41 protein-coding genes and 1 pseudogene (1 of these 42 running past the window's edge) are annotated in these 57671 nt (G+C 41.0%); 25 read left to right on the top strand and 17 right to left on the bottom strand.

Annotated features, from left to right (window positions below):
* From V7K21_RS25185 to V7K21_RS25160, 6 genes are all read right to left on the bottom strand, one after another.
* Window positions 1–129, bottom strand: the beginning of a protein-coding gene (locus V7K21_RS25185; RefSeq protein WP_335178118.1) for a glycosyltransferase. 1131 nt of this gene lie to the left of the window's left edge; 129 of the gene's 1260 nt are visible here — the first part of the coding sequence; the start codon lies at window positions 127–129; its stop codon lies beyond the left edge, outside the window.
* Window positions 130–347: 218 nt separating this feature from the next.
* Window positions 348–815: a DUF2141 domain-containing protein gene (locus V7K21_RS25180; RefSeq protein ID WP_335178062.1), complete on the bottom strand. Its 468-nt coding sequence runs from the start codon at window positions 813–815 to the stop codon at window positions 348–350.
* 79 nt (window positions 816–894) lie between these two features.
* Window positions 895–1878 (bottom strand): glycosyltransferase family 2 protein, encoded by a 984-nt coding sequence (locus V7K21_RS25175; protein ID WP_335178060.1) that lies wholly within the window; start codon window positions 1876–1878, stop codon window positions 895–897.
* Window positions 1879–2172: 294 nt separating this feature from the next.
* On the bottom strand, window positions 2173–3177 hold the full coding sequence (locus V7K21_RS25170; protein ID WP_335178058.1) for an NAD-dependent epimerase/dehydratase family protein: 1005 nt from the start codon (window positions 3175–3177) through the stop codon (window positions 2173–2175).
* Window positions 3178–3386: 209 nt separating this feature from the next.
* A complete protein-coding gene (gene devC / locus V7K21_RS25165) occupies window positions 3387–4565 on the bottom strand; it encodes an ABC transporter permease DevC (protein WP_335178056.1) in 1179 nt (392 codons plus the stop codon).
* Window positions 4566–4618: 53 nt separating this feature from the next.
* Window positions 4619–5827 (bottom strand): ABC exporter membrane fusion protein, encoded by a 1209-nt coding sequence (locus V7K21_RS25160; RefSeq protein WP_335178054.1) that lies wholly within the window; start codon window positions 5825–5827, stop codon window positions 4619–4621.
* Window positions 5828–7555: 1728 nt separating this feature from the next.
* Here V7K21_RS25160 and V7K21_RS25155 point away from each other — a divergent pair.
* The 7 genes from V7K21_RS25155 (at window position 7556) to V7K21_RS25125 (ending at window position 24878) form a co-directional block, all read left to right on the top strand.
* Complete coding sequence (locus tag V7K21_RS25155; RefSeq protein WP_335178120.1) at window positions 7556–7705, top strand: hypothetical protein; 150 nt, start codon at window positions 7556–7558, stop codon at window positions 7703–7705.
* Between the two features lie 463 nt (window positions 7706–8168).
* Entirely contained in the window at window positions 8169–13631 is a 5463-nt protein-coding gene (locus V7K21_RS25150) for a beta-ketoacyl synthase N-terminal-like domain-containing protein (RefSeq protein ID WP_335178052.1), read from the top strand.
* A 132-nt stretch (window positions 13632–13763) separates the two neighbouring features.
* Window positions 13764–15491 (top strand): SDR family NAD(P)-dependent oxidoreductase, encoded by a 1728-nt coding sequence (locus tag V7K21_RS25145; RefSeq protein ID WP_335178051.1) that lies wholly within the window; start codon window positions 13764–13766, stop codon window positions 15489–15491.
* 147 nt (window positions 15492–15638) lie between these two features.
* Complete coding sequence (locus V7K21_RS25140) at window positions 15639–20402, top strand: PfaB family protein (protein ID WP_335178049.1); 4764 nt, start codon at window positions 15639–15641, stop codon at window positions 20400–20402.
* A 268-nt stretch (window positions 20403–20670) separates the two neighbouring features.
* Window positions 20671–22344: a PfaD family polyunsaturated fatty acid/polyketide biosynthesis protein gene (locus tag V7K21_RS25135; protein ID WP_335178047.1), complete on the top strand. Its 1674-nt coding sequence runs from the start codon at window positions 20671–20673 to the stop codon at window positions 22342–22344.
* 2 nt (window positions 22345–22346) lie between these two features.
* Window positions 22347–23870 (top strand): thioester reductase domain-containing protein, encoded by a 1524-nt coding sequence (locus tag V7K21_RS25130; RefSeq protein WP_335178045.1) that lies wholly within the window; start codon window positions 22347–22349, stop codon window positions 23868–23870.
* Window positions 23871–24074: 204 nt separating this feature from the next.
* Window positions 24075–24878: an SDR family NAD(P)-dependent oxidoreductase gene (locus V7K21_RS25125; RefSeq protein ID WP_335178043.1), complete on the top strand. Its 804-nt coding sequence runs from the start codon at window positions 24075–24077 to the stop codon at window positions 24876–24878.
* A 20-nt stretch (window positions 24879–24898) separates the two neighbouring features.
* On the opposite strand, the gene hetI is transcribed toward V7K21_RS25125, so the two are convergent.
* The gene (gene hetI, locus V7K21_RS25120; protein ID WP_335178041.1) at window positions 24899–25621 is read right to left on the bottom strand and encodes a 4'-phosphopantetheinyl transferase HetI; all 723 of its coding nucleotides are present in this window, start codon (window positions 25619–25621) and stop codon (window positions 24899–24901) included.
* Window positions 25622–25949: 328 nt separating this feature from the next.
* Here hetI and V7K21_RS25115 point away from each other — a divergent pair, with 328 nt between their 5' ends.
* Complete coding sequence (locus V7K21_RS25115) at window positions 25950–26915, top strand: acyltransferase family protein (RefSeq protein WP_335178039.1); 966 nt, start codon at window positions 25950–25952, stop codon at window positions 26913–26915.
* A gap of 228 nt (window positions 26916–27143) precedes the next feature.
* Here V7K21_RS25115 and V7K21_RS25110 read toward each other — a convergent pair whose 3' ends face one another.
* Window positions 27144–28208 carry a YheT family hydrolase gene (locus V7K21_RS25110; RefSeq protein ID WP_335178037.1) on the bottom strand — a complete coding sequence of 355 codons (1065 nt, stop codon included), beginning with the start codon at window positions 28206–28208 and terminating at the stop codon, window positions 27144–27146.
* A gap of 157 nt (window positions 28209–28365) precedes the next feature.
* Between V7K21_RS25110 and V7K21_RS25105 the strand changes: the two genes are divergently transcribed.
* Together V7K21_RS25105 and V7K21_RS25100 are read left to right on the top strand one after the other, a co-directional pair.
* Complete coding sequence (locus V7K21_RS25105; RefSeq protein ID WP_335178035.1) at window positions 28366–29109, top strand: response regulator transcription factor; 744 nt, start codon at window positions 28366–28368, stop codon at window positions 29107–29109.
* A gap of 430 nt (window positions 29110–29539) precedes the next feature.
* Window positions 29540–29986, top strand: coding sequence for a hypothetical protein (locus tag V7K21_RS25100; protein WP_335178034.1), 447 nt, complete (start codon window positions 29540–29542; stop codon window positions 29984–29986).
* A 335-nt stretch (window positions 29987–30321) separates the two neighbouring features.
* Here V7K21_RS25100 and V7K21_RS25095 read toward each other — a convergent pair whose 3' ends face one another.
* Window positions 30322–31113 carry an SAM hydrolase/SAM-dependent halogenase family protein gene (locus tag V7K21_RS25095; RefSeq protein WP_335178033.1) on the bottom strand — a complete coding sequence of 264 codons (792 nt, stop codon included), beginning with the start codon at window positions 31111–31113 and terminating at the stop codon, window positions 30322–30324.
* A 272-nt stretch (window positions 31114–31385) separates the two neighbouring features.
* Between V7K21_RS25095 and V7K21_RS25090 the strand changes: the two genes are divergently transcribed.
* From V7K21_RS25090 to V7K21_RS25080, 3 genes are all read left to right on the top strand, one after another.
* Complete coding sequence (locus V7K21_RS25090; RefSeq protein WP_335178031.1) at window positions 31386–32288, top strand: hypothetical protein; 903 nt, start codon at window positions 31386–31388, stop codon at window positions 32286–32288.
* 14 nt (window positions 32289–32302) lie between these two features.
* Window positions 32303–34225 carry an Hsp70 family protein gene (locus V7K21_RS25085; RefSeq protein ID WP_335178029.1) on the top strand — a complete coding sequence of 641 codons (1923 nt, stop codon included), beginning with the start codon at window positions 32303–32305 and terminating at the stop codon, window positions 34223–34225.
* A gap of 210 nt (window positions 34226–34435) precedes the next feature.
* Window positions 34436–35260, top strand: coding sequence for a zinc-dependent peptidase (locus tag V7K21_RS25080; RefSeq protein ID WP_335178027.1), 825 nt, complete (start codon window positions 34436–34438; stop codon window positions 35258–35260).
* A gap of 79 nt (window positions 35261–35339) precedes the next feature.
* Here V7K21_RS25080 and V7K21_RS25075 read toward each other — a convergent pair whose 3' ends face one another.
* Window positions 35340–35984: a class I SAM-dependent methyltransferase gene (locus V7K21_RS25075; RefSeq protein ID WP_335178025.1), complete on the bottom strand. Its 645-nt coding sequence runs from the start codon at window positions 35982–35984 to the stop codon at window positions 35340–35342.
* Between the two features lie 138 nt (window positions 35985–36122).
* Here V7K21_RS25075 and V7K21_RS25070 point away from each other — a divergent pair, with 138 nt between their 5' ends.
* From V7K21_RS25070 to V7K21_RS25045, 6 genes and pseudogenes are all read left to right on the top strand, one after another.
* Entirely contained in the window at window positions 36123–37781 is a 1659-nt protein-coding gene (locus V7K21_RS25070) for a glycosyltransferase family 39 protein (protein WP_335178023.1), read from the top strand.
* Window positions 37782–37858: 77 nt separating this feature from the next.
* A complete protein-coding gene (locus V7K21_RS25065) occupies window positions 37859–38326 on the top strand; it encodes a MarR family winged helix-turn-helix transcriptional regulator (protein ID WP_335178020.1) in 468 nt (155 codons plus the stop codon).
* A 161-nt stretch (window positions 38327–38487) separates the two neighbouring features.
* On the top strand, window positions 38488–39957 hold the full coding sequence (locus tag V7K21_RS25060; RefSeq protein ID WP_335178018.1) for an HlyD family secretion protein: 1470 nt from the start codon (window positions 38488–38490) through the stop codon (window positions 39955–39957).
* 148 nt (window positions 39958–40105) lie between these two features.
* Window positions 40106–40393, top strand: a pseudogene (locus tag V7K21_RS25055) (MFS transporter); the annotation flags it as partial.
* A gap of 182 nt (window positions 40394–40575) precedes the next feature.
* Window positions 40576–42171: an MDR family MFS transporter gene (locus tag V7K21_RS25050; RefSeq protein WP_335178016.1), complete on the top strand. Its 1596-nt coding sequence runs from the start codon at window positions 40576–40578 to the stop codon at window positions 42169–42171.
* A 48-nt stretch (window positions 42172–42219) separates the two neighbouring features.
* A complete protein-coding gene (locus V7K21_RS25045) occupies window positions 42220–42786 on the top strand; it encodes a Uma2 family endonuclease (RefSeq protein WP_335178014.1) in 567 nt (188 codons plus the stop codon).
* Here the strand turns inward: V7K21_RS25045 and V7K21_RS25040 are convergent.
* From V7K21_RS25040 to V7K21_RS25015, 6 genes are all read right to left on the bottom strand, one after another.
* Window positions 42783–45392 (bottom strand): chloride channel protein, encoded by a 2610-nt coding sequence (locus tag V7K21_RS25040; protein WP_335178116.1) that lies wholly within the window; start codon window positions 45390–45392, stop codon window positions 42783–42785. The two genes, V7K21_RS25045 and V7K21_RS25040, sit on opposite strands and share 4 nt — an antisense overlap.
* Window positions 45393–45469: 77 nt before the next feature.
* The gene (locus V7K21_RS25035) at window positions 45470–45595 is read right to left on the bottom strand and encodes a hypothetical protein (protein ID WP_335178012.1); all 126 of its coding nucleotides are present in this window, start codon (window positions 45593–45595) and stop codon (window positions 45470–45472) included.
* Between the two features lie 746 nt (window positions 45596–46341).
* On the bottom strand, window positions 46342–47247 hold the full coding sequence (locus V7K21_RS25030) for an ATP-grasp domain-containing protein (RefSeq protein ID WP_334795828.1): 906 nt from the start codon (window positions 47245–47247) through the stop codon (window positions 46342–46344).
* A gap of 257 nt (window positions 47248–47504) precedes the next feature.
* Window positions 47505–47813: a hypothetical protein gene (locus tag V7K21_RS25025; protein WP_335178010.1), complete on the bottom strand. Its 309-nt coding sequence runs from the start codon at window positions 47811–47813 to the stop codon at window positions 47505–47507.
* A 297-nt stretch (window positions 47814–48110) separates the two neighbouring features.
* Window positions 48111–49340 carry a tetratricopeptide repeat protein gene (locus V7K21_RS25020; RefSeq protein WP_335178008.1) on the bottom strand — a complete coding sequence of 410 codons (1230 nt, stop codon included), beginning with the start codon at window positions 49338–49340 and terminating at the stop codon, window positions 48111–48113.
* Between the two features lie 121 nt (window positions 49341–49461).
* Complete coding sequence (locus tag V7K21_RS25015) at window positions 49462–49935, bottom strand: hypothetical protein (protein WP_335178006.1); 474 nt, start codon at window positions 49933–49935, stop codon at window positions 49462–49464.
* A gap of 34 nt (window positions 49936–49969) precedes the next feature.
* Between V7K21_RS25015 and V7K21_RS25010 the strand changes: the two genes are divergently transcribed.
* From V7K21_RS25010 to V7K21_RS24985, 6 genes are all read left to right on the top strand, one after another.
* Complete coding sequence (locus V7K21_RS25010; protein WP_335178004.1) at window positions 49970–50173, top strand: hypothetical protein; 204 nt, start codon at window positions 49970–49972, stop codon at window positions 50171–50173.
* Between the two features lie 32 nt (window positions 50174–50205).
* On the top strand, window positions 50206–51102 hold the full coding sequence (locus tag V7K21_RS25005) for a YihY/virulence factor BrkB family protein (RefSeq protein ID WP_335178002.1): 897 nt from the start codon (window positions 50206–50208) through the stop codon (window positions 51100–51102).
* Between the two features lie 94 nt (window positions 51103–51196).
* Window positions 51197–51703, top strand: coding sequence for a DUF4112 domain-containing protein (locus V7K21_RS25000; protein ID WP_335178000.1), 507 nt, complete (start codon window positions 51197–51199; stop codon window positions 51701–51703).
* Window positions 51704–51722: 19 nt separating this feature from the next.
* Window positions 51723–52655: an alpha/beta fold hydrolase gene (locus V7K21_RS24995; protein WP_335177998.1), complete on the top strand. Its 933-nt coding sequence runs from the start codon at window positions 51723–51725 to the stop codon at window positions 52653–52655.
* An 855-nt stretch (window positions 52656–53510) separates the two neighbouring features.
* The gene (locus V7K21_RS24990; RefSeq protein WP_335177996.1) at window positions 53511–53690 is read left to right on the top strand and encodes a hypothetical protein; all 180 of its coding nucleotides are present in this window, start codon (window positions 53511–53513) and stop codon (window positions 53688–53690) included.
* 101 nt (window positions 53691–53791) lie between these two features.
* On the top strand, window positions 53792–54457 hold the full coding sequence (locus tag V7K21_RS24985; RefSeq protein WP_335177994.1) for a class I SAM-dependent methyltransferase: 666 nt from the start codon (window positions 53792–53794) through the stop codon (window positions 54455–54457).
* 126 nt (window positions 54458–54583) lie between these two features.
* Here the strand turns inward: V7K21_RS24985 and V7K21_RS24980 are convergent, their stop codons facing one another.
* Window positions 54584–56341, bottom strand: a complete 1758-nt coding sequence (locus V7K21_RS24980; RefSeq protein WP_335177992.1) for a fasciclin domain-containing protein — start codon at window positions 56339–56341, stop codon at window positions 54584–54586.
* Window positions 56342–57671: the final 1330 nt, after the last annotated feature.

The following is a 57671-nucleotide window of genomic DNA, read 5'->3' as shown; positions in this document are numbered from 1 at the left end:
TAACTGCTCATCTGGTAATAAGTTTTTTTTGGATGAGCGCAGATACCATATAAAGACAAGCGTTAAACACACCTGAATAACTAGCCAACTCATCAAAGACTTAGAGAAAAATATCGCCAAATCTTCCATTAAATTTTTAATCTCCGGTAGAATAAGCGATTGGGGATTAGGAAGACGCGGTGACGCGGTGACAGGGAAACGTGGTGAAAAAACTCTCCGTGTCTCCATGTCTAGTACGTCACGGCGTAAATAGAGTTACCATTTAAAAACTCTAAAAATCCCATTTCATAAAACTTTTGACTTTTGACTTTTGGCTTTTGACTTCCGCCTTGCGGTACCCAGGCCCTTTAGGAATCAAGCGAATATTTCATGATGATGTTGACTGTTGTATTTTTGTTTACAACAAAACTGGCGTCACGAAACTTTGGCGCACCTGTTTGTATGGACACAGTTGGATTTTTAGAAATCCCAAAACCTTCTTTGGGAATACCGAAAAAGTCTTTGTTGAGTTTGCGATCGCCATTCTGATCATCAACTACGGCGACAGCATAAGTTCCAGGCTTTAAACCGGAAAATTCTTTTTTTACAGAACTTCCAGTAATCTTAACGCAGCCACTTTGATCTCCACTAGAATTACTCATCGGAAATCCTCGTTCACTTGGGTAAACTCTCAAGCAAATCTCACCTTTTTGGTGATGTATTCCATTTACCACAACAGTTAGTGTTTCAGTTGGTTCAGCATTCACTGTTTTAGCAAAGCTGATGCTCACTAAAGTAGCAAGTAAAACATGACAAAATTGAGATAGTTTCAGCATAGTTTTGGAGTGAAAGATAGGTGATTATGTGCCTCATAAAAAGCTGCATTCGTCAGCTTTTATTTTTAAATCGATTTATTCAAAGCGTGACTTGTGGTTTTTTAATTGATGCTTTATACCAACCTTTCCAAAGTACTTGCAGGACTTTTAGCAAATCTTTCAGCAAAAGATATTGTGTCCCTTTTAAATGCTGATATAGACTTATATGACAACATAGCCGCTCATACAAACTCAGGGGACTACGCCATATGGAGAGTACATACTCCCAGAATATTCTCCAATGTGGCAATAAAATTTTTCCTTTCTTTGCTGAATCAAACCATACTGTATATGCATAAAAATCAGGCAGCATACTCAATGAGGGTTTTTTACTGTTGTTAGTAAACAACAAATAATTAGGGAAATACATACTCATTGATTGTTGCGGATGACTTCTGGCAAAAAACAGGTTTTCAGGGATTTCATAAAATCTACCGAGAATACCAAGTCTTAACAAGAGAATTCCATCTGCATTACCGTAACCACCCATAGGCGGTATCTTTCTCAAGGCACTGGCACGAATTACTCCGTAACATTGATAACATAAATGCTTGGTCAGCAATTCGTTAAAACGCTGCTGTGGTTTTAGTGCATCTGCCTTGAGTTTGATATCGTAATTTTGGAGGAAATTCCCCTGTTCATCAATGAAATATGTCTGGGAGTGACACAAGATGATCGTAGGATCTTGGTCAAGCACCTCAACACACTTTTTGATAAAATCTGGAGCATGTAGATCATCATAAGCTGCCCACTTAAAGTACTCACCCGAAGACAATTTAAAGACGCGGTCGAAGTTACGGGCGCAACCAATATTCTTGTCATTGCGGTAGTAACAGATACGTTGGTCTTGCTCGGCGTATGCTCTACAAATTTCTTCAGTTTTATCTGTAGATGCATTATCTGAAATAATTATCTCAAAATCTTTAAAGGTCTGAGCCAAGAGTGAATCGATGGCTTCTTTGAGAAATTTTTCACCATTGTATACAGGTAATCCAATGCTCAATCGTGGCTGATTTATACTCATAGAAAACAAGCTTTTGGAAAATAGGTGGATTATTTTATGCTTAATTGCAGCTAATTGTTAGGCAGATGCAACGTAAGAATTCATAAATCAGAATCCAGAAGTCAGAATTAAGAAGACTTTGATACTTAACATCTTGTACCAAATTCCAAACTCCTATACAGACGCGATGAATCGCGTCTCTACTCCTAATTCCTGTAGAGACGCGATTAATCGCATCTCTACTCCTAATTCCTAACCCCTAATCCCTAACTCCCAAGTTTTTACAATCCAACAATGATTACGAAAATCTGTGGACTATTTCACTAGCTTTTGAATATCTGTTTTTTGCAGCCATTTATGTGTTTGCTGCATTCCTTCTTCTAGATCAATTGTTGGTTTATAATTTAACAGGCTTTGTGCTTTGACAATAGAACAAGCATAAGGACGAGTCATAAAATCTATAGACTCAGGTAAAATATCAACTTTTTGGCGAAAAAGTTTTTGTCCTTGAACACGTAGCTTTACAAACAACTTGATTTCATCTTTCGATAATGAAAGGGGTGCTGATAAACCTTCCATTGCTGCTAAACGCATAAAATACTCTTTCCAGGAAGTTTCTTGTCCATCGGTGATATTAAATATTTCACCATAGGTTTCTTTTTCTATCGCTAGTAAGATGCCATCAATCAGGTTATCTATATATACATGATTGATTACTCCTTTACTATCGTTGGCACAAGCAAATAATTTTTGACGCATCATCAGAATTGGTCTGACTATCCAAGGAATACTTCCTGGGCCGTAAACATCTCCGGCCCGAATAACGATGATGCCAAAATCTGGCGGATTATTTAGTTCTAATACTGCTGTTTCAGCTTCTATTTTCGTTTGACAATATGGATTATTTTCGCCAGAGAGTGGCCCGGATTCTGTAACACCATTCGGATAGTTGAAACCGTAAACCATCACACTGGATAGATGCACAAATGTTTTGACACCAGCCTGTTTAGCGGCTTTAGCCATGTTTACAGTACCGCCAACATTCACGTCACGAAAATGGTTAATTGCACCAGTTTCTTCGGCAATTTGATATGTATGTAAAACGATGTCTACTCCCTGACAAGCCTTTTGGGCAGTGGTAGAATCAGTGACACTACCAATAATTACCTCAACACCTAAATTCTGTAATTGTTTGTTCTGTTGTGTAGAACTTTGCAGTCCACGAACCTTCATTCCTTGCGCTATGGCTAACTCGGCTGCACGCAAACCGACAAGTTCATCAATCCCAGTAATTAGGAGGGTTTGGTTTTTGAGGTTCATAAAGTCGGGATTATTGTTGAATAGGTGAATTGGAGTTGTTAGATAAAAGACTTCAAGGTTATACCAAATTTAAATTTTGAGAAAGACTTTTAATCTAAAATTTAAAATTGAGCCAAGGAGTAATTTTTCTGTGGAGAAGCTGCACTAATGCTTAGTTATGAGTCTATAGCTGGGCAAAATAATTTGATTATTTTGCTGCTAGGAATCAGCTAAAAAATATCTCCCGGATCTGCGGAGCGGAGTTTGTTGATAGCAAGTGCACCTGAGGTTATACACATTAATACTGTTGAAGTTAAGATGAGCAATGCATTATTAATAGTCATAACTATTGGTAATTTAGTTGCTTCTGCTGCAAAACTATATAACAACACAGAACTAATCAATCCGGGAATATAACCTAAAATTGCCAGAATTAAAGCTTGCTGAAATACCACATTTAATAAATATATATTGGCATAACCTATAGCTTTTAAAGTGGCGTAAGCAACGAATTGCGTAGCAATATTGCTGTAAAGAATTTGATAAACAATAACCACACCAACAACCGCAGCCATTGTCAACATCAAGTTAAGTATAAAACCAATTGGTGTTCTGATTGCCCAATATTTTTTTTCAAAATCAATAAAGCCTTGGCGTGTAAAAACTTGGACATCATTAGGCAAACTTGCTTGCAAATTTTTCAGTACTGTTCCTGCATTACTACCAGGTTTGAGGGAAATCAAACCGATATCTATCATATCTGCCGGACGACTATTGGGATTTATCCTGAGGAAAGTTGAGTCACTGACAATTAAATTTCCGTCTACCCCAAAGGAAGGTCCTAAGCTGAATAAACCACCAATTCTCACTCTATAGCCAATTAATGAATTGAAGGGAAATATTTCAATTGTCTGTGCAGTATCTCCCGCATTAAATTTTTCAGCTATTGGGCCAAACTCTGGGCGAGAACCCCGGTCAAAAAATACGACATCAGGAATTTTGAGTTTATCTAAATTTTTCTCAACTTCTGGGATGTTCATCACAGGGTTACCTGGATCAAAACCAATAACATATATTGAATATTTCTCACTAGTTGCCGGATTTTTCAGTTTAGCAAATTGTAAATACATGGGGCTAACTGACTCTACGCCATCAAACCCCAAAGATTGGTACAAACTAGTCCGCGAAAAGCTTTGATTTGAAGTCAAAGATTTATATTGTGAACTAACTAAAAATAAATCTCCCTTGAGATTCTGATGCAGTGCGGTTGCACTTGAATAGAGAGCATCTTGAAAACCAAGTTGCACAAACATTAGCAGCACAATAAAACCAATCCCGGCTACAGCTACTAATAAACGAACTTTTTGCTGGGCTAGCTGTAGCCATCCTAAAGGAATTTTGAAAATCATGGATTTATTTGTTAATTATTATTTGTCATTGGTCATTTTTGAATGACTAATGACTAAATATGAATGGCGACATCCACTTGTAAGTTAGTTAAACGAGCTACCCTTTGACTATCTGCCGGATTATCAATAGAAATTTTCACCTCAACTATTCTGCGGTCTGTGTCTGAATTAGGGTTGAGGCTGAAGATGCCTTGTTTGTCAACTTGCCAACCAATCTCTTTCACAGTTCCCTTTAATGTTCCAGTAAATGCAGTGCTGGTAATTGTGGCTTTTTGTCCTACACGCACTTTGCGAACATCGGTTTGATACACCTCTGCAATCACATACATTTGAGATGTCTTACCTATCTCAGCAAATCCTCTGTTGGCGCTGATGACTTCTCCGGTTTTGGCGTGAATTTTTAATATTTTGCCAGCTATGGGAGATTTGATGTAACTTAAATCCAAATCGGCCTTTGCTTGTTGAACAGAAGTTGTTGCACTGTTGACTTCGGTTTGTGCGACTTGAACATCTACGCTACGCACTTCACTAATACTGGTGAGTTGCGCTTGTGATTGCTTTTTCTGTGCTTGGAATGTGTCTTGAGTCCGCTTGAGAGTGGCTTGGGCTTCTGTTAGTTGCTGTTGTGTAGTCTTTAGTTGCAAAGCTTTAGTATCTGCTATAGAAGCTGCGATCGCACCTTGTTTGTATAATTGCTGATAGCGATCGTTCTCGGCTTGAGCATTGTCTACCTCAGCCTGGATGCGGGCGATTGTCGCCTGTTGTGTGGCAATGTCTCCTTTATATTGTGGCTCTAAACGGGCGATCGCTGCCTTTTGAGCATCGATATCTCCGGTTTTAGCTCCAGATTTCACCTGCGCTAGTTTAGCCTTGGAAACTTGCAGTTGGTCTAAAGCCTGTTGTAAAGATGTTTTAGAACGACCATAATTTTCTAGATATGCCAATAATTGCCCTGCTTTAACCGTGTCTCCTTCTTTCACCAACAGTCTTTCTACCCGCACCCCGTTATTGGAAGCCGGAGCAGTCAAAGAAGTAACTTCGCCTTCTGGCTCCAAACGTCCCAAGGCAGTCACAGCAAGTTTCACAGGAGTGGCAGCTTTTGGAGGAAGCGCTTGCGGTGTCTGAACTTTAGCCCTTGACCAAAACGTAGTCAAACTATAAAGAGCTATTAATCCGGCCGCTAAAGTCAAAGAAGCTGCTAAAATTGCTTGCGATCGACCTACGGGTTTTCTGAATAATCGGCTTTCTTTATTCACTGCCATATTTTGATTCCAATTGTGCTTTATAAGGGGATAGCCTCGTTATATTTAGTCCATTAGAATAGACTCATCTGCAAATTACCAAGAGGGCTTTTCCTCTAGAGTTTCTACCTTAATAAAGTGGATGGGTCTAAATTGGTTTTATATGAATTGTTGTACGTATTTGCCACACAAAATCACTATTATGGCGTGAAAACTAATGATCTGTTACTTCAAAGCTTCCTAAGTTATATCCTAATTTTACTTCTATTCCAGTAGCGTAAAATACAATAGCGCTAACCATAAAACTTAACTTAAAATTACAATGAAGCGCTAATAAAAATGAAATAAAAACTTGGATAAACTTGTCCTTAAGTATGGCAAAAAGTTTGAACTTTGTCAACAACTTGACTTCCCCTAAGTCTTTATTCTATTACCTAAATATTTAATCCCAGTAATATTGGAGACTTCATAAATTTAATCATCACTAGTTTCTCCTCTGCCAATTGAATACTAACAAATAGTTATTTATTAAGCAGATTTGATATTATTAACAGATTATTGTTAGCTAGGTTGTGTACTATCAGACATTCTGCTCAGTTTTGCTCCTACTAATTAAAGGCATGAAGTGATACCTTTGGTGCATTACGCCAACGGACATCTAAAAATACACTAGTACACTGTGGCGGAAGTTTGTTTACCTTTAACAAGGGATTTTGCCCCTTGTTATTACCAACATCCTTAGAAATCCTCTGCTTCCTTGCCATCCCGCCTTGGAATAAATTCTGAGGCTAATAACTTACATTCTTCTCAAGAGGAATATAGCAGTTCTCCTTTGAATGCAGGGCAAAGCAATCCTGTGTCCCTACGAATGATATGTATTCTATGCAATTGAGAACCGCTATAAATACAGAATTTGAAGCGATGTACATAGCTATTCTTAGTGAAAGGGAAAATTTCAGTCCACTTGAGTGAACAGAGAGTTTTTGAGCCGCTGAACTTAAGTTCTAGGCAGGATGTAGATTAGCGCAATACTTTGACTGTTAAAAAAATGTGGGTAAAGCCTCGTGTAGCTGTGATTTATAATCGCTCTTTTAACTAATGCAATCATGATTATGTTTATCAAGCAACATACTAAAAATTAACATTTGCTTTATAAATAACCGCTTTGCTTCTTAAGTTGACTTATATTGAAAAATAACCCAAAACTTTAATTCAATTATGATGTTTCTCTGAGAAAACATACCTATAATTCTTCAATTTATCTATGTATTCATTGAATTGTTACTTACTAGACAATAGATTTGCATTATTAACTTAATTCAGCGCAAATTTATAGCTAACCCGTAGATAACAAAATATTTCACATATTAAACTAGTCATAAATTATACTTATAGGTAAATTTTATTCAAAATTAACATCAGTAATAGTGGAGGTTTATTTATAAAATAACCTTAAAGAAATGATTTAGTTTCTGTAAAGTATGTTAGTGTTTTTATTAATTCAATGCTTTAAAGTAGTTATATAAAGTAGTTATTTAATTAAGATTTTTAAATTAAAAATAACTAAACATAACTGCTTTGTCATCACCTTATGATCGTTTAATTACTTTTTCAAGTTGCATAAACTCGGATTAAAGGTGGTGTGTTTTCTGTAACGAACTTGTCAACTTTGCTGGGTCAAATCCCATAAACTAATTATCCTGGACGTTGAAACTGGCTATGACATTTATCAAGATACAGAACGTTGTCATGAACACCAGCTACGTTGCTGCAATTAAGCTAAATAATCAAACGATTTTGGGCGAAAAAAGCGTTTCTGTTCCCTTAGCTACTCCTCAGTTTCCATCGCTCCAATGGGATGCAATTGTTCAAAATCTCTACCATTACAAATGGATTTAATTTACTGGTCAAGCAGTTATTACACTCCAAGACTATTTTACCAGTTTTAACAACTCATCGACCGTGCCAATTTGAGATTTTGGATTTTGGATTTTGGATTTTTTGGTTCGTCCTCCACTCATTGTGGGTGGAACAAATCTAAAAGACGCTCGTAACGACGCTTGGTTACTCACTATCGCTAACGCAAATCTAAAATTACAAATCTAAAATCCAAAATTGGTTGACCTATTGCCACAATATCAAGAGTTTAACGTTGTCTAACATTTTTGTGCGATCGCAGTGTGCCAAAATCGCCTATAAATATAGGGCTTTATCAGGGCAGTATATGTTGTGTGGTGTCGATTTGGAGAAAAGCCTTTAGCGGAGATAGGATAGCTAACTGCTTACAGAACAAGAGTTTTTCATTATTAGTAGGCAACAGAAATTACTGTAGCTACACAATCCAGAGTACTCACTATGCCCTATGTCTGCTTATTCAATTGATACTGCCTTAGCAGAGTTAGAGAGCCTGATCAATAATTGCGAAAAGGCTGTGAAGAGGTCTATAGAGGAAAAAAAAATGAAGTCAGATAAATCAGTGTCAATTAACAAAATTAACAGACAATTACAACACAATCCTATAGCCATTGTTGGGATGGCATCTCTATTGCCTAAAGCTAGAAACTTGCGGGAATATTGGCAAAATATAGTAAACAAAATTGACTGTATTACTGATGTTCCTTCTACTCATTGGAGCGTCGAAGATTATTATGATCCGAATCCCAGAACTCCTGAAGATAAAACCTACTGTAAAAAAGGCGGATTTATTCCAGAGGTAGATTTTAACCCGATGGAATTCGGTATACCACCCAGCATTTTGGAAGTCACAGATGTATCGCAACTGTTAAGTTTAGTGGTTGCGAAAGAAGCGATGGAAGACGCAGGTTATGGCGAAAAACGTGAGTTTAGCCGCGAGACTGTTGGCGTAATCTTAGGCGTGGCTATGGCCAAGCAGTTAGGAATGCCACTTTCTGCCAGATTGGAATATCCGATTTGGGAAAAAGTACTCAAAAGCAGCGGTTTATCCGATGAGGATACACAAAAAATCGTCGAGAAAATCAAAAGCGCCTATGTGAAATGGGATGAGAACGCTTTCCCTGGAATGTTAGCTAATGTAGTCGCGGGTAGAATTGCCAACCGTTTAAATTTTGGCGGGATGAACTGCGTAGTTGATGCCGCTTGCGCTAGTTCCTTCGGTGCTTTAAAGATGGCAATTAGTGAGCTAGTCGAGCATCGTTCTGACATGATGCTAACTGGTGGTGTTGATACTGATAACACCATCATGGCTTTCATATCCTTCAGCAAAACACCGGCTGTTTCTCCCAGTGAAAATGTCAAACCTTTCGATGCTAAATCTGATGGGATGATGCTGGGTGAAGGTATCGGCATGATTGTCCTCAGACGCCTGGAAGATGCCGAACGCGACAACGATAAAATCTATGCCGTAATTAAAGGCATTGGTACCTCCAGCGATGGGCGCTATAAGAGCATTTATGCTCCCCGCAAAGAAGGTCAAATCAAAGCTTTAGAACGTGCTTATGAAGATGCCGGCTTTTCTCCCGCCACTGTTGGTTTAATGGAAGCACATGGCACCGGCACAATGGCTGGAGATCCGACAGAATTCGGATCTTTAAAAGACTTCTTTGGGGAACATGATCACAAAAAACAGCACATCGCTTTAGGTAGTGTGAAATCGCAAATTGGACACACAAAAGCGGCTGCGGGGGCGGCAAGTTTGATTAAAACTGCTTTGGCATTACATCACAAAGTATTACCGCCTACAATTAACATCACCGAGCCGAACCCCAAACTCAACATTAAAAATTCCGCCTTTTATTTGAATACCGAAACCAGACCTTGGATTCGGGCTGAAGGGGAAGCGCCAAGACGTGCAGGTGTAAGTTCTTTTGGCTTTGGCGGCACCAATTATCACGTCGTTTTAGAAGAATATGAAGCCGACCAGAACCACGCTTACCGTTTACACAGTGGTGCTAGTGAAGTGCTGTTGTTTGCTCCAACAGTAGATCAATTGCTGACCAAATCTGAAGAGATTTTAGGGAAGTTGCGCTCGCCTGAAGCAAAAACACACTATGCACAATTAGTCCAGGAGTGCAAATCGCCACAGATTCCCCTCTCTGCTGCCAGATTTGGGTTTGTAGCTGAGAATCTCGAAGAAGCTTGCAAGTTGTTGCAAACTAGCATTGACTGGCTGAAACATAAAGGAACAGCAGCATCTTGGGAGCATCCCCAAGGGATTTATTACCGCGCCTCTGGTATGGAATTGGGTGGAAAAGTTGTTGCTCTATTTTCTGGTCAAGGTTCGCAATACTTGGAGATGGGCCGGGAACTGGTAATGAATTTTCCTTTGATGCGGCGTCTTCATGGCTATATGGATAGCTTGTTAATCAAAGATAATTTGCAGCCGCTTTCAGAAATCGTTTTTCCTCATCCGGTGTTTGAGGAAGCAGAAAAAAATGCCCAAATTGCTGCCTTACAACGTACAGAATACGCTCAACCAGCTATTGGGGTGTTGAGTGCAGGGATGTACAGCATACTGCAACAAGCTGGGTTCAAGTCAGATTTTGTGGCGGGACACAGCTTCGGGGAACTGACAGCGCTTTGGGCTGCGGGGGTTTTGAGTACAGAAGATTACTTATTCTTAGTGAAAGCTAGGGGTCAAGCAATGGCGGCTCCAGAAGACCCGGATCATGATGCGGGTAGTATGTTGGCTGTTAAAGAAGATATCAGCAAAGTCGAAGCAGTGCTGAGGCATTTTCCTCTAGTTGCGATCGCTAATCAAAATTCTCCCACTCAATTTGTCTTAGCTGGCCCCACCGCAGAAATCGCCAGAGTCAGAGAGGCTTTACACGAGAAAGGATATACGGCTGTATTGTTACCTGTTTCAGCAGCTTTCCATACACCGTTAATTGCCTTTGCTCAGAAATCCTTTGCGATCGCTACTAAGTCCGTCAAGTTCCAAAGTCCCAAAATCCCTGTTTATAGCAACGTCACCAGCAAACAGTATCCCAAAGAACCCCAAGGCATTCAAAAAATCCTGGAAACGCACCTTTCCAATTCGGTGCTGTTTAAGCAGGAAATTGAAAATATCTATGCAGCCGGTGGTACTTGCTTTGTAGAATTTGGGCCGCGGAGAATTCTCACCAACTTGGTAAAAGATATCCTTGGCGATCGCCCTCATATTACCGTATCTTTAAACCCCAGCACTCAAAAGAATAGCGATCGCTCTTTGCGAGAAGCAGTTGTGCAGTTGCGGGTAATTGGTCTGGCTTTGAATAACCTCGATCCTTATCAACTTCCCCAAACTCTACCCCCAATTGAGACGAAGAAGACGTTAAATGTCCGTTTAAATGGCATCAACTATAGATCCGAAAAAACGAAAAATGCCTTCGCTCTAGCTTTGCAGGATGGGTACAAAGTTACATTACCCACCCCCGAACATTCGGATGCGGCTCCCTTATTCACCAGCCCAGGTGTAACTCCACCTCTAGCAGTGATAGAGACTAACGGACATAAAAAACCACCCCTTGTTACCGCCCCAGCAATGAACGGTGTGACTTCTAATATCATCACCCAAACAGAGCAACAAATGAATCCTGTGACCCTTTTACAACCAGCCCAGGAATCTAAGATGCAACCAACACCAGAAAAACTTACTAATTACCAACAGCTTTTAGAAAGTTTAGAATACCTTTTGACACAGTTTCAGGAAAATCAAGCCGAGAATTTACAAGTTCACGGAACTTATCTCAACCATCAAATGGAATATGCCAAAGCGTTTTTCCAACTGATGCAGCAGCAGAATTCCTTGTTGAGTGAAAGTAAATCAACAGCCGAAACTGCCAAAATGAAGCTAGTTGTCATGGAAAGCTTAGAGCGCAGTATGATGCAGTTTCACTCCCAACAAGGTGAAACCCTACGCATCCATGAGCAATATCTCCAAGAGCAGCTGGAATATACCAAAAACTTTTTCCAACTCATACAGCAAGAGTATTCTCAAATCATCTCTGGTGAGGGAACAACCCAATTAACAGAGATAAGCAATGGGGTACGCCATAATTTCACTCCGCTCACCATAGAAACAACTGTTACTGATGCACCAGTACCCCCTACTACCAATATAGTAGAAAGCCAGCCATTGCCTGTAACTGAGCCAGTAGCTAAAAATGGCTCAACTGTTACCCAAGCACCTCTCCCCCCCGCTCCCCAGGTGGTACCTGTAGTTGAAACTCCTGTATCCCCGACTTCTAAGAAGGATGAAAATTCCTCTTCTTTGCTCCCTAATCTCTTCTCTTCCCTCCCCACTTTCGAGACAGTAGAGCCTGTAGTGGCGTCACTTGTCCCAGTAGTAGAACCTCAAACTGAGGTTGTAGTTAAAATTAGCTCACCCCCAGTCAACGAAATTATCGTATTCAGCCCAGAACCAGCAACTATTGTACCTGTATCTGGCGCAACCATCGATATTGTTGACTTGGATAAAAACCTGTTAGTGATTACCAGTGACAAGACGGGCTACCCAGTCGAGATGCTGGAAATGGACATGGACATGGAGGCGGATTTAGGGATTGACTCTATTAAACGGGTGGAAATCTTAGGGACGCTACAGGAAATGTACCCCAACCTACCCAAGCCCAATATCGAAGAACTGGCAGAACTCCGCACCATCGGTCAAGTTGTCGAGTATTTGCAATCCCAGGCTTCCAAAAGTATTTCTGTAGAAATTGCAGTTCACGAAATACAACAAGTAACGGAGATTCCAGTAGAGACTGTAGCCATAGTTGAGGTAGTCACTTCACCTGAAACAAGCCTAGTTGTCACATTCAACCCAGCACCAGAACTCGCTGTAATTGATGAAGTTGTAGACTTAGGTCAAACCCTACTAGCGATCACCAGTGATAAAACCGGCTATCCAGTCGAGATGCTGGAACTGGACATGGACATGGAAGCCGACTTAGGGATTGACTCCATCAAACGGGTGGAAATCTTAGGGGCGATGCAAGAAATGTACCCCAACTTACCCAAGCCAAATATCGAAGAACTCGGAGAACTCCGCACCATCGGTCAAATAGTCGATTACCTACAGCAGTTAGCTGGAGGTGAAAAAAAAAAGTTTGAGCCTGAGTTTGTCCAACAGCCACCCGAATTAGAGCATAATATCCAGCGCCATCCCGTCAAACTCAAAAGCCTACCACGGCCCGATTATTTAGATTTCACGTTACCAGAGGGACACATCGGTTTAATCACCGATGATGGTTCCCTCACCACTTATAAATTAACTGAATCCCTAATTGAGAAAGGCTGGAAAGTAGTAGTTGTCAGCTTCCCCCAATCGCTCATCGCCCAACAAGCGCCCTTACCCGCAGGAGTAACCCGCGTCACCTTAGCAAACTTGAGTGAAGAACATCTCCAACAACAATTGCAAGCGATCGCATCTCACTGCGGCGCGATTGGGGCCTTCATCCATCTCCATCCGCTTTTTGTCGGAAATCACACCGGGAGTATTTCCTATAACGAACAGGAAAAGGCGATCGTCAAGCAGGTATTTTTGATGGCGAAACACCTCAAACCCTCTCTCAACGAAGCCGCGCGTCATGGACGTAGTTGTTTTTGCACAGTTGCTCACCTCGATGGTGCTTTTGGCTTAGAGTACAAAGTCAACTTCGGGGCGATCGGCGCTGGTTTATTCGGATTAACCAAAACCCTGAGATGGGAATGGCCAAAAGTTTTCACTCGTGCGATCGACCTAAGTCCCAGACTTGACGCCAAACAGTCAGTACAAAACATCATAGCCGAGCTTCATGACCCCAATCTTTATATTAGTGAAGTTGCCTACGGCTCACAGGGACGAGTCACCATTATCGCCGATTAAAAAGCAGGTTAATCCTTCATCTCTTCTCTCTGCGCTCTCTGCGTCTCTGTGGTTCGTTAAAAAAAAACCGCAGAGGCGCAGAGGACACAGAGGAAGAAAAAACCAAATTTATTCAGTTATTCACGAGGATTTATGATACAAACAGCCCAGCTTAGTCCATCATCTGTCTTTGTCGTGAGCGGCGGTGCAAAAGGGATTACGGCTGAGTGTACTATCAAATTAGCACAGCAGCAACCCTGCAAATTCATCCTCCTTGGTCGCTCCGAACTATTAGAAAACGAGCCAGATTTTGCTCAAGATTCTGATGAATCAGCATTGAAAAAATGCATCATGGAAAATCTTCTTTCCCAAGGAGAGAAGCCCACACCCATGAGCGTGCAAAAGATATATAACAAAATTACCTCCAGCCGCGAAATTAAAAACACCCTAGCAGCAATTAAAAAAACAGGAGCGAAAGCAGAATATATTAGCGTCGATGTCACAGATCCGCAAGCTTTACAAGAAAAAGTTGCCAATGCTGTGCAACATCTTGGGCCGATTACAGGAATTATCCACGGCGCTGGAAATTTAGCCGATAAGTTAATTGAAAAGAAAACAGAACAGGATTTTGAAAAAGTTTATACCGCCAAAGTGCAAGGATTAGAAAATCTACTTACTTGCGTTAACCCTAGTCAACTTCAGCATTTAGTTTTGTTTTCTTCTGTAACAGGCTTTCATGGAAATATTGGGCAGTCTGATTATGCGATCGCTAATGAAATTCTCAATAAATCAGGACATATTTTCAAACAACAATATCCTTCATGTCATGTAGTGGCAATTAATTGGGGAGCTTGGGATAGTGGGATGGTGTCACCAGAACTTAAAAAGGCTTTTGCTGAACGAGGAATTGAGGTGATTCCCGTAGAAGCTGGAACACAAATGTTAGTCAACGAATTGCATCCTAGCTATCGAGAAAATACACAAGTTGTAATTGGTAGCCCCCTAGTTCCCTTTGCTAGGGAGTTAGATTCTGAACTGTGCAGCTATCGGATGCGCCGCCGAATGACAGTAGAAGAGAATCCATTTTTATTGGATCATGCGATCGCTGGTTCTCCAGTGTTGCCTGCTACATGCGCTCTATCATGGATGATTGACTCTTGTGAACAACTTTATCCAGGATATAGATTTTTTGCTGCTCAAGATTTCAAAATTTTGAAAGGAATTACTTTTAATGAAAGTCTGCCAAGTGAATTTATTTTAGATGTTGAAGAGGTTTCTAAAACTAATGCTCAACAGATTACATTTAGCACCAAAATATCGAGTAAAAATGCAAATGAAAAAATATTTTATCATTTCAGTGCCCAAATTCAACTATTACTAGAAATACCCACTATCCCAATTTATGATGCATTGAATTTAGAACCAGATAATATCATCAGTCTCACTGGCAAATCTTTTTATCAAAATGGAGAAACTACATTATTTCATGGCCCCTCTTTTCAAGAAATCCAAAAAGTTCTAAATATCACCACAGAAAAAATTACTACACAATGCTTGTGGGAACAAATCTCAGATAAACAACAAGGACAATTTCCAGTCCAATGGGTAAATCCATATACAACTGACCTAAGTATGCACGCACTCTGGGTTTGGACACAGCATTTTCATCAAGAAGGTTGCTTACCTGGACAAGTAGCAAAATATGAACAATTTGCAACCACACCACCCAATGAATCCTTTTACGTTTCTTGTGAAGTGAAAGCCAAAACACCCAGTAGTGCAACCGCCGATTTTATCATTCACAATCGAGAAGGACAAGTCTACTCACGTCTACTCGGAGCAAAAGCAATTATTTGGTCGATGAAATTACTTAGAAGTTAGTAATCTTCGACTTATTCTCTCTGCGCCTTTTTTGCCTTATACGTAAGCTTGTTCTTTAGCAACCGCCTCTTGAAAGTTTGGGGAACAGCGTAAATCCTGCGTTTTAAATATCTCTTGCCTAATACCCAAATCTTAAGGATATAACTAGTGGAAAAAATAGCCATTATCGGATTATCATGTCTATTCCCCGATGCTAAAAATCCCGAAGAATTCTGGCATAATATTGTTAATCAAAAAGATTCGACATCTACTGTAACAGTCGAAGAAATCGGAGTAGATCCGACAATCTTTCACAATCCAGTTAAAGGTACACCAGACAAAACCTATTCCCTCAAAGGCGGGTACATCCGCAACTTTCAATTTAATCCTTCCGAATACAATCTCCCATCAGAATTTGTTACTGGCTTAGATAACACCTTCAAATGGTCATTGTATGCCGCTAAACAGACAATTGTACAGAGTGGTTATTGGGGTAATCAAACTGTTCTCTCAAAATGCGGCGTAATTTTAGGTAATTTGTCGTTCCCGACAAAATTATCTAATCAATTATTCTCTCCAATTTACCAGAAAGCGATCGCACCTGCTGTCAGAGAACTTTTGCAGTATGAAGACTTTGATTTAGCTGTCCCAAGTGGAACTAAAGCGTCTTTGTACAATGCGATGATATCTGGTTTACCAGCATCTATAATTGCTCAAGCCTTCTCACTCTCCCAGATTAATTTATGTCTGGATGCTGCTTGTTCGTCATCATTTTATGCTATTAAACTAGCATCTCATTACTTATGGTCACACAAAGCTGATGTCATGTTAGCTGGAGCTATAAGTTGTGCAGATTCCCTATTCGTGCGGATGTTATTTTCCGGTGTTCAAGGGTATCCAGAAAACGGTATCAGCCGCCCCTTAGATAAGTCTTCTAGAGGGCTAATTCCTGCCGATGGTGTTGGAATGGTGATGCTGAAAAGATATTCTGATGCTGTTAGAGATGGCGATAATATTCTCGCCACTATTTGCGGTAATGGACTCTCAAATGATGGCAAAGGTAAACACTTACTTAGTCCAAATCCTAAAGGACAAATCTTAGCTTTTGAACGAGCCTATCAGGAGGCAAAGTTTAGTCCCAAAACCATCGATTATCTAGAGTGTCACGCCACTGGCACATTGCTAGGAGATACAACCGAATTCAACTCTATAGAAACATTTTTTGGTCAAAATCAAGCTGCGCCTCTGGTGGGTTCTGCTAAGGCAAATACTGGTCATTTGCTAACTGCTGCTGGTATGGTTGGCTTGACTAAAGTGATTTTGAGTATGTCTCATGGGGTGATTCCACCAACCATTAATGTTAATGAACCTTTAGCTTCCGAAAATCAGATAATTTCTGCTGACAAAATTGTTAGAACAGCTACGTCATGGCCCAATAATAATACACCAATTAAACGGGCTGCTATTAGCGCTTTTGGTTTTGGTGGCACTAATTCTCATCTGATTTTAGAACAAGGAACTACAGCACAATCTGTTGATTCAACTGCACCTATTCCACCTGCCAAAATTGCCATTGTCGGCATGGATGCCTTTTTCGGTAACTGCAATGCCTTAGATGCTTTTGAACGGAGTATTTATGATGGAACCCAACATTTTATTTCCCTACCGCCTCAAAGATGGCACGGTATAGAAAATCAAGAAAATGTCCTGAAAGAGTACGGTTTAACAGATGGTAAAGCACCAGTCGGGGCATATATCAAAGATTTTGAAATCGATACTTTATCGTGTAAGATCCCACCGAATGAAATAGAAAAATTAAACCCACAACAATTATTACTCCTAAAGGTTGCCGATCGCGCCGTGAAAGATGCGAAACTACAAGAGGGTAGCAATGTGGCGGTTATTGTCGCCGCTGAGACAGAGTTTTCTGTGCATCAGCTACAGCAAAGATGGAATCTGTCTTGGCAGGTTAAGGACGGCTTACTCGCGCAAGAAGTTTCTTTGCCTGCTGAACAGCTGGCGCAACTGGAAACCATTGTCAAAGATAGCATTCACCACCCAGTAGAAATCGGCGAATATGTCAGTCACATTGCCAACATCATGGCGAGTCGAATTTCTGCTTTATGGAATTTCACTGGCCCTGCATTCACGATGACGGCGGGCGAAAATTCTGCCCTGAAGGCGTTGGAAGTTGCACAAATGCTACTCACTACTGGAGAAGTAGATGCAGTGGTTGTTGGTGCAGTGGATTTGGCAGGTGGTGTAGAAAATGTCTTGTTCCGCAACCAATTTGCACCAATTAATACGGGTGTGAATACGTTGAGTTTTGACCAACAAGCCAATGGCTGGACGGTTGGCGAAGGTGCAGGTGCTGTCGTCCTGAAGCGTTACGAAACTGCTAAGGAAGAAAATGAACGCATCTATGCAGTTATTGATGCCATGAGTTTCGCTCAAGATAATTCTACTGTCAGTAACGCTCTGGTAAAGCCTGATGCTTCAACTATCAGCAATGTCTGCAAACAAGCTTTTCAGATTGCAGATATTCAACCCACAGATGTTAATTATGTGGAAGTTTTCGGTAGTGGCATTCCCCAGGAGGATGAAGCCGAAATCACAGGTTTGCTTCAAGCTTATCCGAAAGTGGGAAATGGTTTGCACTGTGCATTGGGCAGTGTCAAAGCCAATATCGGTCACACCTGTACAGCATCGGGAATTGCTAGCTTAATCAAAACTGCTCTGTGTCTTTATTACAGGTATATTCCTGGCACTCCCAAATGGTCTGGTGTCAAAACACCGCAAGTATGGGAAGGTAGCCCTTTCTATATCGCAATGGAATCAAGACCTTGGTTTGTCGATAAAGATGCCACACGCAGAATAGCAGCAATTAATAGTATGGGTATAGATGGGAGTTACGCCCATTTAATCTTATCGGAGGAACCCAGCCAAGAGGAGCGGGACAATAGATATTTGCAGCAAATGCCTTTTCATCTATTCCCGATCGCAGTTAGCGATCGCTCCAACATCCCAGATTTACTTAACAATTTTCAACAAACCATCGAAACTAGTTCCTGTTTATCCACTACAGCCAGTCAAACATTCGCTACTTTTGAAGGGTATCCTGAGGCAAAATACGTTTTATCAATCACAGGACGTAATAAAAAAGAACTACTCAAAGAAATTGAATCTGCCCGTAAAGGTGTAAACAATGCCTTTGAGAACGGCACAGATTGGCAAACACCAGTAGGAAGTTATTTCACAGCTAAACCATTGGGTAAAACCGGAGCGATCGCTTACGTTTATCCAGCAGCTGTCAATTCTTATGTGGGTATCGGTCAGAATCTCTTCCGCTTATTCCCGAAAGTCTATGATGACACGATATTCAATAGTCTTGCCAACCGTGCCGTCGAAATTCATCAGCGACTTTATCCCCGAAGCTTGTATAAGTTTTCCACCAGACAACTAGAAACTCTTGAAAAAGAATTCCTAGACGATTCCCTAGCCATGTTTGAAACAGAAATCGCTTATTCTCGACTGATTACTACAATTATTCGAGATGATTTCCAAGTCAAACCCCAATGTGTCTTTGGCTATAGCCTGGGTGAAACTAGCATGATGTCTGCCCAAGGAGTTTGGAGCAATTTTTCTGGTGGAAGTAACACTTTAAACTCATCTCCTCTGTTTGGAGATAGATTATCTGGCCCTAAAAATGCTGTGCGTGAATATTGGGGATTGAAAGATGTTCCTGATTCACAAAACAACTTTTGGGTAACCTATGTTCTCATGGCCACACCATCCCAGGTGAGAGAATGTCTTAAACATGAGAATCGGGTTTATTTAACTCAAATCAATACACCTGAAGAAGTATTAATTGCTGGTGATGATGCAGCCTGTAAGCGAGTAATTCAAACTCTAGGTTGTAATGCTTTTCCGGCTCCCTTCGACCACGTAATCCATTGTGAAGCGATGCGATCGCAGTATGAGGAAATCAAGAAGGTAAACACTTTACCATCACAAACTCTCCCAGATATCGTTTTTTATTCTGCTGCTGATTATCAACCGCTCGCACTTGAAAGTGAAGCGATCGCTCACAACATTGCTAAAGGATTATGCCAGGAGCTTGATTTTCCCCGATTAGTTAATCGTGTCTACGATGATGGTGTGCGAATATTTTTAGAAGCAGGCGCAGGTAGTGTTTGTTCACGATGGATTGATAAAATCCTTGGCAAAAAAGAACACCTCACAGTTTCTCTGAATCGTAGAGGTATGGATGACCATGCTTCTATAGTCAAAGCATTAGCAAAACTACTCAGTCATCAGGTAAATGTGGATTTATCACCACTGTACAGCAAAGTCCAACAAACCACCAATCAAACTAAAGCAACATTGAGAACAGTTACCTTGGGTGGAAAAGCGATCGCTGCTACAATTTTAAGCCAAGAGAATCGTAAACTTGTTGAAGATTTTGCTGGGGATATTAGGAGCGATCGCTTCAAAAAACAGCATCCAAACATACCTAATTTCCAACAATCTGAAATCACAGATTCTCTTAATACTTCCAACAAAATAACTCCAGAAGAAAGTTATTCCTCTAACATCTTGCCATCCCTTACTCAGCCAGAAGAAGTCAAATCAAAAAATATCATTGATAACGTTTTTGAACAGAGAGAACAATTACAATCTTCTGAGTCAAGCGCAATTGGGCAGCAAATTCCTCTTTCTTCTCCACCTGTCATCACTCAAAAAATTAGTAGCATCATCAGCATGTTCGATTTAAATAAGACTCAGTATCAAAAGCTCAATGCTAATAATTCAAAGATAACTAAAGCGCACACTGCTTTTTTACAAGCTAGACAAGATTATAGTCAACAAATGAGCGAAATCATTCAATTGCAACTAACTTGCGCCCAAAATTTGCTTAACGACGAATCCTAATAAATCATACCAATTCTCTCTCAACTTGCACCAACTAATTCTTAACTCATCTCTTCCTTGGTGTCCATCTCTAACGAGACGCTGCACGTTGGCAAAGCCTCTCGTAGAGAAGGCGTCCTTCTCTACGAGAGGCTGCGCGATGGCGGTTCGTTTAATAATTATTACGTGCATATTCATAGAGAATAGGTATGAAAATATAGACTCCTATAAAGAGTCTACACCCTTCAGCTTCTATCATCCATTGCTTGTAATCAGAGGGATAACTGCCGTGACAACCGTAGATACGGTGCTAAGTAAACACGATAATGGTCTTAATTTTTCTGCCTGGTTTCATAACAAAAACCAGGTTTGGAAAGGTTCTTTAGAAACTGTATCTTTTGAGCAACAAACCATCAAAGGTAAATTGATGGTGTTAGATAAACCCTGTTACATCGTGAAAGTTGCCGGAAAAATCGGTGTTACTAATGAGGGGTATTTATCCCCTAGTGATAATGGCACAACAGCACAAGTAGAACTACTGACATTTGCAGCACCAATCCATATTCAACAGTTTGGAGATCCCAATTTTCTCTCCTTTCATGGAGTGAAATATGCCTATGTTACTGGCGCAATGGCTGGCGGAATTGCTTCTGAAGAAATGGTGATTGCACTAGGAAAAGCGCAAATTTTGAGTTCCTTTGGTGCAGGTGGTTTAATTCCAGAACGTTTGGAAGTAGCCATAAATCGCATTCAACAAGCTTTACCTAAAGGACCCTACGCCTTTAATTTAATTCACAGTCCCAATGAACCTGCGATTGAACGTCGGGCAGTGGATTTATACCTCAAATATCAAGTGAGAACAGTAGAAGCATCTGCATTTCTCGACTTGACTCCCAGCATTGTTTATTACCGTGTTGCTGGATTGGGGTTGAATAACGCTAATCAAATTGAAATCAAAAATAAAGTCATTGCCAAAATTTCTCGCCGAGAAGTTGCTACTAAATTTCTACAACCAGCACCAGCTAGAATTCTCAAAGAACTTCTTGAAAAAGGATTAATTACTGAGTTACAAGCAACCCTTGCAGCCAAAGTTCCGATGGCTGATGATATTACTGTCGAGGCTGATTCTGGGGGTCATACAGATAACCGTCCCCTGGTTTGTTTGTTACCTTCTATTATTGCCTTGCGGGATGAAATTCAAGCACAATATCATTACCAAACACCTATTAGAATCGGAGTAGCAGGGGGAATTGGTACACCACAATCAGCATTAGCAGCCTTTATGATGGGTGCTGCTTATGTAATGACCGGCTCAATTAATCAGTCATGCATTGAATCTGGGGCTTGTGAACATACCAAAAAATTACTAGCTCAAGTAGAAATGGCTGATGTGATGATGGCCCCAGCAGCAGATATGTTTGAAATGGGAGTCAAATTGCAAGTCCTCAAACGGGGTACGATGTTCCCCATGCGAGCGCAGAAATTATTTGAACTATATCGCGCTTATGATTCGATTGAAGAGATTCCTTTGGTAGAAAGAGAGAAATTAGAAAAACAAGTTTTCCGCAAGAGTATTGCTGAAGTATGGGAAGGAACTGCGGCTTATTTGTCCCAAAAAAGTCCTGAAAAATTGGGTAAAGCAGTCAATAATCCTAAACTGAAAATGGCGTTGATTTTCCGCTGGTATCTAGGATTATCTTCCCGTTGGTCTAGTTCTGGTGAAAAAGGTAGAGAAGTCGATTATCAAATTTGGTGTGGCCCAGCAATGGGCGGTTTCAATGACTGGGTACGGGGCTCCTACCTGTCTGAAGCAAATAATCGTCAGGTAGTTGATGTTGCTAATCAAATTATGACTGGTGCAGCCTTTTTGTATCGTGTTCAAAATTTGAAAATTCAAGGACTGCAAGCTTCCGATTATTACAGTCACTATCACCCTGTCCCTTCTACATTAGTGGAGATTTAAAAATGACTATAAAACAGTCTTTTACAGCAGATGATATTCAAGTATTTTTGATATCTAACTTAGCTGAGTTGCTAGGAGTACCAACCGATGAAATAGATGTCAAAGAACATTTAGAAAACTCTGGCTTGGATTCAGCCCAAGCAATGATTCTAGTAAGTAAATTAGAAAAATTGCTAGGGTTTCAACCATCTCCGTTGCTCCTGTGGCATTACCCAAGTATTGAAGCTCTTTCACAGCGTTTAGCTGAAGAAGTACAAGAAGGTTCACCAGTTCAAGACACAAAAGTTGTGCGTCAGACATCTTCTAATGCCAACGCTGCTCCCTCTGTTCTAAATTTAAGTGCCGAGGCAGTTCTTGACCCCACCATCCATCCCGGCGCTGCATCTAATGTGCCTGTAGGTGAACCCAGAAACATCTTTTTAACTGGAGGAACAGGCTTTTTAGGAGCTTTTGTCATCCGGGAATTACTACTGGAAACTAATGCGGATATCTATTGCTTAGTGCGTGCTGATAATACCGAAGAAGGCAAAAGTAAACTCCAAAATAATCTGCAACAGTATGCAATTTGGCAGGAACAATTTAACTCCAGAATTATTCCTATTGTCGGCGATTTATCTCAGCCATTGTTAGGTGTTGGCTCTGAACAGTTTCAAATTTTAGCTGCCAATATTGATACTATCTATCATAGTGGTGCTTTGTTGAATTATGTTTTTCCCTACTCGGCACTGAAAGCAGCCAATGTTTTAGGAACGCAGGAAGTTTTGAGGCTGGCATGTCAAATTCAAGTCAAGCCTGTACATTACGTTTCTAGTGTTGCTGTGTTTGAATCGACTGCTTATGCTGGCAAGGTTGTCAAAGAACAGGATGAATTCAATCATTGGGAAGGTATTTATCTTGGTTACTCCCAAACTAAATGGGTAGCTGAAAAGTTAGTCAAGATTGCTCGTGACCGAGGACTTCCTGTCACTATCTATAGACCGCCACTGATTTCAGGAGATAGCAAAACAGGTATTTGTAATACACATGACTTTATCAATTTGATGACCAAGGGCTGTCTACAAATGGGAAGTTTTCCTGATGTAGATTATATGTTAGATATGTCTCCTGTGGACTATGTAAGTAAAGCCATTGTTTATCTATCACGGCAAAAAGAATCCATAGGCAAAGCTTTCAATTTACAACATCCCCAACCTGCCGCTTTGAAAATGCTAGTTGAGTGGATACGCTCATTTGGTTATTCAGTTGAGATGATTCCCTATGAAGAATGGCAATCAGAGCTAATTAATAATGTGTCTTCTGTGGACAATCCTTTATATACTCTGCGACCCTTTTTACTGGAACGCTGGTCTGATGAACAACTGACTATTCCTGATTTGTACCTACAAGCTAGAAGACCCCATATTAGCTGCCAAGATACCCTTCATGCACTAGCAGGCAGTTCTATTGTTTGTCCTCCCATTAACTCTCAATTGTTTATGACTTATACCGCCTACTTGATTCAAAGCGGCTTCTTAAATATCGCTTAGAAATTCACAACTTTCGTAAGGTGTGTTGTGTTAGGAACGTAACGCACCATCCTGGACATTTTCGGTGCGTTACGGAAGCTGTAACACAGCGCCAGTTGCTACACATTTCTCGTCGGTTCAGATATTACGCGCACTTACTTGTAGAACGAGAACCACTGTAAATATAATGCAGCTTTATCAAGTCGAATTCACCAACATTTTTACATGAACATAACACACCAAGGACAGAACAAACAAACTGCTCTTATTACTGGAGCAGCAGGTGGAATTGGCTATCAATTAGCATGTCTTTTTGCTGCTCATGATTACAATCTTGTCTTAGTAGATAGAAATGGGGTAATGCTTGTAGAAATTGCAGTTAAATTCCAAGAAAAATTCGGAAATTTGGTTACAACTATCGTTAAGGATCTATCTATAACAACAGCTCCTGAAGAAATTTTTGTAGAGTTGCAACAAGCCAATATTAAGGTTGATGTACTGGTAAATAATGCTGGATTTGGTATCTATGGATTATTTCATGAAACAGACCTAGCTGGTGAACTGGAAATGCTACAGGTAAATTTGGTGTGTCTCACCCATTTAACCAAGCTATTTCTGAAGGACATGGTAAAGCAAGGTGAAGGAAAAATATTAAACGTCGCCTCAGCCGCTGCTTTTCAACCAGGGCCTTTGATGGCGGTTTATTTTGCGACTAAAGCCTATATCTTGTCTTTTTCAGAAGCGATCGCTAATGAATTAGAAGGTACAGGTGTCAGTGTGACAGTTCTTTGCCCAGGCTCAACAGCATCTGCGTTTCATGAAAGAACCGGAATGGCTGACTCTAAGTTGCTCAAGGGCAAGAAAATGATGGATGCACAAACAGTAGCCGAAATCGGTTTTCGTGCCTTAATGAAGGGCAAAACCATTGTCATTCCTGGTTTTATGAATAAACTACTTGCAAAAAGCGTCAGATTTGTACCCAGAAACCTGGTAACAAAAATTGTCAGAAATATGCAGGAAGATAAATAAACGATTTAAAATACTGAACATTAATACTGCCAACACTTCAAGTGCCAGTCAAAATTCTCTATAGCAACAGCAGCAACATAATTGTTAGCAGGTAGTAGTTCAAAAAGACTCCAGTCTTCTTCAGATATCTCTAACTTGGCTGGTTCTGTGAGAGTCAGCGACACTTCAACTTGCTCTAACTGAGCTAGTCCGTCTCCAGTTGCTTTTAAATAAGCTTCTTTACAAGTCCAGTAACGGAAAAATACCTCTTGCTGTTCGCTGGGAGATAGCGATCGCAACATTTCATATTCTCTCGATAAAAAGAACCGTTTGGCAAGAGTTTCCAGATCAGACATCGGGCGAATATATTCCAGGTCTACACCAATTGGGCGGGTGCAATTTACCGCACACAAACCCAACCCTTGGGAATGAGACAAGTTAAACGCCAGTCCAGTATTGGCAAATGCATCTGCCAATACTGGTTTACCACGATGTTGATAATTAAACTGAACTTGTAGCGGTTGAATACCCAAATAGCGAGCTAATATAGTTCGGAGAATACCACGGCCAGCAATGAACCGCTGCTGATGTTCCTGAAAATAGAACCGTTCAGCACGAGCCATTTCGTCACTGGAAAGAGTCGCTGCTAAATTTTGCAGCTGTGGTTCTGGTTGGTCAAGGTCTATCCGCCAGACATGAATCTCATGCGGTAACAAAGTTAAATCTGTCGGTGCAGGCAGCCAGAGATTATGAGTAGCAGTCATGATAATTTGTAATTCGTAATGAAATTCGCGGACTCGCACTCCGCAAGCTAATGTAGCTCATAATTCATAATTAAATTTTGAATTGGGTATGAGATTAACTTTGATTAGGTTCTCGTTGGTGTTGACATTGTAATTCGGTAAAGTAAAAAGTACTACTTTAGCATTAAAGGAGCGGTAGAGCCAAATTATTCATCCTCCAATCCGGTCAAATAGTTGATAGCTTTCATGTGTTTTCACATGTATTTAAATAATTAACTGATGTTCTAAAAAAATTATTTCTTAATTATACTAGAATAACACTAAGTAATTTTATTTTTGGAGATGTCTAATGGGAATCTATCGTTTCCTGTTATCAATCTTTGTTGCCATAAGTCATACAGGAGTACTTATAAACGGATTAAACCCCGGAGTTATAGCTGTAATATCATTCTTTATTATAAGTGGATATGTAATGACAGCCTTGATATCTAAAAATTATTTTGAGCCTAAAAAAATTGTTTGGTTCTATCTCGATAGGATTTTGAGAATTTATCCGCAGTATTTATTTAACACAATAGTAGTTTTAATTATTTATTCTCTCTTTGGATTAAATTCTCATTATCTTAGTAAACCTACAGAGATTGGATTATTACAAAATCTTTTGATAATACCTATGGGATTTTATATGATTCCTTGGGTAGGAGAGAAATTTATGATTATTCCACCCGCATGGTCGCTGGGTCTTGAAGGATGTTTTTATATCTTAATTCCATTTTTATTAATATATAAATTACAAAAAATATTTTTTTTCTTATCATATATAATTTTTTTGATGGCTTATTTAGGAATTCTTAACACAGATTATTTTGGTTATAGATTAATATTTGGAACAATATTTATGTTTTTTTGTGGTAGCTTCTTATATAAAAATAACAATATTATTACAAATCAGCCAGTAAAATATACATTAATTTTCTCCTGTTTATTATTGGCAGCAACTTTTTTATCTCCCCGTTTGATATTGCCCTATAATCGAGAAGTATTGATAGGATTAATATTAGGAATTATAATTATACCTTTATTAATAAAAATTAAAAGAACATATTATGATGACTTTTTAGGTAATTTATCTTATGGATTATTTTTATCTCATTATTTTGTAATTTTTGAGTTCGAGAAACTAGGTATAGACTGGAACTTAAAATGGATTTTGCTAATGCTATTACTTTCTACATTTCTTTCAGTAATAGGTTTTTTCTGTTTTGAAAAGCCAGTAATTACTTGGCGTAAAAAAATTAGAAATCAACATAATTAAAGGATATTGATGGATAAAAGACCACGCTGCTATTAGTAGGCAAGGGTATAGAGTATGAATACAATTAAACTAGGATTTGGTTGTAGCCCCCTTCTTATTTCATTATCTCCCTCATATTTACATCCGTATCCGCTGTAGACTTACTAAGGATATCTCATTAGATTTCATCTGACGAATCTTAATTACGAATTACGTAGCTTACTTATTGCCAAAGGTGAATATTATAAATTACGAATTACGCTGTTGTTCCAACCATTGTAAAATCCGATTCCATGCCCACCAAACATCAGGATCTTGTAATTGGCGCTGGCACTCTTTACTACTCAAATAGCTAACATGACCACCATACTGAGTGAGTAATAAATCTATTGCCGGATTGCGATCGCAGGCTTGTTGTAAATCCGGTATGATGGCTGGGTCAAAAAGTGGGTCATCAGCAGCATATAAAATTAAAGTCGGTTTCGAGATTTGTGGCAATATATGTAAAGGACTACTAGCTTGGTAATATGCTTCCACAGAAGGAAAACCTAGTCGATTAATTACCAGTTCATTGTCAAAACCCCAGATACTATTCGCCCGTTCAATCGCTGCTGGATCAATGCTTCCAGGATGGGCATCATGTATTTGCCATGCCAGTTTTTTTAAATTCTGTGCAATCCCTGCTTCCAAATATCTGCCGAAGGGCTTTGTAACTAGATAAGATAGCGATCGCTCAGAATCCAAGCTGGGACAAATCACCATACCACCGCCAATATCGCTATCTTCTAATCCTAAATTTCCATGCTCCCTAATCACTTCGAGAGCGACTTTCACCGCCCATAGTGCTAATTGCCCTCCTAAAGAATACCCTGTAAACCAAAATTTCCCAGGACATCCCATTGCCTTAGCAGCAGCAGCGATGCGAATAAAATCTTCCCCCTCATACAGTCCATCGGAAGTTAGAGTCGGGGACAATTGAGCAGTTTTGCCGTGGGCACGCCAATCAAATAATACCACAGCGTAGCCTTGAGCGTAAGCCTTACGTCCTAACACTCTCAAAAACCATTCCGTTTCTAACTCTCCAGTAATGCCATAAGTACCGATAATCGTGCTATGAGCATTTTCAGGGATGGCAACCAAGCCAAATATCGGCACACCTTGGCCACCAATAAAGATTTTTTCCTGATAATACGGTTCTTGTAATAGAGTAGTACTTTTCCAGTAACGTCTTCCCCACAAAGCGGCGTATACAGTCATCTTTACACCGTTTTGTAAAAATCGAGACGGATTGTAGGGAGCAGTATAACACATCATAGACTATAAGATTTGGTGTAGTTGAGTCTTGATTTCACAGTCATTTAATCTTAATATTTATGTAAGATTTAAAACTTTTTCATAATCGATTCAAAAATCTTTGTATCTATACAAAGGTTGTTATTTATCCTTAATAAGTAGTAATAATTTTTTAAGAATGCCGAGGATTCTTGTCATAGACGATGACCCAGCGATTTCAGAACTAGTTGCCGTCAACTTGGAAATGGCTGGCTACGATGTTAGTCAAGCTGAAGACGGCATCAAAGGTCAAGCGCTGGCTCTCCAGCTACAACCAGACTTGATCATGCTCGATTTAATGTTGCCCAAGGTAGATGGGTTTACTGTTTGCCAACGCTTGCGTCGTGACGATCGCACCTCTGAGATTCCCGTGTTAATGTTGACGGCTTTGAGCCAAACTCAGAACAAGGTGGAGGGCTTCAATGCTGGCGCAGATGACTACCTCACCAAGCCTTTTGAAGTTGAAGAAATGCTAGCGCGGGTGCGGGCACTTTTGCGGCGTACTGATCGCATTCCCCAAGCAGCAAAGCACAGTGAGATTCTAAACTATGGCTCACTCACTCTGGTTCCCGAAAGATTTGAGGCAATATGGTTCAATGAGACAGTGAAATTGACTCACTTGGAATTTGAGCTACTTCATTGCTTGCTGCAACGCCACGGTCAAACGGTTTCTCCCAGCGAAATCCTCAGAGAAGTTTGGGGCTACGATCCCGATGACGACATTGAGACGATTCGAGTCCATATTCGCCACTTGAGAACCAAGTTAGAACCAGATCCTCGCCACCCCCGTTATATCAAGACAGTATATGGTGCAGGATACTGTCTTGAGTTACCCGGTGTACCTCCATCAAGTGAAGGGGCTTCTGCAACATTAGTTGAATGAAATCACGCTAAATTACCTTAAACTTTGCCATCACTTAGGCAAGAACTCTGAGAAACTCTTATTCCTTACCGTTTAGTTAAGGTTATTGGTGAAATTTTCCGGTGTGTAGAGATGTTGCAATGCAGCGTCTCTACCAGCTCAGATGCGAATAATTAGGATAAAACGTCTTTTGTCAATGAGTAAAGATACTCAAAAAATCTCTCTAAAAATGATAATCGTCTGGTAAAGAGGGAGAGGATGCGAGTGTCGATTGCATCCTCTTACTATTTTTGATTATCATTATTTTCAAAGTCTTTGACAGCTTAAATATTATATGAAAAAGTTATAAAAAAGTATTGTAACGACAGAATAACTTTGTCAAAAATGCGCTTCATTCTTAGGTAAATTCAATTATCAAGCTGAAATACATGCAAAATTGGAGTTAACAAGAATGCAGTTTTTTATAAAAGGTTATTTGATAAGTATGTTGGCTGGACTCATAAGCTTAGTAGCGAACCAAGCTTTGGCAGTAACGGGGCCAGGAGCTACTATGAAGAATTCTTATCCCCAAGACAATTCATGTTTAAGCACTTCGAGTTATGGGGGAATTATCAATAACTGTGCTTACAGTGTTCAAGTCATAGGAACCCTGCAACTGTCAACAGGTTCTCACCCAACCTCAGTCTCTATTTATGGAAATAATAGCTCGTGTCAAACACTTTCGATTAATGGTGTTGGAAACGCTGCCTTTGTTGGTTCTATAATTTACACTACTTCTGGTCCAAAAGTTTGGCAAACCCTGAATCTTGGCAACCTTTATGTCTATGACGGCACAGGTCCAATCTTTTTGTGTTCGCTCGAAACAGGTGGGATTATAGGCAATTTCACAGTAAACTAAGGTTTATGAAGGTATACATTGAGAGTTTTTGCTTATAAAACATACGCATGATTGAAGGCTGTTGGACATTGGCAGTCATTGATGAGAGGTTAACTATAAATCACAAAAGTGCAATTACCTTAACCTCTCACCGAGGACTTACGCAAAAAAGTAGTGAAAGCCTTGATTTAGCGTAGGGGCAATTCATGAATTGCCCCTACATTTCGTACTTGATGCGTAAGTCCGATCGCATTTAAATTCGCTTGCTCTCAGACATTTTTAAATTTTGAATCTCTCAATTCCATTAGCCAAAATCTAAAATCTAAAATTCGGTAACAGAAGCCAACTACCCGATTTTAGGCAATTTGAGTTACCTGCTGATTCACACGGGGACGGCCAAAGCGCTCCCAAGCACTCCCTCCTCGCAGAAACAACTCTAGGAAGCGCAATGGTTCTCCGGAATCGCCTCTTGACCAACCGGAACTACCAGGAGCAAAGGCCAAAGTTCCTTCAGACACCTTGAAGCTGCCATCAGAATACACTGCATCACTGACGACATCTCCAATCCGGATCACAATCTTGGTTTGAGGCTCCAAATTAAGTGTATGCGCCCCAATAGTTGTTTTGATGTTACCGTAGCCATCAATCCAGGCAATTCGATCTGGTGGAACATCTGGGATTTGCTCACTCTTAAGGCTATCTCCCAGAAGGCTAAAATCTTCACCTATGATCGCAGCCGCAGCCGGAGGAAACACATCTCGTGAGCGAAACTGCGAACCCCCACGAGAAACGTTAACCACTCGCAACTCCTTTGTATAGTCTTTGATGAAGGAGAGAGTGTAACCTGCATTCACACCCACTACTTTTACACCATTGGATAAAAGGGCATAAGTTAGTCCTTCACCTTCATTGTCTTGCCGGGCTTCGGGATCATCTTGACGAGGCGCACAGTTGTGATAAATTAGGCGATCGCTCTTTCCTGGGTTGAGTCCCAGTTGGGCAATCCAGAATCCCGTTGCCAAGGTACTGAATGCTGGAACCGAAAGCAAATGAATTTGGGCATCAGGAAAAGCCATCAGCAGACGTTGTGTGACTTCTGTAAATGCCGGATCTCCTGTACCGTAGTCTGCAATGACGCAGATAAACATTCTGTTTCTCCTTTTTGAGGGTAGTAATTTGCAATCAACCTAATTCATAATTATTAATTCATAATTCATAATTCATAATTAAAAAGGGTTTGTACGCGGTGCTTGTAGAAGCAGTCCTGTTTCAGTTGGGGTTTAAATTATCGATGTAACATAATTATGAATCATCAATTATGAACTATAAATTATTCGGTCATCATGTGATTACAAGATGAAATGAGCAAACAACTGCTCATTTTACCCCTATTAGTAACGTTAAAGTCTTAATCAACGCAATGAAAACAATAAGTTCACTTTTTAGCGAAGAACGCAACCAACTCCAGACAGATATTGATAACACAACCAACATTGAGCAGATAGTTAAATTGGTTCAAAACCGACTCGATCATCTCGAAAGAATTTACATTGAAAAGCTTAATCTGGCTCAAGTTCGTCTGGCTTCCTTTTTTCTGGATACACTGCGGCAGTCCATTGCTACTCTCGCTGCGGCTAACTATTCTCAACTTGCTCCAATAGAACAAAGGCAAATTACTAACTCAGGTACAAAGTTTTTTGCCAACAGATTAATCATGAAACTGCTACAGGCACTAATTTGTATAGGCATCTTGGGTTCATTGTTCTCTTTAACTAAAACTACCCCAGGTGCATGGATGGCTATCCTACTAACCTCTTTACTTTTAGGACTAGAAGTTGTGCTTCAACTCGACTTAAACAACCAGCAAAATTCTATCTCTCAAGAGCTATTGGAATTACCTCAACCTATTCTCCGGGTTGATAGCAAAGTATTTCTAGATCACCTTAGCGATGCTCTCAACACGATCGACCTAGCAGTGGCTAGAGTAGAAGAATCGAATAAACATGAAGGCGATTTAGCAATAGAAGAACTGCCAGAGCTATTGAACTTTCTGCAAAGGCTAATGGGCGCATCAAAACTTGATAAACCCCAAATGGCTCATGAATTGGCGAAGCTTCTGCCACAGATTTTAATGTCTCAGGGAATTAACGCTCAAATTTACCGACAAAATGACCCTCATAGCGATCGCGAGTATTTTGACTTTGAGCCAAGTATCGATCCCGATACCAAAGATCATGTAACTTTAACTCCTGCTTTGTTGAAAGGCGATCGCCTTCTCAGGCGCGGTAGGGTAATTGAGCCAGTGTATTCTTCTAGAGAATAATAGACAATAAGGGTATGGAAATTTTAGAAACAATCGGTTTTGATTTGGGACACGGTGAAACGGCTGTAGCTAAAGCGATAGTGGAAAGTATCGAACCCCCCCAGATGCTGGAGATTAATAACAAGAAGAACCAAGTTACAGCTCTTGGTTGGCATCCTAAACTCGGTTATCTTGTGGGAGAACAAGCATTAATTCAAGCTGGCGTTACCCAACTGACAATTTCTTTTAAGCAAAAACCCAACAATGATCCCAAATATCGGGAAACAATTAGCACTTTTGTCGCAACCTACTACCGCCTTTTGAAAGAAAGCAAACAAGTTGAAGGTGGAGAAGGTAGCTATTTTTACATTGGTTGCCCTTCAGGATGGTCAGTTAGCGATCGCTCAGAATACCAAAAGCTACTTCAAGAAGCTGGCATTCCCCGACTAAATGTTGTACCAGAATCGCGGGCTGCTTTCATGCAAGCCAAAGAAGCCGGGAAGCTGGAGTATGACAAACTTGTTGCATCGGTGCTAATTGTCGATATTGGTTCTTCAACCACAGATTTTACTCTGGTTAAAAGCTTAGAAGAGATACCGATAGATTTCGGGAGTAATACTTTAGGAGCATCTTTAATTGACAAAGCTATTTTTGCCCGGACTCTCGCTAACCACGAGCAAAAAACATTACTTGAAAAAGTATTTCAGGAATATCCGCATCACCAAGCTCGTTGTGAACTTGCTTGCCGTAAAGCTAAAGAAGATTACTTTTCTAATGAACAACTATACAGCGATCCTGAATCCTTTGCGCGTGGCTTTGAGTCTATCAACGAACAGATTTATTTTATTCCCCAAGTGAATAAATTGATGATGGAGGAAATCTTAAACCAACCCTTACCGGAACTGGAGCTTCATAACTGGGTGCGATCGTTTCGTGACTCTTTAACGGAGGCAAAAGAAAAGCTGGACGAACTTGGAATTGTGCCAAAACTTGTGCTGATGACTGGCGGTGCATCTCGCATGAAGTTTACGCACTTTCTTTGTCAGGAAATGTTTCCCGAACCAGAAACGCTGCTTCGCCCTGATCCGGAGCCGGAACGGTGCATTGCAATGGGTTTAGCACGAGTAGGACGATGGGATTTGCGTGCTGCTGCTTTTAAACAAGAAGTCAACAAACTATTTACCTCGAATCAGCTTAAAGGTTTAATTGAAAGACATATCCCAGAGTTAATCGAATCACTAACAAAGCCTTTGACAGATGGCTTGATTATCAACGCAGTTAAACCTGGTTTAAAAGATTGGCAAAAAAACAAAATACGGACTTTAGCAGATTTGGAAACATCTTTGATCAGTCGGGCAGAACAGTGGCTCAAAAGCGATCGCGCTGGGCAGATAATTAATAATCAATGCACTTCTTGGTTTAATAAGAAAATCCAACCTGATTTAGCTGCACAAACTGATCCAATCTGTCGAAAGTTTCAGATACCTAGAAGCAGCTTGAGATTTGAGGATAGCATTGACCCAAATTTTGTCAACCCAGAGTTACGAATTGGAGATGCGATCATTGCTGAGACAGTGGCGTTTATTGTCAATGTAATAATTGGTGGAGGCGCTGTGGCTAGCATCATCACTTTAATACTAACTGGACATTTAACCTGGCCTATTGCACTAGTATATGGGGCTTCGCTTATGGCAGCAGGAATGGAGCTAAATCGCAAGACTGTTCAAGAAGTAATCAAGACAAATGTGGATGTACCTGGTTGGATTCGTTCTAGTTTTTTGGGCGACAGAAAAATCGAGGATATTTGTGAGCAAATAAAGCCTGAGTTACAGAAAGTTATTCAAGAACAACTGACAGCGGATCAAGAGGCTTTTGACAAACTGATTGGCAAAGTTGAGGAAGGGCTTCAAAAAACCCTTTCCACCAAGGTTCAATCTTGCATAATTCTGATTCAATAGCGGTGATGTGTGCCAGTAAGTATAGTTTTTATAAATTATGATTGCATTTACTAAGGATTTAAAAATGATGGTGATAGTTAGAGTACTGGCAAGGGCATAATTAGAGAACCACCCGATTTTAATTTAGTTAGCAAGCTACAATCAGAACAATTCTTTTATCTAAATTTTCTGCTTACCAGCGACTGAAGTATTTAAATTGCTCAAAAGTCAATGATTCAAACAATAGTTGTCTTTCTGATCATTGGGCTGATTATTACTGGTATTTTAATTAATCCCGTTATAGTAAAAAGGCGAAGAAACCGTCTTAAACATCGTCCTTTCCCCCCACTTTGGAATGCCATTATTGAGAATAATCTTCCCATTTACCCTTGCCTTTCTCCCAATGAACTCAGACGACTTCAAGGACATATTCAAGTATTCTTAGCAGAAAAGCAATTTATTGGCTGTAAAGGATTACAGGTAACGGAGGAAATGAAACTGACCCTTGCATCCGTCGCTTGTTTACTCCTACTAAATGAACGTGGGCAGTATTTTCCTAGACTTCGTTCAATTCTGGTGTATCCCAATACTTATTTTGTTCAGGAAACGACTTCTATCGGAAATTATGTTGTTGAAGAAAGGCGTGTGGCAAGATTAGGGGAATCGTGGACAACTGACCAAGTAGTATTGTCTTGGGAACAGGTGAAACAAGACACTGATAACTGGAGGGATGGACGTAACGTTGTGCTTCATGAATTCGCCCATCAGTTGGATCAAGAAGATGGTAAAGCTGAAGGAGTTCCGATACTGCAACGCAATTCTGACTATCCTATTTGGGCGAAGGTGATGACACAAGCATATCAGCAACTTTGTAATGATGTTATGCAAGGCGTAAAGACGGTAATGGATAGCTATGGCGCAACAAATCCCGCAGAATTTTTTGCCGTAGCGACTGAGACATTCCTTGAGAAACCGCACCAATTGTTATCCAAGCATCCAGCACTTTATCAGCAACTGCAACGTTACTATCAATTAGATCCTGTGCAATGGGCGTGAAGTGCAGGGGCTTAAGCCCCAAGTCTTGTTTGAGATAATAGCTGGATTTACGCCCCCGCTGTACTGGTGACTATTTGGCTTAACTGCGATAAGCTATAACGGCATAAAACGGATCTCCTCCAGCTGCACCCAACCACTGTAATAAATTTGGTAATGTTGACTTATGAGCTATAACTTCTGCGGTTGTAAATCCTGGAACTGCGGCGAAGTACTCTTTGACTAATTCTACTCGTTGTGCTTCTGAAGCCTCCCGCCAAGCTTGAATTGCCTTTTCAAAAAACATCCGGTTAGAAAAGCTGATAATTGCGACACCACCAGGTTTCAGGATGCGGTAAATTTCGGAAAATACTGCTTCTGGATATTGCACATACTGCACAGATACGCAATTGAGAACAGCATCAAAATTCTCATTTGGTAAAGGTAGCTGCGGATTTTCGTTAAGATTTTGGACAAAGTAATGATTTAAGCGGGGATTTCGTGCTAGTTCCTCACCGTTGAGTCCGTGTCCCTCCACATGGTCAAACTGCATCTCTTCTGGTAGATGAGACACCCAACTGCTCATCATATCAAAAATGCGGGTATTGGGTTTGAGGCGATCGCGATATAAATCCGTTAGCCGTTGAATAAATCCTTCATCGACATGAGTGACGAAGCGGGGATAGGCATAGAACAGCTTATCATCTGTGTCGTCTAATTTCAGGCGTTGATTCGGTCTTAACTGCATAAATCTCTGTTTTGGAGAACTTTTTCGGAAAATTGCGACAATTTTAGGTATTTTTCAACCATCACTATGTAACATATTTTAATAACAACAGAACACATAAACTCGTCTAAATAGCAGCATTCAATTTTGAGCAATTCAATGTTCTATAAACTACACTCATTGCAGCATATTTGGCGACAAATCCGTCTAGTCCGATCATTACCCTATTTTAGTTTGTTAGTTTGGATACTGCCCTTATTATTATTTACTTCTGGGCACAATAGTCTGATGGCACATGATGAAGGGCTTTACGCATCGCGTGCCCGTCTGATGTTTGATTCTGGTAATTGGATAGATCCTTGGGAAAGGGCACATCATAAAACTCCTGGTCCTTATTGGTTAATTGCCAGTTTCTACAAGCTGTTTGGGATCAGTGATACCACTGCGCGTCTTCCTAGTATGATTGCTGGAATTTTTAGCTTATGGCTGGTGTATGAAATCGGCAAAATTATGCTGGGCAAAAAATTAGCTTGGCTAGCTGCTGCAATTTTAAGTGTGGAATTTCTCTGGCTGCAATACTGTCGCTTAAGTACACCTGATGTACCGATGATTTTATTGGTACTTTTAGCTATTTTGTCTTTAATAAAAACGGAATTACACCCTAAAGATCGCTATTTTTGGAGTTTTTTAGCTGGTTTAAGTTTAGGTTTAGGCTTCTTAGTCAGAAGCTTTATGATTTTTTTGCCTATCATAGCTTTATTCCCTTATTTAATTTGGGAACATCGCCGTCATCGTCATCTTACTAACCCAATTTTGTATTTAGGCTTTTTCGTAGGTTTAATCCCTACCTGTGTTTGGCTATGGTTAAACTGGTTGCACTACGGAAATCAAAGTTTTGAGGAGTTGTTCAAGTTTGTTGTGCGGCAAGGTTCTGAGGATCATTATAATAATGGGCTGCTGTTTTATATATGGAATATCCCTTTAATAGCATTTCCTTGGGCTTTTTTCGGGATTTTAGGTTTAGTTTCGACTCTCCGTCGTCCCATTCCTCGTTACCAGTTAATATTAGTTGGCTTTCCACTTGTCCTATTTTGTGAACTTAGTATTTTTAGCAGTCGTTTCCCTCACTATAGTCTTTGCCTTTATCCGTTTATAGCTTTGTTTGCATCTGTGGGTCTAAACTGTTTAGGCAATATTTACCAGACAGGGATTCCCTCACAATTCCCTCTTCAAAAACGTGGAATAAATATATTATCCCTTTTTGCCATCAAGAATCTTCCTCGAAATCTCAGTTATGGCTTTGGTGGGTTAGGTGTTTTACTTGTTATAGCGAGTATTGGCGTTCTTAGTTGGGGTGGTTCTGATATTCGCAAGTATGCAACTATTGGCTTGGCTATGGGCTTTGGTTGGTTAATTTTGCCTATAGTGTGGATTAGTCGTTACCACTTTGACATAAAGTTTCTCACAGCCCGTTACTGGATTGCAGGTTGGTTAATTCCCTGCTGGCTGGCTTTGGCGGCGACAGGTAGCATAGGGCTATTAAGTGACTATAACCCTGCTTTGAAAGTGTTTTTACAACAACCTGCGATCGCCTCAATTATCCAAACTCATCCTACCTACTATGTAGAAATAGACGCTAAAACAAAAGTACTGCTTAATTTCTATCTTTCTATTCGCCCCCAACCAGTAGTCTCTATTTCTCAAGTACCAGCTTTGAGCTATGCTTGGATCTATACTGACCAGTCCCCTAAATTGTCTCGACCTTACCGTATTCTTGGTACAGTAAAAGAGTCCCAGTTGATTCAAGTTCTTCCCTAAGACAGATACAAAGCAACTATTGCTAAAAAAAATTAATCTTGGTAAAATAATAGTACGTACACTAAATATTTTGCTAAATGGTTTCTACATCTAATCACTCCCCACCTTTACAGTCGTGGCAGCAAAATCTGGCACCATACAATTTGGGCTACAGAATCAAATTAGTCTCACAACTGCTCAGTCGCAAGTTTACTGATAAACTAGAACCGTTTGGATTGACACCATTTCACTGGCTGGTGTTGTGCTGTCTTTGGCAAGAAGATGGTTTACCAACTTCTAGTATTGGGGACAAACTCAAACAAGTGGGAGGGACTTTAACAGGCGTACTAGATCGGATGGAAGAACGCGGCTTGGTGCGTCGAGAACGCGACACCCACGATCGCCGCATCTGGCGGATCTGGCTAACGGATGCAGGTAAGGAACTAGAAGCGGTCTTACCGCCTATTGCGGCAACAGTACGTGATGAAGCAATGGACGGTATTTCCTTCGCTGACCGGGAACTGTTTTCCCAAATCTTGAACCGGGCGATCGCTAACCTCTCCTAAAGATTATCCCAGAATCACCCGACCGGAGGAGGTAGTGTGAAGATTTATTTTGAGATAATAGTACGCATACTAAGGAAAAAAGATTTTTTTTAGGAAATATTACGCATTCTAAATAAATGATTATCAATTAAATTATTGAACGAGCAAGCGAGGTAACCATCATGGGCGCTAATACATTAAACGGACGCAACGGACATAAGACCCCAGTTTTAGAAAAACAAGTGATTCCTGAAGAGAGTTTAGAAACTTTGACAACAGAGACATCCGCAACAGTAGAAGCACCGATTGTAACTCCTGAGATAGAGAAAGAAGTTCCAGCGAAACCGAAACGGAAAAAACCGACTGGCTTAATTTTGGCAGGATTAGGTGTGGGTGCGATCGCCGCAGGTACTTTTGGTTTTCACTACTGGCAATACGCCTCCACCCACCAGGAAACAGACAACGCCACTGTTGTGGGAAACATTCACCAAGTTAGCAGCCGCATTCCCGGAACTGTGAGTGAGGTGCTTGTGAATGATAACCAACTGGTGCAACCGGGACAATTGTTAGTGAAGTTAGATCCACGGGATTATGAAAGTCAGGTACAACAAGCAGCAGCAGCCCTAGAAAATGCGCGTGGTCAAGCGCAAGCCGCCCAAGCAAATATTGCCTTAACTTCACAAACTACCACTGGTAAGACAAGTCAAGCGCAGGGGGATGTCAGCGGTGCGGTAGCAGCAATTTCTACAGCCCAAGCAGCAGTACAAGAAGCCCAAGCCGGGATACCAGCGGCGCAAGCTGAAGTCAGACTAGCCCAAGCGGGGATTCCCGCCGCCCAAGCGCAGGTAGCGCAAACAAATGCGAATTTGGAAAATGCCCAAGCAGATTACAATCGTTACAACCAGTTGTATAAAACAGGTGCGATCGCTCGTCAGCAGCTAGACGCAGCCAAGGCAACTTATAATGTGGCTACGGCACAAAAAAATGCCGCGATTCAGGGAGTAGAACAAGCCCAAGCTAAATTAGCTTCCGCGAAAGTTGGTGTCGCCAAAGCCCAGTCTCAACTAGCACAAGCGCAAGAAAATGTTACCAACGCCCAAGCTAAATTGGCAGCATCTAAGGGAGGATTGCAACAAGCGACTGCTGGCGGACAAGATACAACAGTAAAACGTAGTCAATACGAAGCGGCAAAAGCTGCGATCGCTCAATCAGAAGCATCGCTCAAAGACGCACAATTACAACTATCCTATACCAATGTTACTGCTCCTAGTGCTGGACGGGTAGGTAGAAAAAACGTGGAAATTGGCAACCGAGTTGCAACCGGAACACCATTAATGGCGATCGTAGATAACGAGTATTGGGTAATTGCGAACTTCAAAGAAACCCAATTAGAAAAGATGCGCCCAGGAGAACCAGTAGAAATCAAGCTGGATACTTTCCCTCATCACACCTTTATTGGTCGTGTTGACAGTGTTTCGCCAGCTTCCGGCGCTCAGTTTGCCTTATTGCCACCGGATAATGCTACAGGTAACTTTACTAAAATTGTCCAACGTATCCCTGTCAAAATAGTTTTTGACCAAAAGAGCATTCAAGGATATGAATCGCGGATTACTCCGGGAATGTCTGCGGAAGTTGCTGTGGAAGTCAAGTAATATTATGTCCACTAAATTACCCATAATAAAAGAACCCCACCCCCAACCCCTCCCCGCAGGTGGAGTGGGATTCTCCGGGTTTAATTAAGTCAGGACTTACGCAAAATAATGAAAAAACGAACCGCAAAGGAGGCAAAGCGGCTTGTCGTCAGACATCGCCATCAACTGTACAATGATTAACTGTGCGCGATTAATTGGCTCTGCGATCGCAGGTTTATTAATTACTCGCGTTGAAACTGGGTATTGTTTTTTAATTGATGGTTTGAGCTATATTGGTGTAATCACCGCATTATTGGCGATGCAAGTTTAACCTTGGAAAACGGTAACTGATGGTAATCCCTTGCAAAAAGTCAAAGAGGGATTTGTATATGCCTTTAGCTTCCTACCAATTCGATCCATCCTATTGCTATTAGCTTTAGTTAGCCTCATGGGACTGCTTGGATTTTAGGGTCGATTATTTTTATTATAAATTTGCCTGATTTCAGGAAAATAATCATCCCAATTTATGAAATAAATGGCATCTTAATAAGTGATAAAGCTTAAGATAAAAAACTACCAATAGATGGTATGAGATTTAATAATATTTTTGTTATTTAACCTTGGAACTGGAACAACACTATGGCTAATACAGGTGTAATTCGTCAGCAAGGGCAAAATCCTGCTGTACCACCAGAACGTGTACCGCTAAGAACCTGGATTGGTGTATTAGCCAGTATGCTTGGTGCATTTATGGCGGTATTAGATATTCAAATAACTAATGCTTCGCTGCAAGATATTCAAGCAAGTTTAGGAGCAACTTTAGAAGAAGGTTCTTGGATTTCTACGGCGTATCTCGTAGCAGAAATTGTGGTAATTCCACTAACAGGATGGTTATCACGGGTGTTTTCTCTGCGGCGTTATTTGTTAGTGAATACTGGACTATTTATCTTCTTTTCTATTTGCTGTGCTTGGGCGTGGGATCTCAATTCCATGATTTTATTTCGCGCCTTACAAGGTTTTAGCGGAGGAGTATTAATTCCCACTGCTATGACAGTTGTATTAACGACTTTACCCCAATCTAAGCAATCAGTTGGATTAGCTGCATTTGGGTTTAGTGCAGTTTTCGCACCCTCAATTGGCCCAACAATAGGAGGTTGGTTAACAGAAAATTTTGGTTGGGAATACAACTTTTATATAAATGTAATTCCAGGGGTATTAATGCTAGCTGGCGTTTGGTACGGAATCAAGCAAGAACTACCCCAAATTAATTTACTGAAACAAGGTGATTGGTGGGGAATTATTGCGATGGCTATTGGGTTAGGTTCCCTGCAAGTTGTTTTAGAAGAAGGTAGTCGCAAAGATTGGTTTGGTTCAACGCTGATTGTCCGCTTAAGTGTGATTGCAATAATTTTTTTGGCGATATTTTTTTATATTGAATTAACTCGTAAGCAACCATTTATTAATTTACGGCTTGTGCTTAGGCGGAACTTTGGTTTAGCGAGTATTGTGAATGTGTCGCTGGGAGTAGGATTGTATGGATCAATTTATATTTTACCGCTATATCTTGCCCAAATTCAAAAATACAATGCGCTGCAAATTGGTGAAGTATTAATTTGGGCTGGTATTCCCCAACTATTTATTATTCCTCTCATACCCAGATTGATGAAACGCATTGATGTGCGGTTAATGGTGGCTGTTGGTGTGACTTTGTTTTCCATCAGTGCATTTATGAACTCTGGAATGACTAATGAAACAGGATTAGATCAATTACGCTGGTCGCAATTTGTGCGTGCAATGGGACAACCCCTAATTATGGTACCGCTTAGTTCTATCGCAACTGCTGGTTTGAGTCCGAAAGAAGCAGGTTCAGCAAGTGGTTTATTTAATATGATGCGGAATATGGGTGGTTCTCTCGGAATTGCTTCTTTAGCGACTTTATTGGCAAATAGAGAACAATTTCACTCGAATAGATTGGGTGATGGAGTATCTTTATATAACCTAGAAACTCAACAGCGAATTGACCAAATGACACAGTATTTTGTCGGTCGGGGAGCAGATTTTAGTACAGCCCAAAATGAAGCGATCGCATCTATATCCAACATCGTCCGTCGGGAAGCCTTTGTAATGGCTTTTAACGATTGTTTCTACTTTATTGGCATCGCTTTGTTACTCAGTGGACTTGCTGTTTTATTCCTTAAAAAGGTGAAGGCAACTGGTGGCGCTGGCGCTCATTAAATTTGTTGTATCGGTTAAAATGTTTTATAAAACTATTAAGACACTAAAATGGTCATTAGTCAAAGTGAGTACTATATCTCCCCAGAAGAATATCTAGAGGGCGAGAAATTTAGTGAAATCAAACACGAGTATATTGATGGGCAAGTCTACGCAATGGCAGGAGCAAGTGATGCCCATGTCACAGTTAGCATGAATGTATCTATGCTGTTACGAAACCATCTCCGGGGTAGTGGTTGCCGTGTGTATATGTTAGATATGAAAGCACAAATTGATGTCATAAATCGCTATTTTTATCCTGATGTGATGGTGACTTGCGATGCACGAGATAGAGAATTTGAATATTTTAAGTCTTATCCTTGCTTAATCATCGAAGTACTTTCTGAATCAACAGAAGGCTTTGATAGAGGAAAGAAATTTGCTAATTACCGACACTTAGAATCACTACAAGAATATGTGCTAATTTCACCAGACCGAATGAGTGTGGAATGCTTCCGCCGCAATGACGAAGGACATTGGGTACTTTACCCTTATGAAAAAGAAGAAGAAGTGAATTTAGCTAGCGTTGATTTTCATTGTGCGATCGCAGCTATATATGAAGATGTATTATTAGATTAATTCCCTTCTCCAATAGCAGATGCTGCACGTACCAAAATCACAGTTTGGTTATTATTGCGGCAGATAGTTGCTGGGATATTACCATGCACTACTTGTTGCAACATTCCCTCACGAGAAGCTCCCAAAATAATCACATCACTCTGGTTGCGTTTAGCACAATCCAAGACGGCTTCTGACACAGAATTTGCATAGAGTGGATCAATTGTTACTAAACTTTTGAGCCGTTGTTTGAGAAAATCAGCAGCTTTTTTGAGAGTTGTTGTATCCGCTTCGGCTTTATTTGGTTCAAACACTTGACATAAGTTGACTACTGGAGTTTCACTCAATGAAGTCAGTGCTGGGAGCAATTGAATTGCCTGTTGGGCATTGGGGCCACCCGCTATCGGCACTAACCAGCGTTCCAAGTGGGTTTGCTTATTCAGCTTGACTAACACCACATCACAGGCTGCTTGCCGGATAACCGTATCTACGACGCGACTAAAGACCCTTCCCGGTGTGGCTGTGCTACCCTTCCAACCCATCAGCATAAAATTAATATGACGGTCTTGGATAGTTTGCAAAATTGCTTCTGACAAGTCATGAGCAACTCGAATTTGGGTATGTACTGGGATATGCCATGTCCGTCCCAAACGTATTGCTTGCCGCAGTGGACCCATAGCTGCCTTGATATTCACTTGGGTTTCTGCAAGAATCTTGTGCTGGGGGACAATAATAATATGCAGACATTCTATTTCATAATGGCGATCACGGGCAATTGCGATCGCCATTTCCAACAGCATACCTGCTGTTTTAGGGTTACTCAATGGCACCAGTAACCTTCCCTGTCCAGTTTCCGGCGCACTGGTATGGTAAATCACGCGGGATGGTTCGGCTTTAGAACCTACATCTTCGGAACCATTGAAATAGGCAGCTTGCACCCGAATAATATCACTACGGGTAATGATACCCACCAAGCGGTTTCCTTGCACAACTGGTAAACAGTTAATCTTGTAACGGTTGAGCAAATGTAGCACATGGGCAAGGGTATCAACAGGAGAGGCAGTTACTGGTTCTGGAGTCATCACTTGGTCTACAGTGAGATGCTCACTTAAACCTGTTCGGGAGAGATTTGTGATATCTTGCTGGGTTAAGATTCCGACCAATTTACCCTTTTCCAATACTGGAAAGTGGCGGTGGGAGGATTCGGAAAATGCCTGCAATGCCTCATCCCAACTCATCCGGCTCCCCAGAGTTTCCACACTCGGTTGCATGACATTGGCTGCGGTTAGTTGCGTCCAAGGTGCTTCGGGATTGGTTTCTTTTGGCAAATGAATGCCTTTAAATTCTAATAGATGGTCGTATAGTGATCCGGTTTCTAGAGCTTCCGCTACCAAATAAGCAGTTACCGAAACAATCATCAACGGTAACACCAAATTAAAGTCAGTTGTCATCTCAAACACGATGATCACTGCCGTAATTGGGACTCGCGCCACACCACAGAAAAATGCCCCCATCCCAACTCGTGCATAAGTTGTCGCCAAACTCACAGCAAGGAAGTGGTGTTCTAAGGTTCCTACCAAATAACCCAAAGCTGCTCCCAGTCCTAGTGTGGGAACCAGCAATCCAGCAGGCGCACCAGAAGTGTAGGTAAACAGGATAAGTAGGAACTGAAGAAAGAAAACTAGCGCCACTAATTGCCAGTTTGCTTCACCCGTCAGCAACAGTTCCCGTAATCCAGCGTTGTCCCGAAATAATGAGGGAAGGCTAGCAAATACCAATCCTGTCACTAATCCAGCCAGTCCCATCCGCCAAGGTAAGCTGATTTTAAGAAAGCGACGACTTAAACCCAAACTGGCGAGAACTCCCCGATTGAACAGCACGCCCCCGAATCCTGCCAAAATTCCCAACAGCAGGTAAAAAGGAATTTCCGACACATAAAAGCTGGTGTTGGCAGCCGCTAAATGCAGATTTAAATCAAAACTATGGGTGTCACAAATACGGGCAACAACAGAACCAATAAATGAAGCCAGGATTGCTGTTCCCAAGGTGATGTCAGAGACATCTTGCAAAAGTTCTTCTACAACAAATAATACCCCAGCAATCGGGGCATTAAAGGCCGCCGCCAGCCCCGCCCCGGCTCCGGCTGCAATCAGTTGGCGACGGTGTTCAGGGGAAGTGGGAAACCAGCGACTAAACTGATTGGCTAAAGCTGCACCAATTTGCACCGTAGGCCCTTCCCGCCCCAAGGGCATCCCAGATGCTAGCACCAGCGTTGCACCAACCAATTTCACCACAGCAATTCGCAAGTTGAGAGGCATGGGCACCTTTGCCAGCACCGCTTTTACTTCCGACATCCCGCTACCAGCAGCTTCAGGAGCAATACGCTCCACCAACCAGCCTGCAAGAAATCCGCCCACTAACCCAATTATCGGCAGTGCCAACAAAGCAGGAAACTGATGGGATATTTGTAGTCGCCACCCACCTAACAATCCCACACCTTGCCCTAACAAGACAGCAGCCAATCCAGAGACTAAACCAATCAGACAAGCTTGCAGCATTGCAAGGCGTTTAGGGGGCAAAAGCTTATGGGAGAGCCGCTTCCAAAAAATCTGCCCCATGCGTGCCATGTTGATTCTAAACTTGACGACCAATTGGCTACTCATTCCATTCAATCACTATATATAATAATCACACGAATAAGTTACTAGGGCGCGATCGCTTCAATTCCAGAGATTTTGCTGGTGCTGGTGTTGTACACCGTAGTCGGAGTATCAGAGGATTGCCAGGGCAATTGGTGATGGTTAAACCAATAATTTACAGAAAATCCCATGACGGCAGCTATTAGTAATAATAAATATAATTCTTTTAACCCAACGTTATGGCTGAGTTTTCAGTCAAGCTGGATTGAGATAGATTCGAGTTTTCATCAACAGTGTGATGTCTCATAGAATACCTCCAACTTTATTGTTAGCAACATGGAAGAGGATTTTTATTAGTTGAAATCAAAAACCCTCGAACCGAATTACGTATTTGGTTCGGGGAGATTTTGCTATGTGGTGTTCCGAGGAGTTATTCACAATATCAGCTTAAAAATAGTTGTGCAAATATCAGAGAGAAATCGGATAAACAATCACAAGCCAAAACTAAAGCTGCTTCAGACGATAACCTAGTCTGTGAACTGTGTCAACAAAATCATCAGGAGCGCTAACTTCTCAGAGTTCATGACGTAAACTTTTAATATAAGATTTAACAGTTTCTTCACTGGGTGGGTCTTGCAATGACCAAACTCGCTCAAGAATTTAACTTTGACTCAGTACCCGGCGATCGCTAGAAACCAGCAGTTCCAACCGGGCATATTCTTTTGGAGTCACATGTAAAAGTTCGTCTGCATATGTAACTTCATAGGTGCTGTAATTTAAGCGCAGACTTACCCAACAAAGGTTAGCTTAAGTTGTTGCTAGGCTGCAACATTGCTCGAATCTGAGCCATTAGTTCCGGCATTTCAGAGGGTTTTGTTATATAGTCATCAGCCCCAGCATCCAAGCCAATAATTTTATCTGCAAGGCTGCTGCAAGCTTAGTTTACTAATAAAAGGTTAACTAAACTTTGAGTAATAGGAAATTTTGTTTGTTGCTCAAAGTGTAAAAACATCGGACTGGGATTTGCTTCTAAAAAGACATACTCACCAGTTGGTTTTAAACGCCAGTCTATCGCCGTCCACTCTAACATCAAGGCTTTGCTAATGGCTAAACATTGTTGTTGAACTAAGTCAGGCAGTTCCACCGGAATTAACTGTGCTTTTTCATCTTCTCGAAAGTCTAGAGAATTACTGCGAATCTCCGCAGTATAAATGTCTTTTCCTATTACATAGCTGCGGATGTTAGTGCCAGGAATATACTCTTGGAATGTTACCGGAGAAAGTCGTAATACCAAATTTAGCCGATGGGGTTCTAAATGAAAGTCACTCACAAACTGAGTATGTGTCCCACCGTAGACTGGCTTAAAAATTGTCTTTGGTTGGATTTTACAGAATTCAATTACTTGTTGTGGGTTGTTGCTGATTAATGTCGCTGGAATTTCAACGCCCAGAAGCTTAACTTGACTCAGTTGCAAGGGTTTTTCTTTGTGAAACTGGTAAGCTTGCCAAGAATTGACCCATCTGACTGGTTTAGCTTGAAGCAGTGTCCGCAGTACACTCATTGCATCACTAAAAGCAATTGTCTGCTGACCCTCTGGTAAATTAGGAATGTAAGGAGCAGAGAAATTCCGCCAAAAAACACTCTTGATATCTTGCAAATTTAACTGATGTCCCCCTGGTAGAACCAAGCAGCCAGCTTGAATATCAGGTTGCCAAGAAATTTGTACCTGAGTTGGGAATAAACGAGTATCCAAGTAATTTACTGCTGTACCTGCTTTTGTCAGCGCATCTCTCATGTGTAAAGCATGAGCATCAAAAGAATTACCTAATACGAGAATATTCATCCTTATATGAAATATTGATAGTTAAATACATAAACTAGTAGATTACAAGTAACAACCAGCTGCCTCTTGATGAAATAATTGGCTAAGTAGGTGGACATAATTAAACGTACAATTATAATCTTTGAAACTTTCTCAGCAAGAAACTTTGTCCACTCTGCCCTCAATTAGAACTGCCAACTGAGCCTCCTACTTAGCACAAAAAATTGATCACAGTATATTATCTTTCAAATGGAAACATAATCATCAAGAAAGAAAGTTTAGTAGTGGCACAGACCACCGCCTTCTTCTGCTGCCTCACCCTTCTGGACAGTAATGTGATAAGTAGTAGCCACATGTCCGCCACCACCTTCTTCTGCTGCTTCACCTACTTTCGCAGTAATGTACTGAGTTGTAGCCACATGGCCGCCACCTTCTTCTGCTGCCTCACCCACCTGAGCAGTAACGTACTGAGTTGTAGCTTGTAATCCTCCTGTAATCTTTTCAGCTGACTCATCTGTCAATGGCTCTAAAAAATCTAGCTCAATTGCTTCTAGGTCAGATATTTCTAGTTCAAAGGGATGTTTCATATAATTCACCGAAATTTTCCCAGATAAATGTATTCTACGGTACTATATCATAGTCAGAAGTATAAACATTTTCGTCCCCTTGGAATCTAGTTCTAAAGTGGGAGCAGTGAACCAAAGTGATGTACTAAAAATTCTGGGTATAAATCACCTATTTAGTAGTGCGTAGGCAAGCCAGTACGGTCTTCTCCCAAAGGGAGAGGCTAGTACCAAGGGGGTTTCCTCATGAGCAACTGGCTGGCGACTAGAAGTCGCCAGGATTAGATGAATTGAGACTTTCCAAACATCCTCTAATATTGGTTACAAATTTGCTTTCGAGATTTTTTCAATTTGCCCAGTAAAGTATGCTTCTTGATGTTTGAGTTGGTGCGCTAGTTCTAACCCTTTTTGAAAAGCTGTTACTGCTTGAGGAAACTCTTTGCGTTCTAGATACAATTGTCCAATTTGGTCATAAGCTTGCATCAACCCGTAATAGTTGGCGGCTTGCGCCTGTATCTGCACAAGAATTTCACTAGCCTGCAAAGCCTCGTCTGTTTGTCCTTGAGAACGATACAGCGCAATTAATTTTTGCAAAGCTTCACCAGCACGAACGTACTCCTGTAATTGCCAAGCAGTAGTATAAGCTTCTTGATAATTTTTAAAAGCTTCTAACAGTAAGTTAGGATCTTTCTTTGCTAGAGATTCGTAATCTGAAGCGATCGCTAGCTTTAATTCTGGTATTTCAGTAAGATTATTTTCATTGACGTAAATTTCTGCTAATTTATTAAGTACATTCAATGACTGCTGTGGTTGGTTTGTCTGCTCGTAAATCTCAGCCAGCCGTTGCAGATATGTTAGCTCGTTTACACGGTCGCCAACAGAAGTAGCTAAACCCAACAATTCCTCGTAGATTGGCGCAGCTTTGCGATAATCAAACCAACTCAAATTTAGTTCCCCAATTGTCTTGAGGATTTCTACTAAGGCTGTTGTATTTTTTTGCTGTCGCACCACTAGCAAAACTTGGTCGTAAGCTTCTAGGGCTAGTTTTGGCGATCGCACATTTTGGTAAGCTTGCCCTAGCGATCGCCACAATTCTAGATCAATTTGGGCAGTTTTTTTCTGAGATTGTACCTGCTTTTGAATTGCTTGCAATCGCTGCGTAATATATTGTACTTCTTGGCTGTCGTTTTGCTTCCAGGCGATCGCCCCGACTCGTGATAGTGCTTGCACCTCTAGTGATGAACCTAAAAAGCGCCGCAAGCGCAGTTCCCGGTTCCAAATTTCAAACGCCGCCACTTGATCCCCTGCTTGCAGTTTCGCTGCTGCTTCTTGGTTTAAGGCATCCAGCGCTGGTTCTAACTTTTGCTGTTCTTCGAGAGTTAACGGCTGTTTATCCTTGGGCAAACGTGGTAACAGCGGATCGGGTGTGGTAATTTCTAGGGGACTAGGAGGAAATTTATCCGGTGGTTTGGGCTTTTTACTCTCTGCCAGCGTCAAGGAGCTACTAAAAAGTGTAGCAGCAGTAACAATCACAATTAAGCGCTTGAGCATGGGTACTTTACCTTCCCTTGAGTTAGTTGCATGAGATAATTGGTAATTATCACCATGCCCTATTATTTACTAACTATTCCCCAGCTTTACAAGGTTGGGTTGAGGTACGAAGAGTTAGAAGTTAGGAGTTTTTTCCCTTCTCTTCCTCTTTTGATGCTCGTTCGCGTGTCAAGCTATCAATAGCATCACCCAAAGCAGTAGTAAGGCTATTGCGGGTTTGGGCGTGGTTATCCTGCTCAGTTTTCAAAGCTTGCAAGAGGCGTGAGCGTTCTTTAATCACGGCGATGAGTTGAGCTTGCAAGTCCTCCACAGATTTTAATTGTTTTATTTCTTCTTGGATCGCTGTTACTGGTGTCCCAGCAGCCAGTGTCTTGACCTCAAGACCCTGGAGTTTATGCAGGTCTGCCTTAAGGGATGCGATCACCTGTTGGGACAGTTGGGCATCTGTGCGGCGTTGTTCTGCTTCTGTGTTGTAAAGCTGACGCCATTTTTGGGCACTTTCCCAAGCAGCATCGCGATCGCCCTGAAGTCCCGCCATCTGCTCTTTGAGTACCTGGATTTCTGTCAACCACTGTTGTGTTAAATCTTGATTCATAAATAAATAGTTATTAGTCAATGGTTATTAGTCAATGGTTATTAGTCAAGAGTCATTAGTCAAGAACTCTCCTCCTACTCCCCTGGTTACTGAGCGCAGTCGTAAAGCCTGCGGCATAGCTACGCTTAGGGCGCAGCCTCTCCAAGAGTTGTATGCTCCTCTACTCTCCCACTCCCGACTCGGTATTCTTGCGGTAAAAAGTGTAGATGCGATCGCTACGCAAAATTTGGGAAAGTAGTTAATAAAGGCAACCACTTTTAACTCTAAATCATGTCAAAGCCTCGTTTTATCCGCTTCTTTCGTCACCTTAATTGGCACACGCTCAAAAAAACTTTTGCGAGGACAACCGAAAGACGACTTTTGGGACTTGCCTCGGAAATCGCCTTCAATGCCATGCTATCGCTGTTTCCAGCAATTCTGGCTCTGATCACAGCCATTGGCTTATTGGCAGAATCTTTGCAAGCCACCTTTAACAAACTGGCGAATCAACTTAGTCAAGTCTTACCTGAACAAGCCTTGGATCTGATTCGTGATTTTGCTACCACAGAAATTACCAACTCCAAAAACAGCAGTTTATTTTCTCTGAGCTTTGTATTAGCAATTTGGACTGCTTCTGGGGCAGTGAGTACCGCTATGACAGCTCTCGACCAAATCCATCAAATTCCTCCAGAAAACATTCGTCCCTTTTGGAAAGCCAAGCTCGTCTCTCTGGGATTAACAGTCGGTACTATGTTGCTTTTAGTATTGGCTTCTTTCTTAGTGTTTACCAGCGACTGGCTATTGGCAATGGCAGTACGCGGAAATGGTTCTTTGATCTTCTTGTTGCATCTTTGGCAGCTGTTACGTTGGCCTTTAGCTTTAAGTATTGTTGCTGTCGCCTTTGGCTTTGTCTATCGCTATGGCCCAAGCCAGTGGAACTCAGGCACGCCAATGATGCCTGGAGCAATTTTAGCAGCTGTTTTTTGGGCAATTTTGTCAGCCCTATTTCGGCTTTATGTGGCGAATTTTGGCAATTATAATAAAGTCTATGGTGCAGTAGGGGCTGTGATAGTTTTAATGCTCTGGCTGTCGATGAGCGCTGCTGTTCTGTTAATCGGCGATCAGTTGAACGTGACTGTCGGCGAAGATATGCGCCCAAAAGCACAGTCAGAATCCCCCGAAAAATAGAAAATATAGCTGAAATCTCTGAGGAAATTTTTGCCAAAGCTCAGTAGAAGAGTAAAATACCTAACGATTCAATCCAAAGCTAGCGATCGCCTTTATGTCTGAATCTCCTCCTCGGTTTTCGATGATTGAACCTGATGCCAAAGCACCCACTTTGAAGCGCTTGCGTCAGTTAAGTCGGCTGATGGATAATGTTATTACCATTCCTGGTACGAAAATTGGTTTTGGTCTAGATCCAATTTTAGGACTTATACCTATTGGTGGTGATTTTTTGGGAGTCATGTTTTCTAGCTACATCATCCTAGAAGCAGCGCGGCTGGGTGTATCTAGAGCCACTTTAGGCAAAATGGTTTTGAATGTGATCATTGATGGCTTGATAGGTGCTGTCCCAGTTTTGGGAGACTTTTTTGATTTTGCCTGGACAGCTAACAGCTATAATATCAAGCTCTTGGAAGAGTACTTAAAGTTTCCTAGCCAGCAAAAGAGTGCAGACAGGTGGTTTATCTTTGCCGTTTTGGCTGGATTGTTGCTAATCTCTATTGTTTTAGTGGCATTACCAGTAATACTAATTAGAATATTGTGGAACGCCTTAACTGGCGGTTAAATTATTTATTGATAAAGGAATGAAAGATTGGTGGCAAGCTACTTTTCCTGAAGGGCGGCAAAGTCTAGTTATTACTGATGCTAAAGGGTATCCTGTACAAATTGCTTATGGCGAAAAAGGTAAAGGGAAACCGCTAATTTTATTACATGGTATGGGTAGTTGGAGCTATAATTGGCGGCACAGTATAGCACCATTATCGGAATATTTTCGGGTAATCTGTTTTGATGCCAAAAATTTTGGTTTTTCCGAAAAACCATTGTCTCGTAGAGAACACAACAGTCATCAAATTCTTGAGTTTAAAAGAATTATTCAGGCATTATGTGATGAACCCGCAGTGATTGTAGCTGAATCTCTGGGGGGATTAGTTGCCCTTGCCCTTGCTCAAGAACATCCGCAGTTAATCGGGCAGCTTGTAGTAGTAAACGTACCTATTTTTACCGAACATCTACCCCATTGGGCTATGTTGTTACTTGCCCAAATGCCTCTGGAAATAATGCAAACAATTGACTCCTTACGGCTGGCATATTTGTTTGCACCTCTATTTAGAGAAATTATGGCAATAGAAAGACGTGGGGTATTATTCGATCCATCAATTTTGACACAGGAAGATGTCTATTGGATAACTTACCCGTTTATTGAACTGCCAGGTACGGTTGCGAAAGTTGCTGAAGAGTTACAAATAGCAGCGCAAGAAATTGAGAATTGGCAAGCAAATAAGCCCAATATGCTCACCCAAATTCAAAATAATCTGAGTTCAATTAAGTGTCCTACACTAGTTTTGTGGGGTGATCAAGATAGTTGGTTTCCTGCTAGTCATGGTGAAAAATTGCATCAGCATATTCCCAATTCCAAATTACAAATTTTGTCTAACTGCTGTCATGATGCCTCAACTGGTGCTTTTGAGGTGTTGAATGCAGCGATTCTTGAGTTTTTACGGGATAGTGATTTATAAAAATAATTTATGTTCTAATTGAGTTGATGGTTGTTTTTTTGATTGGCATATTTGAGAGCGATGCCAGCAGCAGTCACTGAGCTTGCGTTGCCCCAAGCTATGCCGTAGGCTTTACGGTATAGCTTGCCTTAGGGCGCAGCCTCTCTAAGAATTGGGTCGAAGTGCGGGCTATGCCTACGTTAAATAAAAAGAAGAGTGGGAGGAAGCATATCAGTCAGCTTTCAAACTCCCACTCTGCCATTTGCCGCTGAAGTGAACAGGAATGTATATAGACGTTGCCCGTTATTTGGGGGCTAATGCGTACTTCAACAACGCCCATACATATTTAATATTCCTGTTGCAGCAAATGCCAAACCTGATTATTGATATTTACCTGCTGAGAAAAATCCTCTGCAAATAATTGGTAGAAATAGTTTTTTATTTTTGTAAATCACTTAGTAGATAGTGTTTTACAAAAGTAATTTTTACGTGGTAGTCCCTGATAATAAAACCCTTGAAGTCGTTTATCTTTATACAATTTAACTTCGCTAATCAGAATCTGGTTGCCATTTTGGCAGGTTTTTAAATTTCCTAATTGGTCATAAGGAACAACCCGGTTACAAAGTCCCGAATTAGCGATCGCATGGGTACGCAGACGTGTAGAAAGTCGCGGTCACAACATCCCTGAAGATAATATTCGCCGTCGCTACGAAGGAGGAAGAAAGAACTTAATTGAATTATACTTACTCTTGTGCGATCGCTGGATTGTTTACGATAACTCTAATCCAATTTTGCAGATAATAGCTGAACGTCCTTTAAATCAAGAGCCTATAATTTATCAACCCCAACTATAGAGCCAAATCACTAGTAATACTTATGAATAAGCCAATTCCTGAAAAATTATTTAGCCAAATCGACGCAGGGGTTAAACTCGCTATGAAGAAAGCGATTGAAAGACACTGCAAATTAGGAGAATCTATTCGCATTTGGCAAGATGGACAAGTTGTTACATTAACCGCCGAGCAAATTCCTCCTCTTGATTCAACGTGTAAATAGACCTAGACGAAGACGACAAAGATTAAGCTCATTAGGGATTTCTGATTAACAACTCTTAAGCGATAGTATAACTGTAGATTATTTCAATTCTCTGATCTCCCATGCCAAAACAGTCTATAGGTCTTGATAACCAACTCTATAATTACCTTTTATCCGTTTCGCTGCGGGAACCGGAGATTCTTTTGAAGTTGCGCCAAGAAACCGCCAGCCATCCCCGAAGTGTAATGCAGATTTCACCAGAACAAGGGCAGTTTATGAGACTACTGGTACAGCTGATCGGAGCCAATAAAACCCTGGAAGTTGGTGTATTTACAGGTTATAGCTCACTCTCAGTTGCCTTAGCCCTTCCTGAAGACGGCAAGATTATCGCTGCTGATGTGAGTGAAGAATTTACTGCGATCGCCCGCCGATATTGGCAAGAAGCCGGAGTTGCTGATAAAATCGATCTGCGATTGGCACCAGCTTTGGAAACTTTAGATGCATTGTTGGCATCCGGGCAAGCCGAGACATTTGATTTTGCCTTTATTGATGCTGATAAAGAAAATTATGATGGATATTATGAGCGATCGCTGCAATTGGTGCGTCCAGGTGGATTGATTGCTATTGATAATGTTTTATGGTCAGGACAAGTTGCTGACCCGCAAAATCAAGATGAAAGCACCCAAGCTCTCCGGGCGCTCAACGAAAAGTTACATCATGATGAACGGGTTACCCTCTCCCTTGTCCCCATCGCCGATGGACTTACTTTAGCAATCAAGCGACCTTAATACAACATGAGTTTGATGAACCTCTGCTGGACTTGAACTGGAAAGTGCGGGTCTCTTTACTATCAAAGAATGATTAATAAAAGCCTGAAACAATAGTATGCATTGCTCATGCATACTATTGTTTACTTAGAAGTTATAGCCAACTCCTAATTGTAGTCCGACATCAGTGTCATCCAAAAAAGCAGCATTTACACCACCTGTTAGCGTAAGTTTAGAACCGAGAGGAATGTCTACACCACCAGTTAACAGTAATCCAATATCAGTATCAGCGTTAGCTTCAATTGCTATGCCAGCACCTATGTAAGGAGATATAGCAAAGGTTCTTTCACCCACCGAACCTGCTCTGCGGGGAGAAAAATCCAAAGTTACAGGAACCAGAAATACTGTATCGTCCCCAAATATCACTGATGGTCGCACTGATAGAAAGTTTGTCAGACCAAGTTTGCTGATTACTGTAAAGTTAGTATCGCTCAGAGCTGTATCGTTGCCGCCCAAACCAATGTTACCACCAACCCCGATGTAGCTTCTGCCACCACGAGTAGCTCTACCTACCGTAGGTGTCCCATTTGTGCTTCCTGTTGGTGGCTGATTTAACTTACTAATGTTAACATCCGGCGGGATCAGGACTTGGTTGACTGCATGGATAATACCATTGCTAGCTTTCACATCCGCCTGGATAACTCTGGCATTATTCACCTCGACTTGATTATTAGCGCGATCAATTTTAATATTTACAGGTCTTCCTTCATCGGTTGCCAGTTTTCCAGGCGAGAATTGACTAGCAGTTACTGCACCAGGAAGCACATGATATCTCAAAATCTTAATCAATGCTTCTCTGTTTTCTGGTTGCTGTAACTGTTGTAAGGTAGCAGCAGGTAAAGCCGCAAATGCTTCATCAGTAGGAGCGAAGACTGTATAAGGGCCTGGCTGTTGAAGAATATCAGTTAAACCAGCTGTCTTTAATAAAGAAGTCAGAGTTGTCAAAGAACTACTGGATGCAGCAAGAGAAACAATATCGGTACCTCTTTGAGTTCCACCGACAATATACTGAGTAGCTGGAAGATTGCTAGCAATAGGTTGTACCCTTCCCTGTTTAGCCAAAGCTTGATATAAGATTGCCGCAGCTTCTGCACGAGTCAGGGACTGTTGCGGATTGAGTTGTTTTACATCTGGATAATTAACTACAATATTAGATTGTGTTGCTGCTGTCACACTATTTACAGCGTAGTTCGGGATACTTGAGGCGTCATTGTAATAGGTGCTGAGGTCACTACTTGTTCCAGTGCTGCTAGGAGTTAAACCTAAACCACTCGCTAAGGCAACAATCCCCTGCACTCTAGGAATTTCTTGATTTGGTCTAAACACATTCCCAGGATAACCTGCCAGAAATCCAGTTTCATAGGCGCTCTGAATTGCAGAAGCCGCCCAATAGTTAGCAGGAACATCACTAAATCCACCTGGGTTTAATTGCCGAACTCGGTTTTGGTTACCGAAAGCTTTTTGAATTAAAGCGGCAAATTCAGCACGAGTCACAGCTTGATTCGGCCTAAAGGTGCCATCAGGAAAGCCAGCAATCACGTTATTGTCAGCTAGGGCTTGAATGAAGGGACGCGCCCAATAATCTGAGGAAACATCAGACAAGTTAACTGTTGAAGTAGGTGATGGTGTTGTAAGCGATGGTGTCGCAGGCGATGGTGTTGCAGGCGATGGAGTATCGAGCGATGGTGTCGCAGGCGATGGTGTGTCAGGTGATGGTGTCGTAGATGGAACAGTATTTTGAGATGAAGCTGGAGTAGAAATTACGATGGGAGCTATTATAGCAGATGTCATTCCTAGAACTAGTAAAGCAACCCTTGCTGATGACCAACGAAACAAACTAGACATGGAAATATCCTCTTTTCAAATTCTTGGATTGACTATTGGAAAATACTGGATACAAGGTTAAGTTAATACAAATATCGAGATGATTGTTTGGTTTGCCTCGATATGGAAACCACAAATACAACCGTTAACTCTGGAAAATTTAAATGTTGGGCATTATAAGTAGCTGCTCTGACATCTGATCAAATTTATCCAAATGTTCACCACACATAGTATAGGATTCCTATTTGATTTTTAAAGAACCGCAGATAACACTAATAAGGATAAACAGGCATACTGTGGTAATATGGTATGTTGCAACAATCAAGATAAAGAGTGCAAGTAGGCGATTTTATAAGTTATAAAATCGCAGTCAAGCACTAGTAAAATTGGCTTTTAATAGCCGTCTCTTTATGATTGCCCAGGGGGGTTAATGCCGTCAAGCCTAATGTATCATGATCTTTAGCAAGATTAAAGAAATAAAATGTGTTTTGGTAATAAGCTGTATTTTTACATCTTTGATAAAAATTATACAACTAACTAAGGGCTGGATTCCGAGGAAAAACTTTCACTCTTTAGATAGTTGTCTGTAATGGGCAATTTTAAGATCCTAAACCGGAAATTAGTGATCGCAATCAAAAGTTTCGAGCATGATTGCGCCAAGATTTTTGGCTAGGAATTATTTTTTTGCAAAAGACACTTTTATGAAAATAAACCCACAGATAAACTAGGATTTTCGCAAGATGTCTAATCTACATCAATTTTGCTCATAACTATAACTCCTTTGCCATTGCCTGGATTTCTACTGGTCTTGTAGCCCCAACCTTGAGCAATTTCGTAATTAACATTAGAATTTCATTGCTCAATTAGATGATAAATGTAGAGTATCCCATAGTGCCTGAAATTCATCTGTATCAACTTGTTGAGTATCTTCAGCACAGCTACAGTTTTCCTCAAGCTGCGCCAATAGATTCCAAAAAAGTTGTTATGAGCGCGCCGGGAGTAGTTCCTCCAGCTTGGAACAAAGGTTGTAAAGACAACAATAGTCCTCCTTGCTCACCATTTGGCTGATAAAAGCCACACACCACATTCAAGCAAGGTTTGCCTGTATTCTAGGTAATGATCGCAGAGTAAGTTTCACCTCCGAAAGGAGAGCCATCTTCATGGGCAATATCTTCCACCATTAGGCTGAATATAACTAAATATATCCACCTTTAATCCTCGTTGATCCACCTTTAATACTCGTGAACGAGTCTTTGATCCTCGTTGATCCACCTTTAATACTCGTGAACGAGTCTTTGATCCTCGTTGATCCACCTTTAATACTCGTGAACGAGTCTTTGATCCTCGTTGA

The organism is Nostoc sp. (genome assembly GCF_036919595.1).
Lineage (GTDB): Bacteria > Cyanobacteriota > Cyanobacteriia > Cyanobacteriales > Nostocaceae > Nostoc.
This window is presented reverse-complemented; position numbering and strand designations above follow the sequence as displayed.

What these genes read in the sequence shown, in the direction of transcription:
- V7K21_RS24995 (WP_335177998.1), top strand. Translation starts at nt 51,723, where the DNA reads ATGAAAGATTGGTGGCAAGCTACTTTTCCTGAAGGGCGGCAAAGTCTA.
- hetI (WP_335178041.1), bottom strand. Translation starts at nt 25,621, where the DNA reads ATGACTGCTACTCATAATCTCTGGCTGCCTGCACCGACAGATTTAACT.
- V7K21_RS25090 (WP_335178031.1), top strand. Translation starts at nt 31,386, where the DNA reads ATGAAAACAATAAGTTCACTTTTTAGCGAAGAACGCAACCAACTCCAG.
- V7K21_RS25095 (WP_335178033.1), bottom strand. Translation starts at nt 31,113, where the DNA reads ATGTTTATCTGCGTCATTGCAGACTACGGTACAGGAGATCCGGCATTT.
- V7K21_RS25150 (WP_335178052.1), top strand. Translation starts at nt 8,169, where the DNA reads ATGTCTGCTTATTCAATTGATACTGCCTTAGCAGAGTTAGAGAGCCTG.
- V7K21_RS25045 (WP_335178014.1), top strand. Translation starts at nt 42,220, where the DNA reads ATGGTCATTAGTCAAAGTGAGTACTATATCTCCCCAGAAGAATATCTA.
- V7K21_RS25125 (WP_335178043.1), top strand. Translation starts at nt 24,075, where the DNA reads ATGAACATAACACACCAAGGACAGAACAAACAAACTGCTCTTATTACT.
- V7K21_RS25075 (WP_335178025.1), bottom strand. Translation starts at nt 35,984, where the DNA reads ATGCAGTTAAGACCGAATCAACGCCTGAAATTAGACGACACAGATGAT.
- V7K21_RS25065 (WP_335178020.1), top strand. Translation starts at nt 37,859, where the DNA reads ATGGTTTCTACATCTAATCACTCCCCACCTTTACAGTCGTGGCAGCAA.
- V7K21_RS25130 (WP_335178045.1), top strand. Translation starts at nt 22,347, where the DNA reads ATGACTATAAAACAGTCTTTTACAGCAGATGATATTCAAGTATTTTTG.
- V7K21_RS25175 (WP_335178060.1), bottom strand. Translation starts at nt 1,878, where the DNA reads ATGAGTATAAATCAGCCACGATTGAGCATTGGATTACCTGTATACAAT.
- V7K21_RS24990 (WP_335177996.1), top strand. Translation starts at nt 53,511, where the DNA reads ATGAATAAGCCAATTCCTGAAAAATTATTTAGCCAAATCGACGCAGGG.
- V7K21_RS25160 (WP_335178054.1), bottom strand. Translation starts at nt 5,827, where the DNA reads ATGGCAGTGAATAAAGAAAGCCGATTATTCAGAAAACCCGTAGGTCGA.
- devC (WP_335178056.1), bottom strand. Translation starts at nt 4,565, where the DNA reads ATGATTTTCAAAATTCCTTTAGGATGGCTACAGCTAGCCCAGCAAAAA.
- V7K21_RS25035 (WP_335178012.1), bottom strand. Translation starts at nt 45,595, where the DNA reads ATGGGATTTTCTGTAAATTATTGGTTTAACCATCACCAATTGCCCTGG.
- V7K21_RS25025 (WP_335178010.1), bottom strand. Translation starts at nt 47,813, where the DNA reads ATGAAACATCCCTTTGAACTAGAAATATCTGACCTAGAAGCAATTGAG.
- V7K21_RS25110 (WP_335178037.1), bottom strand. Translation starts at nt 28,208, where the DNA reads ATGATGTGTTATACTGCTCCCTACAATCCGTCTCGATTTTTACAAAAC.
- V7K21_RS25005 (WP_335178002.1), top strand. Translation starts at nt 50,206, where the DNA reads ATGTCAAAGCCTCGTTTTATCCGCTTCTTTCGTCACCTTAATTGGCAC.
- V7K21_RS25040 (WP_335178116.1), bottom strand. Translation starts at nt 45,392, where the DNA reads ATGGCACGCATGGGGCAGATTTTTTGGAAGCGGCTCTCCCATAAGCTT.
- V7K21_RS25145 (WP_335178051.1), top strand. Translation starts at nt 13,764, where the DNA reads ATGATACAAACAGCCCAGCTTAGTCCATCATCTGTCTTTGTCGTGAGC.
- V7K21_RS25105 (WP_335178035.1), top strand. Translation starts at nt 28,366, where the DNA reads ATGCCGAGGATTCTTGTCATAGACGATGACCCAGCGATTTCAGAACTA.
- V7K21_RS25010 (WP_335178004.1), top strand. Translation starts at nt 49,970, where the DNA reads ATGGTTATTAGTCAAGAGTCATTAGTCAAGAACTCTCCTCCTACTCCC.
- V7K21_RS25170 (WP_335178058.1), bottom strand. Translation starts at nt 3,177, where the DNA reads ATGAACCTCAAAAACCAAACCCTCCTAATTACTGGGATTGATGAACTT.
- V7K21_RS25030 (WP_334795828.1), bottom strand. Translation starts at nt 47,247, where the DNA reads ATGAATATTCTCGTATTAGGTAATTCTTTTGATGCTCATGCTTTACAC.
- V7K21_RS25180 (WP_335178062.1), bottom strand. Translation starts at nt 815, where the DNA reads ATGCTGAAACTATCTCAATTTTGTCATGTTTTACTTGCTACTTTAGTG.
- V7K21_RS25085 (WP_335178029.1), top strand. Translation starts at nt 32,303, where the DNA reads ATGGAAATTTTAGAAACAATCGGTTTTGATTTGGGACACGGTGAAACG.
- V7K21_RS25080 (WP_335178027.1), top strand. Translation starts at nt 34,436, where the DNA reads ATGATTCAAACAATAGTTGTCTTTCTGATCATTGGGCTGATTATTACT.
- V7K21_RS24980 (WP_335177992.1), bottom strand. Translation starts at nt 56,341, where the DNA reads ATGTCTAGTTTGTTTCGTTGGTCATCAGCAAGGGTTGCTTTACTAGTT.
- V7K21_RS25020 (WP_335178008.1), bottom strand. Translation starts at nt 49,340, where the DNA reads ATGCTCAAGCGCTTAATTGTGATTGTTACTGCTGCTACACTTTTTAGT.
- V7K21_RS25115 (WP_335178039.1), top strand. Translation starts at nt 25,950, where the DNA reads ATGGGAATCTATCGTTTCCTGTTATCAATCTTTGTTGCCATAAGTCAT.
- V7K21_RS25000 (WP_335178000.1), top strand. Translation starts at nt 51,197, where the DNA reads ATGTCTGAATCTCCTCCTCGGTTTTCGATGATTGAACCTGATGCCAAA.
- V7K21_RS25100 (WP_335178034.1), top strand. Translation starts at nt 29,540, where the DNA reads ATGCAGTTTTTTATAAAAGGTTATTTGATAAGTATGTTGGCTGGACTC.
- V7K21_RS25015 (WP_335178006.1), bottom strand. Translation starts at nt 49,935, where the DNA reads ATGAATCAAGATTTAACACAACAGTGGTTGACAGAAATCCAGGTACTC.
- V7K21_RS25070 (WP_335178023.1), top strand. Translation starts at nt 36,123, where the DNA reads ATGTTCTATAAACTACACTCATTGCAGCATATTTGGCGACAAATCCGT.
- V7K21_RS24985 (WP_335177994.1), top strand. Translation starts at nt 53,792, where the DNA reads ATGCCAAAACAGTCTATAGGTCTTGATAACCAACTCTATAATTACCTT.
- V7K21_RS25050 (WP_335178016.1), top strand. Translation starts at nt 40,576, where the DNA reads ATGGCTAATACAGGTGTAATTCGTCAGCAAGGGCAAAATCCTGCTGTA.
- V7K21_RS25155 (WP_335178120.1), top strand. Translation starts at nt 7,556, where the DNA reads ATGAACACCAGCTACGTTGCTGCAATTAAGCTAAATAATCAAACGATT.
- V7K21_RS25060 (WP_335178018.1), top strand. Translation starts at nt 38,488, where the DNA reads ATGGGCGCTAATACATTAAACGGACGCAACGGACATAAGACCCCAGTT.